The organism is Sphingobacterium wenxiniae (assembly GCF_900116225.1).
Classification (GTDB): Bacteria; Bacteroidota; Bacteroidia; order Sphingobacteriales; family Sphingobacteriaceae; genus Sphingobacterium; species Sphingobacterium wenxiniae.
Genome location: NZ_FOZZ01000002.1, coordinates 461,374 through 519,044 on the forward strand (window position 1 = coordinate 461,374; position 57,671 = coordinate 519,044).

The 57,671-nt window shown below is 40.3% G+C and carries 53 protein-coding genes (2 of these 53 only partly in view); 23 read left to right on the plus strand and 30 right to left on the minus strand.

Going from position 1 to position 57,671, the window contains the following annotated elements; all coding sequences use genetic code 11:
• A protein-coding gene (coaA, locus tag BM375_RS04465; protein WP_093363954.1) for a type I pantothenate kinase crosses the window boundary here: on the plus strand, positions 1 to 359 show its end. 589 nt of this gene lie to the left of the window's left edge; only the last 359 of its 948 coding nucleotides appear in the window; its start codon lies off the left edge, out of view; its stop codon occupies positions 357 to 359.
• Positions 360 to 417: 58 nt separating this feature from the next.
• On the opposite strand, the gene BM375_RS04470 is transcribed toward coaA, so the two are convergent.
• Positions 418 to 1,299 carry a mechanosensitive ion channel family protein gene (locus BM375_RS04470; RefSeq protein WP_244525815.1) on the minus strand — a complete coding sequence of 294 codons (882 nt, stop codon included), beginning with the start codon at positions 1,297 to 1,299 and terminating at the stop codon, positions 418 to 420.
• A gap of 142 nt (positions 1,300 to 1,441) precedes the next feature.
• Here BM375_RS04470 and BM375_RS04475 point away from each other — a divergent pair, with 142 nt between their 5' ends.
• Positions 1,442 to 2,395 (plus strand): acetyl-CoA carboxylase carboxyltransferase subunit alpha, encoded by a 954-nt coding sequence (locus tag BM375_RS04475; protein WP_093363956.1) that lies wholly within the window; start codon positions 1,442 to 1,444, stop codon positions 2,393 to 2,395.
• Between the two features lie 56 nt (positions 2,396 to 2,451).
• On the opposite strand, the gene BM375_RS04480 is transcribed toward BM375_RS04475, so the two are convergent.
• Complete coding sequence (locus BM375_RS04480; RefSeq protein ID WP_093363958.1) at positions 2,452 to 3,429, minus strand: polysaccharide deacetylase family protein; 978 nt, start codon at positions 3,427 to 3,429, stop codon at positions 2,452 to 2,454.
• Positions 3,430 to 3,538: 109 nt separating this feature from the next.
• On the minus strand, positions 3,539 to 3,997 hold the full coding sequence (locus tag BM375_RS04485; protein WP_093363960.1) for a hypothetical protein: 459 nt from the start codon (positions 3,995 to 3,997) through the stop codon (positions 3,539 to 3,541).
• Positions 3,998 to 4,183: 186 nt separating this feature from the next.
• On the opposite strand from BM375_RS04485, the gene ychF reads away from it, so the two are divergent.
• Together ychF and BM375_RS04495 are read left to right on the plus strand one after the other, a co-directional pair.
• Positions 4,184 to 5,284 (plus strand): redox-regulated ATPase YchF, encoded by a 1,101-nt coding sequence (gene ychF, locus BM375_RS04490; RefSeq protein ID WP_093363961.1) that lies wholly within the window; start codon positions 4,184 to 4,186, stop codon positions 5,282 to 5,284.
• 73 nt (positions 5,285 to 5,357) lie between these two features.
• Positions 5,358 to 6,239: a DUF72 domain-containing protein gene (locus tag BM375_RS04495; RefSeq protein ID WP_093363962.1), complete on the plus strand. Its 882-nt coding sequence runs from the start codon at positions 5,358 to 5,360 to the stop codon at positions 6,237 to 6,239.
• A gap of 2 nt (positions 6,240 to 6,241) precedes the next feature.
• Here the strand turns inward: BM375_RS04495 and BM375_RS04500 are convergent, their stop codons facing one another.
• Both BM375_RS04500 and BM375_RS04505 read right to left on the minus strand, forming a co-directional pair.
• Entirely contained in the window at positions 6,242 to 7,159 is a 918-nt protein-coding gene (locus BM375_RS04500) for a tetratricopeptide repeat protein (protein WP_170852584.1), read from the minus strand.
• Positions 7,160 to 7,242: 83 nt separating this feature from the next.
• Positions 7,243 to 8,013 carry a C40 family peptidase gene (locus BM375_RS04505; RefSeq protein WP_093363965.1) on the minus strand — a complete coding sequence of 257 codons (771 nt, stop codon included), beginning with the start codon at positions 8,011 to 8,013 and terminating at the stop codon, positions 7,243 to 7,245.
• Between the two features lie 83 nt (positions 8,014 to 8,096).
• Here BM375_RS04505 and BM375_RS04510 point away from each other — a divergent pair, with 83 nt between their 5' ends.
• Positions 8,097 to 8,564: a universal stress protein gene (locus tag BM375_RS04510; RefSeq protein WP_093363967.1), complete on the plus strand. Its 468-nt coding sequence runs from the start codon at positions 8,097 to 8,099 to the stop codon at positions 8,562 to 8,564.
• Positions 8,565 to 8,761: 197 nt separating this feature from the next.
• Here BM375_RS04510 and BM375_RS04515 read toward each other — a convergent pair whose 3' ends face one another.
• From BM375_RS04515 to BM375_RS04545, 7 genes are all read right to left on the minus strand, one after another.
• On the minus strand, positions 8,762 to 9,940 hold the full coding sequence (locus BM375_RS04515; protein ID WP_093363968.1) for an RsmB/NOP family class I SAM-dependent RNA methyltransferase: 1,179 nt from the start codon (positions 9,938 to 9,940) through the stop codon (positions 8,762 to 8,764).
• Positions 9,940 to 11,226 carry an ABC transporter substrate-binding protein gene (locus tag BM375_RS04520; RefSeq protein ID WP_244525816.1) on the minus strand — a complete coding sequence of 429 codons (1,287 nt, stop codon included), beginning with the start codon at positions 11,224 to 11,226 and terminating at the stop codon, positions 9,940 to 9,942. The genes BM375_RS04515 and BM375_RS04520 overlap by 1 nt, the downstream gene beginning before the upstream one ends.
• Positions 11,183 to 12,733 carry a glutamine-hydrolyzing GMP synthase gene (gene guaA / locus BM375_RS04525; protein ID WP_093363970.1) on the minus strand — a complete coding sequence of 517 codons (1,551 nt, stop codon included), beginning with the start codon at positions 12,731 to 12,733 and terminating at the stop codon, positions 11,183 to 11,185. Before guaA ends, BM375_RS04520 begins: the two co-directional genes overlap by 44 nt.
• Positions 12,734 to 12,877: 144 nt before the next feature.
• Complete coding sequence (locus BM375_RS04530; protein WP_093364067.1) at positions 12,878 to 13,360, minus strand: hypothetical protein; 483 nt, start codon at positions 13,358 to 13,360, stop codon at positions 12,878 to 12,880.
• Positions 13,361 to 13,434: 74 nt separating this feature from the next.
• A complete protein-coding gene (locus BM375_RS04535; RefSeq protein WP_212611627.1) occupies positions 13,435 to 14,574 on the minus strand; it encodes a serine hydrolase domain-containing protein in 1,140 nt (379 codons plus the stop codon).
• A gap of 41 nt (positions 14,575 to 14,615) precedes the next feature.
• Complete coding sequence (locus tag BM375_RS04540; RefSeq protein WP_244525817.1) at positions 14,616 to 15,332, minus strand: DUF3307 domain-containing protein; 717 nt, start codon at positions 15,330 to 15,332, stop codon at positions 14,616 to 14,618.
• Positions 15,333 to 15,343: 11 nt separating this feature from the next.
• Positions 15,344 to 15,934 (minus strand): hypothetical protein, encoded by a 591-nt coding sequence (locus tag BM375_RS04545; RefSeq protein ID WP_093363975.1) that lies wholly within the window; start codon positions 15,932 to 15,934, stop codon positions 15,344 to 15,346.
• A gap of 333 nt (positions 15,935 to 16,267) precedes the next feature.
• Between BM375_RS04545 and BM375_RS04550 the strand changes: the two genes are divergently transcribed.
• Complete coding sequence (locus BM375_RS04550) at positions 16,268 to 16,948, plus strand: SMUG2 DNA glycosylase family protein (RefSeq protein WP_093363976.1); 681 nt, start codon at positions 16,268 to 16,270, stop codon at positions 16,946 to 16,948.
• Positions 16,949 to 17,011: 63 nt separating this feature from the next.
• Here BM375_RS04550 and BM375_RS04555 read toward each other — a convergent pair whose 3' ends face one another.
• The 4 genes from BM375_RS04555 to BM375_RS04570 form a co-directional block, all read right to left on the minus strand.
• Positions 17,012 to 20,326 (minus strand): TonB-dependent receptor, encoded by a 3,315-nt coding sequence (locus tag BM375_RS04555; protein ID WP_093363978.1) that lies wholly within the window; start codon positions 20,324 to 20,326, stop codon positions 17,012 to 17,014.
• 268 nt (positions 20,327 to 20,594) lie between these two features.
• Positions 20,595 to 21,233 carry an MgtC/SapB family protein gene (locus BM375_RS04560; protein WP_093363979.1) on the minus strand — a complete coding sequence of 213 codons (639 nt, stop codon included), beginning with the start codon at positions 21,231 to 21,233 and terminating at the stop codon, positions 20,595 to 20,597.
• 115 nt (positions 21,234 to 21,348) lie between these two features.
• Positions 21,349 to 23,721 carry an endonuclease MutS2 gene (locus BM375_RS04565; protein WP_093363981.1) on the minus strand — a complete coding sequence of 791 codons (2,373 nt, stop codon included), beginning with the start codon at positions 23,719 to 23,721 and terminating at the stop codon, positions 21,349 to 21,351.
• Positions 23,722 to 24,067: 346 nt separating this feature from the next.
• Positions 24,068 to 24,715: a DUF4296 domain-containing protein gene (locus BM375_RS04570; RefSeq protein WP_093363982.1), complete on the minus strand. Its 648-nt coding sequence runs from the start codon at positions 24,713 to 24,715 to the stop codon at positions 24,068 to 24,070.
• Between the two features lie 175 nt (positions 24,716 to 24,890).
• Here BM375_RS04570 and BM375_RS04575 point away from each other — a divergent pair, with 175 nt between their 5' ends.
• The 8 genes from BM375_RS04575 to BM375_RS04610 all read left to right on the plus strand — a co-directional run bounded on the left by BM375_RS04575 (position 24,891) and on the right by BM375_RS04610 (position 31,601).
• A complete protein-coding gene (locus tag BM375_RS04575; RefSeq protein WP_093363983.1) occupies positions 24,891 to 25,604 on the plus strand; it encodes a YggS family pyridoxal phosphate-dependent enzyme in 714 nt (237 codons plus the stop codon).
• Entirely contained in the window at positions 25,579 to 26,415 is an 837-nt protein-coding gene (locus tag BM375_RS04580; RefSeq protein ID WP_093363985.1) for a DUF3298 and DUF4163 domain-containing protein, read from the plus strand. The genes BM375_RS04575 and BM375_RS04580 overlap by 26 nt, the downstream gene beginning before the upstream one ends.
• A 5-nt stretch (positions 26,416 to 26,420) precedes the next feature.
• On the plus strand, positions 26,421 to 27,686 hold the full coding sequence (locus tag BM375_RS04585; RefSeq protein WP_093363986.1) for an aspartate kinase: 1,266 nt from the start codon (positions 26,421 to 26,423) through the stop codon (positions 27,684 to 27,686).
• Positions 27,686 to 28,867 (plus strand): class I SAM-dependent methyltransferase, encoded by a 1,182-nt coding sequence (locus BM375_RS04590; RefSeq protein ID WP_093363988.1) that lies wholly within the window; start codon positions 27,686 to 27,688, stop codon positions 28,865 to 28,867. The genes BM375_RS04585 and BM375_RS04590 overlap by 1 nt, the downstream gene beginning before the upstream one ends.
• A 67-nt stretch (positions 28,868 to 28,934) precedes the next feature.
• Complete coding sequence (locus tag BM375_RS04595) at positions 28,935 to 29,927, plus strand: LLM class flavin-dependent oxidoreductase (RefSeq protein WP_093363990.1); 993 nt, start codon at positions 28,935 to 28,937, stop codon at positions 29,925 to 29,927.
• Positions 29,928 to 29,931: 4 nt separating this feature from the next.
• Positions 29,932 to 30,729 carry an integrin alpha gene (locus BM375_RS04600; protein ID WP_093363991.1) on the plus strand — a complete coding sequence of 266 codons (798 nt, stop codon included), beginning with the start codon at positions 29,932 to 29,934 and terminating at the stop codon, positions 30,727 to 30,729.
• Positions 30,730 to 30,819: 90 nt separating this feature from the next.
• Positions 30,820 to 31,113, plus strand: a complete 294-nt coding sequence (locus tag BM375_RS04605) for a type II toxin-antitoxin system TacA family antitoxin (RefSeq protein ID WP_093363993.1) — start codon at positions 30,820 to 30,822, stop codon at positions 31,111 to 31,113.
• Positions 31,110 to 31,601 carry a GNAT family N-acetyltransferase gene (locus BM375_RS04610; protein WP_093363994.1) on the plus strand — a complete coding sequence of 164 codons (492 nt, stop codon included), beginning with the start codon at positions 31,110 to 31,112 and terminating at the stop codon, positions 31,599 to 31,601. The genes BM375_RS04605 and BM375_RS04610 overlap by 4 nt, the downstream gene beginning before the upstream one ends.
• Positions 31,602 to 31,684: 83 nt before the next feature.
• On the opposite strand, the gene BM375_RS04615 is transcribed toward BM375_RS04610, so the two are convergent.
• The 3 genes from BM375_RS04615 to BM375_RS04625 form a co-directional block, all read right to left on the minus strand.
• Positions 31,685 to 32,755 carry an acyl-CoA dehydrogenase family protein gene (locus tag BM375_RS04615; protein ID WP_139227494.1) on the minus strand — a complete coding sequence of 357 codons (1,071 nt, stop codon included), beginning with the start codon at positions 32,753 to 32,755 and terminating at the stop codon, positions 31,685 to 31,687.
• On the minus strand, positions 32,748 to 33,371 hold the full coding sequence (gene pnuC / locus BM375_RS04620) for a nicotinamide riboside transporter PnuC (RefSeq protein WP_093363997.1): 624 nt from the start codon (positions 33,369 to 33,371) through the stop codon (positions 32,748 to 32,750). Before pnuC ends, BM375_RS04615 begins: the two co-directional genes overlap by 8 nt.
• Positions 33,372 to 33,563: 192 nt before the next feature.
• On the minus strand, positions 33,564 to 35,057 hold the full coding sequence (locus BM375_RS04625; RefSeq protein ID WP_093363999.1) for a malate:quinone oxidoreductase: 1,494 nt from the start codon (positions 35,055 to 35,057) through the stop codon (positions 33,564 to 33,566).
• A 228-nt stretch (positions 35,058 to 35,285) separates the two neighbouring features.
• Between BM375_RS04625 and fabG the strand changes: the two genes are divergently transcribed.
• Positions 35,286 to 36,029, plus strand: a complete 744-nt coding sequence (gene fabG, locus BM375_RS04630; RefSeq protein WP_093364001.1) for a 3-oxoacyl-[acyl-carrier-protein] reductase — start codon at positions 35,286 to 35,288, stop codon at positions 36,027 to 36,029.
• 337 nt (positions 36,030 to 36,366) lie between these two features.
• A complete protein-coding gene (locus BM375_RS04635) occupies positions 36,367 to 37,368 on the plus strand; it encodes a beta-ketoacyl-ACP synthase III (RefSeq protein WP_093364002.1) in 1,002 nt (333 codons plus the stop codon).
• Positions 37,369 to 37,398: 30 nt separating this feature from the next.
• Here the strand turns inward: BM375_RS04635 and BM375_RS04640 are convergent, their stop codons facing one another.
• From BM375_RS04640 to pdxH, 8 genes are all read right to left on the minus strand, one after another.
• Positions 37,399 to 37,851, minus strand: a complete 453-nt coding sequence (locus tag BM375_RS04640; RefSeq protein ID WP_093364004.1) for an RES family NAD+ phosphorylase — start codon at positions 37,849 to 37,851, stop codon at positions 37,399 to 37,401.
• A gap of 7 nt (positions 37,852 to 37,858) precedes the next feature.
• Positions 37,859 to 38,341: a type II RES/Xre toxin-antitoxin system antitoxin gene (gene parS / locus BM375_RS04645; RefSeq protein WP_093364005.1), complete on the minus strand. Its 483-nt coding sequence runs from the start codon at positions 38,339 to 38,341 to the stop codon at positions 37,859 to 37,861.
• Positions 38,342 to 38,483: 142 nt separating this feature from the next.
• Positions 38,484 to 39,983: a M14 family zinc carboxypeptidase gene (locus tag BM375_RS04650; RefSeq protein ID WP_244525818.1), complete on the minus strand. Its 1,500-nt coding sequence runs from the start codon at positions 39,981 to 39,983 to the stop codon at positions 38,484 to 38,486.
• Position 39,984: 1 nt separating this feature from the next.
• Positions 39,985 to 41,034, minus strand: a complete 1,050-nt coding sequence (locus tag BM375_RS04655) for a S66 peptidase family protein (RefSeq protein WP_093364007.1) — start codon at positions 41,032 to 41,034, stop codon at positions 39,985 to 39,987.
• 5 nt (positions 41,035 to 41,039) lie between these two features.
• Positions 41,040 to 42,377 (minus strand): dihydroorotase, encoded by a 1,338-nt coding sequence (locus BM375_RS04660; RefSeq protein ID WP_093364008.1) that lies wholly within the window; start codon positions 42,375 to 42,377, stop codon positions 41,040 to 41,042.
• Between the two features lie 202 nt (positions 42,378 to 42,579).
• Positions 42,580 to 43,782 (minus strand): NADH-quinone oxidoreductase subunit D, encoded by a 1,203-nt coding sequence (locus BM375_RS04665; protein ID WP_244525819.1) that lies wholly within the window; start codon positions 43,780 to 43,782, stop codon positions 42,580 to 42,582.
• Positions 43,782 to 44,270: an NADH-quinone oxidoreductase subunit C gene (locus BM375_RS04670; protein ID WP_093364010.1), complete on the minus strand. Its 489-nt coding sequence runs from the start codon at positions 44,268 to 44,270 to the stop codon at positions 43,782 to 43,784. The genes BM375_RS04665 and BM375_RS04670 overlap by 1 nt, the downstream gene beginning before the upstream one ends.
• 3 nt (positions 44,271 to 44,273) lie before the next feature.
• Positions 44,274 to 44,927, minus strand: a complete 654-nt coding sequence (pdxH, locus tag BM375_RS04675) for a pyridoxamine 5'-phosphate oxidase (RefSeq protein ID WP_093364011.1) — start codon at positions 44,925 to 44,927, stop codon at positions 44,274 to 44,276.
• Between the two features lie 62 nt (positions 44,928 to 44,989).
• On the opposite strand from pdxH, the gene BM375_RS04680 reads away from it, so the two are divergent.
• The 7 genes from BM375_RS04680 (at position 44,990) to BM375_RS04720 (ending at position 52,452) form a co-directional block, all read left to right on the plus strand.
• Positions 44,990 to 45,634 carry a YqgE/AlgH family protein gene (locus BM375_RS04680; RefSeq protein ID WP_244525820.1) on the plus strand — a complete coding sequence of 215 codons (645 nt, stop codon included), beginning with the start codon at positions 44,990 to 44,992 and terminating at the stop codon, positions 45,632 to 45,634.
• Positions 45,635 to 46,849: 1,215 nt separating this feature from the next.
• Positions 46,850 to 47,278 (plus strand): DUF3626 domain-containing protein, encoded by a 429-nt coding sequence (locus BM375_RS17635; protein ID WP_139227497.1) that lies wholly within the window; start codon positions 46,850 to 46,852, stop codon positions 47,276 to 47,278.
• A 343-nt stretch (positions 47,279 to 47,621) separates the two neighbouring features.
• Positions 47,622 to 49,649, plus strand: a complete 2,028-nt coding sequence (locus tag BM375_RS04700; RefSeq protein WP_093364016.1) for a M3 family metallopeptidase — start codon at positions 47,622 to 47,624, stop codon at positions 49,647 to 49,649.
• 81 nt (positions 49,650 to 49,730) lie between these two features.
• Positions 49,731 to 50,069: a DUF2853 family protein gene (locus BM375_RS04705; protein ID WP_093364017.1), complete on the plus strand. Its 339-nt coding sequence runs from the start codon at positions 49,731 to 49,733 to the stop codon at positions 50,067 to 50,069.
• Positions 50,070 to 50,251: 182 nt separating this feature from the next.
• Positions 50,252 to 50,896, plus strand: coding sequence for a peptidylprolyl isomerase (locus BM375_RS04710; RefSeq protein ID WP_093364019.1), 645 nt, complete (start codon positions 50,252 to 50,254; stop codon positions 50,894 to 50,896).
• Entirely contained in the window at positions 50,893 to 52,014 is a 1,122-nt protein-coding gene (locus BM375_RS04715; RefSeq protein WP_093364021.1) for a serine hydrolase domain-containing protein, read from the plus strand. Before BM375_RS04710 ends, BM375_RS04715 begins: the two co-directional genes overlap by 4 nt.
• A 93-nt stretch (positions 52,015 to 52,107) precedes the next feature.
• Entirely contained in the window at positions 52,108 to 52,452 is a 345-nt protein-coding gene (locus BM375_RS04720) for a four-helix bundle copper-binding protein (protein ID WP_093364073.1), read from the plus strand.
• 54 nt (positions 52,453 to 52,506) lie between these two features.
• Here BM375_RS04720 and BM375_RS04725 read toward each other — a convergent pair whose 3' ends face one another.
• From BM375_RS04725 to BM375_RS04735, 3 genes are all read right to left on the minus strand, one after another.
• Positions 52,507 to 52,965: a lipocalin-like domain-containing protein gene (locus BM375_RS04725; RefSeq protein ID WP_170852585.1), complete on the minus strand. Its 459-nt coding sequence runs from the start codon at positions 52,963 to 52,965 to the stop codon at positions 52,507 to 52,509.
• A 79-nt stretch (positions 52,966 to 53,044) separates the two neighbouring features.
• Positions 53,045 to 54,625 carry a SusD/RagB family nutrient-binding outer membrane lipoprotein gene (locus BM375_RS04730; RefSeq protein WP_093364076.1) on the minus strand — a complete coding sequence of 527 codons (1,581 nt, stop codon included), beginning with the start codon at positions 54,623 to 54,625 and terminating at the stop codon, positions 53,045 to 53,047.
• Positions 54,626 to 54,639: 14 nt separating this feature from the next.
• A protein-coding gene (locus BM375_RS04735) for a SusC/RagA family TonB-linked outer membrane protein (protein WP_244525821.1) crosses the window boundary here: on the minus strand, positions 54,640 to 57,671 show its 3' portion. Its footprint extends 250 nt past the window's final position; the window shows 3,032 of its 3,282 coding nt (coding positions 251-3,282); the start codon falls outside the window, past its right edge — the gene reads right to left on this strand; the stop codon is at positions 54,640 to 54,642.

A 57,671-nucleotide genomic window follows, 5' to 3' on the forward strand; every position in this document is an offset into this window, starting at 1 on the left:
TGATTGTAGAAGGGATCAATGTTTTGCAGGTCGATTCCAACAAAGGGAACCATATCTTCGTATCGGATTATTTCAACTATTCTATTTATGTAGATGCACAAGAGACAGACATCATGGATTGGTATGTCAACCGTTTCGAATCTTTGCGTGCTACCGCTTTCCAAAATACAAATTCATATTTTCACCGTTTTGCGGATATGAACCAGGAAGAAAGTAAAGTAATGGCTACACAGATATGGAATGAGATCAATCGCCCGAATCTACACGAAAACATCCTCCCTACCCGTTCACGTGCAGATTTAATCCTTGAAAAAGGTTCACATCATTTCGTCAAGAATATTCACGTGCGAAAAATCTAAGAGCGCGTGCCCCTTTTGTTTTTTGTCACGCTGAGCGGAATCGAAGCGCTAAAAAACACTAATCTTTGGTGAGTACATCATGACTGCGCTTGAATTTCAAGACTTCCTTCAGCACTTCATTTTCCACCCGTTTGTGCAATCTATTGCTACTGCTGGTCGCGTGCATCTCCAATTTATACTTGACATAATCTTTCCCTATTTCCAAGACCATTAGATTCAGATCATCTTCCCCACTTAGATAAGGATGATTAGATAACGAATTTTTGAGTTGCTCCTCCAATTTATCCACTTCCACAGCAGTCTGCAACGGCAACTCAAACTTCACAGTGAACAAACTGGAACGGTGTGCTGACATATTGACCATGGGCGAAACAAAAACCATGTTGTTGGGTACATTCACTAAATCATCCTCTTCATCCTGCAACACTAGACTGGACAGCGTAATATCCACAATACGCCCTTTATACCCTCCTATCTGTACACGGTCACCAACAGCCAACTGGTCTGAGAACATAATAATCAGTCCGCTGATCATGTTGGTGATATACTCACGAAAAGTCACAGCTATGGCCATAGCAACAATTGTCAAGCTTGTCAGAAAGACCGCAATATTAATCCCCAAGGCCGTCATAAAAGCCACAATCCCCATGATTGTATTGAGAACTGTCGTCAGCCTATTGATTCCTAAAGTAAAATTACTGCGTACGCTACGGTTCTCGTTCCTCTTATTGTATAGTGCTATAATAATGAAACGCCCTATGGAGAAAATGATGCTGCTGGTGAGGAACAGCATAACAGCATCACTCACCCTATCCAACCGAGAATGGGATTTATAAAAGTCCTCAAAATAGAAAAAAGACAGGTAAAGCAACACCCAGGCTATCACCTTCAGAATAAATTGAACAGGGATTACCCGTTTATTAGTTTCTTTTATCATCATTATTATCAGTGCACTAAAATATTACTTTTACCACGTTCATGCAATGGCTTTTCGACGAAATGTCGTATTTTGGTTACTGGATTATTAAAATAATCAAAAATACGTTAACTTAGCAAGCTGAAATGTGCAAGAAACATATTATATGGAAATAACATTTGATTTCGAAAAACCTATTGCAGATTTGCTAACCCAGATAGAAAAGGTTCAACAAGTTCAGGAAAAAACCAAAGTAGACATGAGTGCTACGATTCGTGAACTAGAAGAAAAACTGGAACAAGCAAAAGTAGAGATATATTCCAATATGACCGGTTGGCAAAAAGTACAGATGTCCCGTCATCCGGAACGTCCGCAGACTTTCGATTATATTGAGATGATATGCGAAGATTTCATCGAATTACATGGCGACCGCACTGTACGTGACGACAAAGCCATTATTGGTGGCATGGCTTCTATCAATGGGCAGCCTGTAATGGTCATTGGTCATCAAAAAGGGAAGAATACCAAAGAACGTCAATATCGCAACTTCGGTATGGCAAACCCAGAAGGCTATAGAAAAGCTTTGCGCCTAATGAAGATGGCAGAGAAATTCAATAAGCCTATCGTCACGTTCATCGACACGATGGGTGCTTATCCGGGCTTGGAAGCTGAAGAAAGAGGACAAGGCGAAGCAATTGCCCGCAACTTGTTGGAGATGTCGGTACTAAAAGTGCCAGTTATCTGTATCGTTATCGGTGAAGGTGCTTCTGGTGGAGCATTGGGAATCGGTGTTGGTGACCGCGTTTACATGCTACAAAACACATGGTACTCCGTTATTTCTCCTGAATCCTGCTCCTCTATCCTATACAGAAGCTGGGATCAAAAGGAAAAGGCGGCTGAGTCATTGAAGCTTACGGCAGATGATATGTTGAAAAATGGACTGATCGATGGTATTATCGATGAGCCGATTGGTGGAGCACATCAAGATCCTGCAGCTACAGCTGAATTTGTAAAAGCTCGTATTCTTGCTGACCTAAACGAATTGGGGTTAAAAGATGCTGACACTTTGGTTACTGAGCGTATTGATAAATTCAGTAAAATGGGTGTTGTTGTTGAGTAAATAAGAATATTAAGCATAAAAAATCCCGCTTTTAATAAAAGCGGGATTTTTTATGCTTAATATCTAAAGGGGTAATCCCTAATAAATTCAAACTTATAATCCGTATTCTTCTGGATGCTATCGATTAAAGAGGAAAGTAATTGCTGTCCTTTCTTATTCTGGAACATATCATCATGCATCAGTAACACCACATTATTTGCTTCCATGGATGTTTTATTATTCATATAGTTTGTCAACCGGCTGTAAACCTCCTGTACAGATTGCACTGGTGTCCCTGTCAAACCGTTGATCTTCCATTCCACATCCCATCCGTATACTTTATAACCATTTGAATACAGCATATCTGCTGTACTTGCGCCACTTTGCAAATCGATGCGTCGCACATCATCATAAATCCAGATGTTACGCCCCGGCAATCTCACAATCTTATGCTTTAAAGCCAAATCAGTTTCATTCTTTTCAAAATCCTCATAAGCAGATACAGGATTACTATAGAAAGTCACAAAACGATTATTCGCATGCGTATAGCTATGGTTATAACATTCGACCAAAGGGTTATTATTATACTTTTCAAAATCCCTTTTTAGTCCTTTTGACATATTCGCATGCTTACCGACCAAAAATACGCTTATTTTAATGTTTTTTGATTTGGCGATAGAGTCAATGGCGGCACTGCCTTTTAAGGGGCCGTCATCAAAAGTAAAGTAGATATGCTTAGGTCTTTTATTCAACTCCGTACGTACAGAATCACGTATCCGACGGCGTTCCTGTTTTACGTAACGTGCAATGGAATCCTTAGAAATAGGGTTCAATGTATCCACCGGAACAGCAATAGGATCTTTCAATCGCTTGGCCAAGCGACCATTTGCTATTGGCGAGGTATCTTGCAAAATAACAGGAGTTACGGTATCTAAAACAGAAGCTTCCTGCCCCTGTGCCGCCTTTGTTCCCAATCCACTCTGGCAAGCGAAAAAAGAGGAGGCTACCACGACTGCTGCCCCTATATACGATAGGGAACGAATTCCTTTTAACATCTTCGGTGATTACTCAATTTTTTTACAAAAATAGAGTATTGCACGTCCAAACACAAAAAAATGTATGAATAAAGTAAAAGCCCGCACTGGTGTGCAGGCCTTTACTTTATTAACGTCCTCTACGAGGATGTTTTTTATACTTTTTATCGTGTTTCTTATGCTTCTTATCATAATGTTTATGGCCATAATAGTCATTTCTTACACGCTGTGGATGTCTGTCATAACCATAATGCGCATACTGTTTTCTTATTTTTTTATGATTTTTCCAGGGATGAGCATGATTAATCACCACTTTATGGGTTCTGTATAAATCAATACGTGCAAAACGACTTGGAAGCGCAGCACGAGTAATCCAGCGGTTTCCATGAAAATAGGTATACCGGCGACTCGACACATCGTAATAGGCATCCGCTTCAGGAATATAATAATAACGCACATAATCATACCCTGCAGGGCCCCAATTAGGTTGTGCTCCAATATTAATGCGTACGTTAACCTGTGCTCGGCTAAGCGTCGGGACAATAGTCAAAAATCCTAAAGCTACTGTGGCGTATAATAATCTTTTCATGGTAAACTCCTTTTTGTAAAATTGAACAATCACATGTCTAAATCTCTTTGCATATTATGACGTACAGATTACAGAGAAGGTTTAACGACGTAAGTGTTAAAAGTTGTGAAATACCAAACGGTCATCATCACTGATAAAGTGGACTATTTTATCTATCTTTGTGCGATTTAAAAAATTGCAATTTACATGGCTTTACAATGTGGTATAGTAGGTTTACCCAATGTTGGTAAATCAACCTTATTTAACTGTCTGTCTAATGCGAAAGCACAAGCAGCCAATTTTCCATTCTGTACAATAGAACCTAACGTAGGTGTGATCACCGTGCCTGATGAGCGGTTGAATAAACTTGCCGAGCTGGTTAATCCACAACGTATCGTTCCCAATACTATAGAAATCGTCGATATCGCCGGCTTGGTGAAGGGAGCCTCCAAAGGTGAAGGCCTTGGAAACCAGTTCTTAGGCAATATTCGTACAACGAATGCCATTATCCACGTTCTGCGTTGTTTTGATGATGGGAATGTCATACATGTCGACGGTTCGGTAGATCCCATTAGGGATAAAGAAATCATTGATACAGAATTGCAGCTAAAGGATTTGGACACGGTTGTAAAACGTATCCAAAAGGTAGAGAAAATGGCAAAAACAGGAGGTGACAAAGAAGCAAAACGTACATACGAGATCTTATCCGTAGTAAAAGAACATTTAGAGTCTGGAAAATCTGTACGTACTGCACCGATATCGGAAGAGGACTTTGAGTTTATTAACGACCTTAGCTTATTAACTGTTAAACCTGTTCTTTACGTCTGTAATGTCGACGAGGCATCTGTTAATAGTGGTAATGCTTATGTAGATAGTGTAAAAGAAGCGGTTAAAGATGAAAATGCAGAAGTACTGGTTATCTCTGCACAAATTGAATCCGAGATTGCACAGCTGGAGTCCTACGAAGAGCGCCAAATGTTTTTGGACGATTTGGGATTGGAAGAATCCGGTGTTTATAAACTAATCCGCGCCGCATACTCTTTGTTAGACTTGGCTACTTACTTCACAGCTGGTGTACAGGAAGTTCGTGCTTGGACAATAGAAAAAGGTTTTACTGCTCCACAGGCTGCGGGTGTTATACACACCGATTTTGAAAAAGGCTTTATCCGCGCTGAAGTAATTAAATACGAAGATTTCATCCACTATGGTTCAGAAAGTGCCGTAAAGGAAGCTGGTAAGCTAAGTGTAGAAGGAAAGACATACATCGTGCAAGATGGAGACATTATGCACTTTAGATTCAATGTATAATAGCTAAAAAGCGTGTCATTGCTTCGCGCAATCATACGCTTTTAGTCCCTTATTTTACTCAAAATCGTTAAATATGAAATTTGGACAAGTAAGTAATCCTGAAGAAATAGACTTCTCCCTACCTCCTACACCACAGGAGACTTTCGATTTATTGAAGGCGAATAAACAAGAGGGTTCATTGGAAATATCAGTAGGCTGTGCCAAATGGAATAAGGCTGATTTAAAGGGTTTCTATCCCCGTGGCATAAAGGACGAATTGCACTATTATTCCCGGCAGTTTAATTCGATAGAATTGAATGCTACATTCTACAATTCACCTTCCAAAGAACAGGTCATTACATGGAAAGAAAAAACACCTGCAGATTTCAAGTTTTTCCCGAAAATTCCGCAGTCTATTAGTCATTATTCCAGACTGATTAACACGGATGAGAAAGTGACAGCATTTGTTGATTCAGCGGTACTTTTTGAAGAGAAGTTGGGTATGGCATTTTTACAGATGCACGATAACTACAAGCCCAAAGATTTTGACCGGTTGGAAGATTTTTTAAAACGCTTTCCTAAAGGTTTTCCTTTAGCGGTGGAAGTTCGTAACGAAGAATGGTTTTCCAACAAAGAAATCAGCCAGAAACTATATCATTTATTGGAAAATACCGAGGTCACTAATGTTTTGGTGGATACTGCTGGGCGAAGGGATATAGTGCACATGCGCTTGACAACGCCTATCGCTTTCATTCGTTATGTAGGAGCAAACCACCCATCAGACTATGACCGTCTTATACAATGGGTGGATGTCATCAAAACATGGCGGGATGCAGGATTACAGAAGTTGTACTTCTTTATTCACCAAAATATAGAGCTGGAATCGCCGTTATTGGCTGGTCATTTCATTACACACCTGAACAAAGCACTGGATGTAAACCTCAAGATTCCAAATAAAGAGAATAGCTTGTTCTAAGATCAATCCTCATTCTCCATTTCCTCGTACAATTTCCTATCCGCCATTGCGCCATCCATATCTCCCAATCTTTCTTTAATCGATGCACGATAGGCATACAGATCAGAATAGTAAGGGTTCAACTCGATGGCTTTGGTATAATCTGCTAAGGCTTCCTCCCAACTCTCCATCTTCTCCCGTAAATCAGCGCGCAATGCAAAAACATAAAAATCCTCTGGAAGCAGTGCTATCAATTTATCAAAATCAGCAATAGCATTCGGGTAATCCTGAATATTGATCAAAAAATTACCCCTCTCTTCATAAATCAGGCTATTTTCAGGTTGGAGTTGTGCCGCTTTATCAAAATCAGCTTTCGCTCTATCATTTTCGTGGATAGCTTCAAATAGCTTAGCTCTCGATAACAACGCTTGAAAGTGAGCAGGTGAAAGATACAAAGCTTCCTCAAAGTCAGCCAAAGCTTTGTCATAACACAATAGTCGCATATAAAGAGCTCCACGATATACCAATACATCGGCATCACCTGAAAACTTATTCACAGCATACGTATAAAGTGCCAAGGCATATTTGTAATCAAACTGCTGCGTTGCCTCTAAAGCATCTTCCAGCAGCTTTTTAAGCTGATTATATGCTGAAACCTTTTTCTGTGTAAGCGATCTGTTTTCCAACCACTCCAAGAAAATATGATAATTAAAATCCAGTCCTTTAGCAACTTGATAGTCATAGAAAGCTCCTTCTTCATCCCCCATTTCTTGGTTCAACAATGACCTACAGGCATGGAAGAACGGTTGATCGGGAAATTGAACTATTCCCTCGCTATAAAGCTTAAGAGCCTCCTCCCTATTACTTGATAAATATGCTTGTTGCGCTTGTTGCGCTATATGAAGTGCCTCATCATTCAAGTCTACATCTGTTGATACCATATCCTGTAAAGGAAATCTTTGGGAACTGGCTAATTGAAAATAACGATTGTGTTGTAACGGCATAAATTATATAATAAAACCTCTCAAATAAAATAACGTTTAACAATACGGAGTTTATGGGTATAGCGGTTCAGCTCAGAATTAAAAATTCCTTCTGAATCCATTTTATCTACACGAACCCGTGCTGAAGCATGTAGAATATGTTCACTGTCCACCATAATGCCCACATGCGTAATACGCCCTTCCGAATTATCAAAAAATGCTAAATCACCCGGCTGAATCTCTGTCAAAAAATCTACAACCTGCCCAATTTCGGCCTGTTGGTAAGCGTCTCGCGGCAATACCAGTCCAAAATGCCTATATATCGCCTGGCTTAAGCCGGAGCAATCTATACCATAGCGTGAACGACCGCCCCAGAGGTATGGACTATCTTTATAATAATCGATAAGCTTAGGAAATTCTGTATCGAAATCCTTTAACGTTGGCATACGCATTTTACCTTCTATCTCAAACCATTCCTCAGCTGAAAAGGTATTGTCATTTACGTCGATACGTGTTCCTGGCAACAGTTGTACCCTGCGTATAGGACTTTGGGCAATAGCGCCGCCAAGATCCACTATAAAAGCTTGTCGTGCCATCGGTGCTGCATTTTCTATTTCATTCGCCAAAGCATATTGACCTTTCTGTATCCAACCCTCATATCCGGTTTCAAACATTTTAATATGACTCCATTCCTCCTGCTCTTCAATTATTTCAAATTGTTCTGCAAAAAGCACCTGACTGACCATCTCGCTTTTATGTGAAGCAGTAGCCCGCAGTGGCACTATTGATAAGTTGCAAATTCCAAAAACCATATCTATTTCGTATTGATTTGAAAACAAAATACAATTTACATCTGTTTTAACCTTACGAAGATAACTTTTTTAAATAAACCAAAATGACATATCATAGATTTAACCGGATTCTTTTAGCTGTGGACGATACACCTTGTTCGCAAAAAGCTATAGAATATGCGCAAGATTTGGTGCGCGTATTTCATTCTTCCGTTGCTTTAGTGACTGTCGTCCCCCCGACTTCACCTGCAAACTATGGAGCAGATCCCTTGCTAGGACAACAACCTGTTATCGTTCCAGAGGTGTCAGAAATACAACAGGAGTCTGCACAACGTTACTTAGAGAGTATCAGCAATGATTTTGAAGGAGCAAATGAAGTCTTTCTTTTCAACAGGATCGGTGCTATTCGTGATGAGATTTTGAGTACAGCTGCCGAATGGACAGCAGATTTAATTGTTATGGGGTCAAACGGACGTACCGGCTTTGATCATTTTATATCGGGAAGCGTTTCCGAATCTGTAATACGAAAGGCGCACTGTCCTGTGTTGGTTGTTCCTGGAAAATGTGATTAACAAGTTGGGAGAAAGCCCCATACTGTCCTTAGTCTGTCGGAGTGGGATTATATTGCGTCGAGAGCTAAGGACTTTTATATCAGGTAGTCTCTCAGACTACCCTAATTCTTCATCCTTAGAGCCATCTTCTAAGCCCTCGTCAGAGCCGAGACACAGCGAGACACGGCGCTTCGCTAACTCTAATGACACAGATAGGGTCAACCTTTCCGAAGTTGAGCAGCAAACATATTATCGGCTTTATTATCATATCCCTTTATCGTTTCCATCGCTTCTACTTTCAAACCATGTACTTCTTTCAGGAATGAAATGACCTCCTCATTTTCAGCTTTAAAGACGGAACAGGTCAGATAAACCAAGACACCGCCCTCCTTCAAGTAAGGGATAACTCTAGAAGCAATATTCCGTTGACGTTCAGCGTATAATGCGATATCTGAAATATTTAATTGCTGTATCATCTCTGGCGTTCTTCCCCAAGTACCCGAACCCGAGCAAGGCGCATCCAAGAGTATACCATCAAATGCTTCACCTTCCATTAGTCCATGGATATCATTGGTCAAATCCAAGATTTTTTTTCTATATGACGTACGGATTTTCGCTTTCATAAAACGTTCATCCAAATTTCGTAAGATACTCAAACGAATATCAGAAACCAACAGATCTACATTCGGGTATATATCCAAAATCATCAATGATTTGCCTCCGGAGGCAGCACAAGCATCCCACCACTTATCTTCTTTTTGGACAGGAATAAAATCAAGTGTTTTCTGCGAAGATAAGTCCTGCACTTCATAGTCCCCTTCTATTTTTCGAAGGTCTTGTAAACGTGTACCATTCGCTAAACGATACGCATTATCCCCACATTGCTCAAAGGCAATACGGTGATGATTCAATTCATTCTCCACACGTAGCGTACTTCCCTTTTTCACCCGAATAAATAAATCCGGCTGCATAAGCTGTGCTTGTGCCAAGGAAATGAAATCAATAGCGTCTGACAGATAACCCGCAAAAGGAAAGACATCGTTCAAATCGAAGCTAACTTCATTCTTTAAGAAATCTACTTTATCCGCAATAGAATAAGACAGCCATTCTACCCAAGTAGGTTGGTACAGGGAAACCAAATCACTTTCCGTTTCACATAGAAATTCAGCAACAATTAGCCTATCCCGAATACCAGTATCTGATAATGCATTTCCTATACGGAAGTAGTTATAACATAAACGAGAGGTCATCCTTCTATCGGATGACCCCATTTGTTTGTTTTCCTTAAAAAACCTGCCTAGAAATCGCGCAAAGGGTTCATCATTCTGATAGGCCCCTATAGCTCTTTCAAAATTTCGAAGCTGTTGTTCGACCCTGCGTTCGTTGATTTCTGCCATTAATTCAATTGAAAGGATGAACCTTTATATGTTTTATAACTTACAGCCTGATTAACATAGCCCGCTCTATCATCATACTCAAATTTATACGAACTGAACAGGCCATCAAAACTTTCTTTGGTAATGTAATCTGCGTATTTATCACCATGCTTGCTCAACAATGAACCAAAATAAATTGCAGCATCATAACCTTTGTAAGAGTGATCTGAAGGGTTAACACCATACAGTGTATAGTATTGTTCCTTAAACTTCTCCGCATCGGCCGACCAAGTCATCAAATGGCTTTCTGCCGTAATAGTTGGGGAATAACTTGAAAAGCTAGAAAAAGAACTAAAATCAATACGATCCCATAGTGGATGACCATATAATTTAAATTTATAAAGCTCTTCCGACGACTTTTTCTCCAGATTATTTAATAATGTTCGCAATTGGAATCTATCGGTTGTACCTGCTATCAATAGGTTTTTACCTGTTGGTGTAAGAGCCTCATTCAATTCCTCAATATTAGATACCGACTTAACCTGTATAGCCGATTTCAAAGATCTCAATGCTGCAGCAAAACCCTGTAAAAACTGACGTCCATCATTGTCCGAAGTATTATAGATAATAACTTCGTCAAGAGAAGAATAATCCTTCGCAACTTTAGCAGCAATAGCTTTCATGTGCACATCGATAGATGGTGTTACAGAAACTAAATTCGGCAAACCGAAATCACTTGCCTTGGAAGCCGCTAACGGATTGATCTGCAAAACTCTTTTGTTTCCCAGATTTGTTCCAAAAGTTTTGATTTCTTTTGGGTAAACAGGACCGATAACAATCGCTGCGTTACTGATTTTTTCCGATCTGGCTATAGCAGCGCTGTGCATCTCATCGTCTTTGGAGTCCAGGACATTTAGACTAAAAGACTTGCCTTCTTCAGACAATTGATCAAGTCCAAGTTGAAGACCTTGATAAAAATCCAGTGCCAAAGCCGAGCGAGTTACATCTTCTTTGGATAACCCCGAGGGATTGACCCTATCCAACTGAAAAGGCAGTATTAAAGCGATATTATTACGGAGTGCTTCAGCCTTTTTAGCGTCCAACGTAGCATCCGTCGTTTTACTTTCTTTTGTACTTTCTTCTTCTTTTGGTGTTGTTGTACCAGCAACTCCACCCCGATGTTCAGGTGAACGAAGAACACCTGTTGTTTTCGGAGAACAAGCTCCAAAAAACAACAGCAGTCCCATCATTCCCAGAATTAATTTATTCCCACTCAATCGTTGCAGGTGGTTTTGAACTGATATCATAGACAACTCTGTTGATTCCTTTAACATGATTGATGATTTCGTTTGAAATTTTTGCAAGTAAATCGTATGGAAAATGAATCCAGTCCGCAGTCATACCATCTAATGAACCTACTGCACGCAAAGCAACAACATGCTCGTACGTACGTTCATCGCCCATAACGCCTACAGACTGAACAGGCAAAAATATAGTGCCTGCTTGCCATACTTTTTCGTACCAACCTGATTCTTTCAGGTTACGGATATATATATCATCAGCTTCTTGCAAAATTCGTACCTTTTCAGCTGTAATATCGCCCAAAATTCGAATTGCTAGACCTGGCCCAGGGAAAGGATGTCTTCCCAAAATGTTAGGGTCTATATCCAATGTCTTTCCAACACGTCTAACCTCATCCTTAAACAAAGTCTTCAATGGTTCAACAACTTTCAATTTCATAAAGTCAGGTAATCCGCCTACATTATGGTGAGATTTAATGGTTGCCGACGGCCCCTTAACCGAAATGGATTCGATAATATCCGGGTATATCGTGCCTTGTCCTAACCATTTCGCTTCAACGCCTTCAGGAAGTTCATGCTGGATGTCTTTGGATGCCTGATCAAAAACATCGATAAAAGCCGCACCAATGATTTTACGCTTTTGCTCGGGCTCAGATATACCTTCCAATCTACCATAGAACAAATCCTTTGCATTGATACCCTTAATATTCAAGCCCATATCCTTGTACGAATCTAATACCTGTTCGTACTCATTTTTCCGCAACAGGCCGTGGTCAACAAAAATACAGTGCAAATTTTTCCCAATAGCCTGATGCAGTAATACCGCTGCCACTGTTGAGTCGACGCCTCCAGATAAAGCCATGATAACATGATCATTACCCAATTGTTCTTTAAGTTCAGCTACAGTTGTTTCAACAAAAGCATCTGCCGTCCAATCTTGTGAACAACCACAGATATCAACCACGAAATTTTTAATCAATACCTGTCCATCCGTACTGTGCGTTACTTCCGGGTGAAACTGTATACCGTAAGTATTGGTTCCTTCGATATGATAAGCTGCTACCCGTACTTTGTCTGTACTCGATATCACCTTGAAATTAGCCGGAACATCTTTAATGGTATCACCATGAGACATCCATACTTGTGATTGCACCGGCACTCCTTTTAACAACGGGTTTTCCTGATCTACAAATTGTAGGTTAGCGCGGCCGTATTCACGGATTTCAGAAGGTAGAACCTCTCCACCGGATTGCTGTGCCAAATATTGGGCACCATAGCATACGCCCAAAAGCGGGAAACGATTCTGTATAGATTTATAATCAATTTGCGGCGCATCTTCTTGCCTTACAGAGTAAGGACTGCCAGAGAAAATAACACCTTTTACCGAATCGTCAAATTCGGGCAAGTTATTATAGGGATAAATTTCACAGTAAACGCTAAGCTCACGGACACGACGAGCAATCAGCTGTGTATATTGCGAGCCAAAATCAAGAATGATAATTTTTTCAGACATGACGCAAAGTTAAGGATTCGTAGCGTATTTCCTTAAGGATTTTTATTTGATTTTTTTGCCTTTATATGTTTAATTGTTCAACCGTTGAAATCGTTTAATCCCTAAACAACTAACCCTCTAAATGCTAAACAAAAAACTACAGTTTCATCGACCTAATAAAGCCAATTCCTCATCGTTATACATCTTTGCACCTTTCAAATAGTTAAATATCAACTCTTTGGTATTTTTATCATTAAGCTTATACAAGTTATCTACCAAGAAATCCTTATCCTCTTCTATATTATCCTTATAGCCTAAATAAGAAGGTATATAATATTGAATACAGAGTCGTATATAGCGTAATTCCACATTATTCGGAGCACTCTTGATTTCCTTTTCAAGCATATTACGCCCATTTTTAAAATAGCTCATTTTCTTGAAAGGATTACCTGTATGTTTCGCCATGAACATGTGGTAAGCCGCTTCATAGCCCCGCTCTATTGGAGAATCTGCATGCTTTTCCAATGCTTCCAAATGCTTTTTACATGTTTCCTCGTCCTTATGCCCTACCTTGAAATCTTTACGGATTTCAGCGATAGGAAGCGTTTGGCCCACAACAGAGGCTATAAAAGCAAATTGCAATACCATTATCCAAAAACATTTTACCTGCATAACGTTTATCCCTTTGGTTACAATTGATAGATTACAAAAAACAAGCCAATTTATTTAATCAACTGTTCATAAAGATAATTGATTACCTTGACCGATAAAGCTATATTCCCATCTTCCCGCTTCGGGATACAGCCATTCGTTATCACCACAAAACCAAATTTTTCCTCTGGATGGAAAAACATATTGCTAAAAAGCCCATAAGCATCTCCGGTATGCCCCACAAGATGAATATTCGGAATTAAGGTATCTGTTTCCTGCAATGCCAGACCATAACCCTCCGGTTCACTCAATTTCTGTTGCATGAGCTGAGCACTCTTCTTTTCCAAGAGTCTTCCTCCCGCATAGGCCCCATAGTTCATATGCATACACATATAGGTTGCTAAATCCTCTGCCGATATTTTTAATCCTCCTGTTGGTGAGAAAACAGGAGTACTCTCTCCTAACCTATATTTTTTGATATCCTCCGATCTGGGGTTGTATGCCGATGGTTGCGCCTCAAAATGATTGCTTTCACTATTATACGCATATAGTGTAGCAAAGTTAGCCTTGTCCAAAGAATCAATACAATATCCCGCATTTAACTTTAATGGACGAAGCACCTTGTCCTTGATATAAATATCGAATCGCTGATGCGTTAAACGCTCCAACACAGCCCCTACCATATTAAAATTCAAGTTACAATATTCATAATTCGTACCTGGAGCATAATCATTATAACTTTTTTCCCATTCAGGATTCTTTGCAGGGTTAATGACATCCAATTCAAAATAACCGTTCTTATCATTGATACTGGAAGTGTGCGACAATACCATGCGCAAGGTTATTTTTTGATTTGGGTATTTTGGATTTCGAATAGGAAATCCCATCAAATCCCCAAAATCGTCATCCAACGAAATCAATCCTTTCTCTACTAGTTGCATGATTGCAGTCGCTGAGAAAGACTTAGAGATAGATGCTATACGAAATAGATGATCTGTCCGAAGAGGCGTCTGGCTTTCCAAGTTTTTATATCCCAGTGCTTTTTGGTAAATCGGTTGGTTATCTTTAATAACAACCACGGCTAACCCTACGGCCTTATAGTCATCGACCAATGCTTGCAGCCCTTTATCAACAGACTCTTGTGCCCAGATATTTTTACTTAGCGACAAAAGGAATATAATGCACAGCATCTTTACGGCTATTTTCATCATGTTTAGATTTATAGTAAGAAGTATTCCCATAAAAATAGGGATTATGTCGTATATCTCAAAGCCAATTTCAATCCAAAGCCTATCGCTACTCCGATAACAAAACTTGCTAATGTGCCTAACAAAATGTACTCCGTAAATTTCGTGTCCCGTGCGTTTGTTAGATCCCCAAATCGGAAGATAGATTTTGCTGCCAATAGGAACCCGATCCCGGATAAAAATCCAAGCTGAATAAATAACACGATGAGCAAGCGTTCCATAATACCAATAAGCAATCCAGCATCAGTTAAGGAAGAGGCGGGTTTGCCCTCTAATTCATTTTCCTGTTTCCACCGACTAAAAAACACCCGTAATAAAATAGGGCTAACACAAACGGTCAGTAAAAGCGTAAGTAGATACAACAGGTTCTTTTCTGACAGAAGACCATCGAGCCACTCTACCGATAAGCCATATTGATGAATGGCCACAGCAGCTATAGTTGCTAAATGTAGCACTTGATCCACCACAAAGATATGAAACGGCTTATAAGGGAATTTACGTTCCCACCAGATTTTCAAGCTGTCAATAAGAAGATGTGAACAGCTTACAAATAGAATAACAGGCCAATTATCATACAGATCCGATAAAAAGCAAAGCACCAATAACAAAGCATGTATGCCCACATGAAGGAACAAATAGGCTATATTCTCTTTCCTTTCCCGAACTAGCGCTTTGGATTGAAAGACAAAATCGCCCAGGATATGTGCTAATAACAATTTCAAACAAAAGATTATCATAAACGTAACAGTTCTTGCGTACAGTAATCGATAGCTTTTTTAATAGAGCCATAATTTGCCTTTTGCAAGGCTGTGCTTATTTGGCTTTGATGTTTCCTATTGAGCAACCGAGCAAGCTCTATTTGATTGCTATCCTCGTGCAGAAGTGTGGTCATTACAATTTCAGCCATATTGGACGTCCAGCGACCACATAAATCTGCCGATAATGCCATCATTATATTACACATATTATCATACTCCAGATTAGCAGATTTTACACTTATCGTATCCCGCTTTAATGATTCAAAAGCTTCTCCCGAGTAAATGAGAGCTGAACCAAATGCATTTTTTATGTGCAGTGCATCTACTTCCTTCTCACCTATCCCCACACCTATGCGTACATCCAAATTTACATGAAGCATAGCAGATTTTAGATAAAAAACCGTTTTAAACGTATCCTCCAATTTTACTTCTGCCTGAAAACTGTCTCCTCGAAAAATATCAAATTTTTGAGCAGATTGTCTCAACGCAGTTTCTAATGCCGGCAACCAAATCTTCGGATCTGCTTGTCGGGATTCTATAATATCACCCGTCAGAATGCTAATCATAACTCTTTAATTTATCATCAAATATAATGATAATTTCAAATATCACCAATTTCGATGATAAACAGAAATATCACAATATATGATGATATTTTTTCACAGATAATCACATTTGCAAGACGGTTTAAAAGTGCCGGGAGATACTGTAGTTCTACTGTAATCCTACTGAAGAGGTACTAAAGCAGTAGGACGGAGCTACTAAAGAGCTACTACGGAGGTACTAAATAGGGATATTTTAGTAGAACCTTAGTATAACCACTGTACAACCGTAGTGAATCTTATAAACTATAATGCTTTCCAGAAATAAACATTATAATCCATTACTTTTGTACTATCATGAAAACAATTGCCGAACAAGTTATTTCTTTCAACAAGAACCTACAGTATACTGGAGAACTACCTGTAGGCTTTCAAGTCGTCAACCCCTATTTGGACAACCCTGAAACTTTAGTGGTTATGGAGCAATTCTATAAGAAGTTTTACAATGACAGTCAACAACGCCGCTTCATAATAGGCATTAACCCCAGTCGGCATGGTGCAGGTGTAACAGGGGTTCCATTTACCGACACAAAGCGCTTGGAAAGTGCTTGTGGTATCCCTATGCACTCGGCACATACACATGAAATATCCTCGGTGTATATGTACAATATGATCGAAGCTTACGGTGGCCCAGCAGCATTCTACAGCCAGTTTTATATCAATTCACCCTTTCCTTTGGCAATTGTCCAAGAGAAAAAAGGAAGTTGGGTGAACGCCAATTATTATGACGATAAGGTTTTGTTCAGCATGGTAAAGGATTTTATGATTGATTCCCTACGCAAACATATCAGCTTAGGACTTGACACATCGGAGGTTTTTATCCTCGGAAAGAAAAATGCGGACTTCCTTCAAAAAATCAACCATGAAGAGAAATTCTTCGACAAGATGACTGTTCTAGAGCATCCACGATACATTCAGCAATATAAGTCCAAGGACAAGATCAGCTATATTGATAAGTATTTGAAGCTTTTGGGCTAAGGTTTAAAAGAAAAGGGTTGCTGTAAAAGCAACCCTTTTCAAAAAAGTTTTAGTTATTTCTAATTAGAAAGAATATCTAACACCTAACACAGCACTCCATGTAGTACTAAATTGACTTGAATTTCTGTATACATTCTTCACTAATTCACCACCATCAGTAGCCATAGTGAATGTAGGTTTATTTGTTTTGTTGTTTGCAACATTCAAGAAGTTAGTGCCTGAAGATAGAAGGGTTTTCTGAACACCCCAATCTTTGTTCAACAAGTTACCTAAGTTAACTACATCCAACGTAAATTGAATTTTGTCTCCTTTTTTAGCAAGATTTTTGAATACATCTTGCGTCCAGCGAATATCCACGCGGTTCAACCAAGGTAACAAAAACTCGTTACGTCCAAGATATTTACCTCTATATGATTCTAATCCATTACTTGCAATAAACTTATCGTAAGCTTCACGTTGGTCTGCGACTGTAAACAATACATCTCCATTTCCATTTACAATATCTACAAAGTTTACTTCATTCGTTGTTGCAGGTAGATACATCAAATCTGCACGAATACCATCATTGTTAACATCTCCATTATAAACATGGGAGTATCGACCTTGATGAGATCCATTATAATAAATACCAATAGTTGAATTCTGGAATGTATAGTTCAAAGATGCTACTATACGGTGAGGCATAGCGAAGTTTGAATAGAATAGATCTCTATCATTCGGGTTATTTATCGTCTGCAAGTTAGCCCATGCGGATACACCTGCTGACCCTGGATTGTTAGACTGTTCTTTAGCGGCAGAGTAAGTATAGAACAATGAACCTGATAAACCATGCCATTGTGAAACAGTAGCTCCAAAAGTAGCACTAAATGCATATCCTTTAGCTTTTGTGTTAGCCAAAAGCACAGCATTACTTCCACCTAATTTATCATTATAGGTATAAGAAGCACTATTTGGATAATACTCTCTGTTATCACCTGCATTGTCTAATCTCTCCGTAGAAGCTTTTCTATTCATACCATGCTGGAAAACAGCATTTATATCTCTCGTATATAAGATATCCGTAGTAAGAGTAACCGGTGAATTTGGTATTCTATAATCTGCACCAACGCTTGTTCTCCATACCGATGGCATCTTGAAGTTATTATCAACCAAAGCAATTTGTCCAGGAGCTCCTTCTTTAGGGCTTTTAATAAAGACATTTTCACCGCCAGCTGGTGGATTTTCTACGTAATGGTAGATATTATCAGGTTTGAATCTGATATTGTTAATCCAAGGGGCTACAGTAGCATAATCTGCTTCAATGGTATTTTGAATAACCCCCATTGTAGTAGGCATATTGGTCAACCATACAAATGGAACGCGGCCAGTAAATATACCTGTTCCCCCACGTACAATTAATGATCTGTCACCAAATGCATCATAGTTAAATCCTAAACGAGGAGACAACATGATACGTGATTTCGGCCATGATGATGTGTTGTATGTTTTTGGACTACCATTCACATCCAAGAATTCCAATGCATCAACTGAAGGGTTTCCTGTCAGCTTATTCATATAGATTGGCAATTCCGCACGCAATCCTACAGTAACATTGAATCTTTCGTTTAACGTAATACGATCTTGTGCATAAAGGGAAGCTAAACCATAGTTAGCTCTTGCATATGTATCTTGTCCTTCGTAAGGATAAGACAAAGAGTAGTTAATTGGAGCAACTTCATTCGGCGTACCTGTTGTTAAAAAATCTTCAACTGAGGCATATCTATAATAGCCTGTACCACTACGAACATAAGAGTTTCCAAATTTTTGTATTTCAAAAGCAGCACCTCCAGTAATAGTGTGTTTATCAACTGTCCATGTTAAGTTATTAACAAAAGAAAAGTTGTCATTAATCACCTCATTGTTATAAGAGAACAACTCTGTACCGAAACTCATATAGTTGTTGTTTCCTGTTCCGCGTCCACCGCCATCCCAAATATCAACAAATGGAAATAGTTGTTTAGAAGGAGTTGTACGTTTGTCGTTGATTTTTGAATAAGTAAATAAGAATTTATTAGACAATCCAGAAGAGAAATTCGAATTCAACTCTGCAGTGATAGATTTAACAGAGTTCTCAAATCCATAGTTACCATTCTGAAAAGTAATAGAGTTTTCACTTACACGACCAAAGTTAGAACGAGGGTTTGGTCCGGAAGAAGCATTTGCAACTTGGTTTGATATCCCAATCAACTGGTTATAACGCAAAGCCAATTTATGCTTATCATTGATATTCCAATCAATTCTCGCTAATATTTTATCACCTTTTTGAGATGCTTGATTCGCATATCCTTCGTATGCTCCTGGGTCATATCCCCAAACATCCATAAGGTGTTTTTTTACAGCATCTAAGTCATCTACACCTACACGAGTAATATTGCTACTTGGATCAGATTTACCATCATTCTTTTCATTGGCTCTCCATAGGTTTGCTCCTGTTGCATTTGCTCCATCAGCCTGTTCACGCTCAGCACTTACAAAAAAGAATAATTTATTTTTAATAACAGGCCCACCTACAGCGAATCCATAAGTCTGTTTTGAGCCTTCTTGCTGATCCAAAGTTACATCACCTATTTTATTACCATTGAAACGCTGATTATTAAAATATCCATATACAGTACCTGTAAATTCATTTGTACCAGATTTAGTTACAGAATTTATACCCGCACCTGTAAAACCAGACTGAGTGATATCATAAGGAGCTATGTTTACAGAAATTTCTTCAATAGCATCCAATGAGATTGGTTGGAAAGTTCCACCTGGAAGTGCATTATCATTTAAACCGAATCCGTTATTGAAGTTTGCTCCATCAATCTGCAAATTGTTATAACGACCGTCACGACCTGCGAATGAATTACCATTGGCTTGCGGGGTCAAACGCGTAAATTCCGTGATACTACGGCTAATTTGTGGTAATTCCTGAATTTGTTTTCTTCCTACGTTGGTAGCAGCACCTGTTTTATTCGCACTGTTGCTTCTATAACCTGTCACCGCAATTTCATCCAAAGACAACGCTTTGTCTTCAAAAGTAGTATTCAAAATGAATGGCTGACCTAACTGTAGGTAGATGTCCTCGTAAACCACTGGATCCTGACCTACGTAAGTCACTTCCACGCGGTAAGGACCACCTACACGCATGTTCGCCAGATTAAAGCGTCCTGCAACGTTAGCCGATCCGGAGTAGACCGTCCCTGAAGGTACGTGGGTTGCTTTAATCGTTGCTCCAACTGTAGCATGGCCGGTAGATTGGGTTACTACCCCCTGCATACTACTTGTTGTTACCTGTGCCTGGATAGTTCCGTAACTTGCCAGAACCAGAGCAAAGAAAAGTAGAGATTTTTTCATACTCAATTTTTAGTTGTATTAAAATTTAGTACGGCAAAGTTATATAATACCACTTGATAAATTCTGAACTTAACATAAACTTAATACACGAAAAGCTGTAGATATACAGAACCTTAACTGACAAATTGGTAAGCCTAATTTTTATTTTATATTAAAATTGCGAATAGGGGTTTTCTTTTTGAAAAATCAGCAAAATATAAATTACTTTATTATCAATTTAACAAAAATTAACAATTGTGAATTGTGGAAAAAAACTTTGATAGAATGATTATAAATTGCTGAACGCGTAGACTTTTTCATGCGAAATAATTTGCTCGTTAGCCCGGCGTATATTCTTTCGCGTTCCGACAATATCATATGTTACCGAAAGGTGATCTCCCTCTTTTTGTAGTCCTTTGCGCTCTAAGCGTACATGGAGGGTTGTCATAAACTGTTCAAATTCGGCTAAGTTGGATATTTTTATATCATGAAAGGTGATACGGATAGTGCGTACCAGATATATGTTGGAAAGTATCAGCTCGATTTTTTGGAAAAGAGATAAAATAATAACCATCAGCGCCGTTAAGATAAGCGCAAACCCATAGTGCCCGAAACCTATCATCATCCCCACCCCAGCTATTGACCAAATAACGGCAGCCGTAGTTAGTCCTTGAACAGAGAACTTGCCTTGATAGATAACACCGGCGCCTAAAAAACCTATCCCGGTAATGATATTTGCCGCGATACGATCGTCCGAGATGTTTCCCATTTTGGATAACAAGGTAAATACAGTAGATCCCAAACAAATGAGGACAACGGTACGGAAACCGGCAGACTTATTTTTAAACTCCCGTTCAAAACCAACAATAGCTCCACACAAAATGGAGATTAAAATGGAAAAAAGATCGTCTATATGGAACTCAAACATATATCTTGTACAATTAATATTGAAGAAAGTTTAGCAAATCGGTGTTTAATTTACGACCAGATAGACTTCCGAAGTTTCGAAAACTTCGGAAGTCTTCTATGATGACTAAGTGCGATTAACTTATATAAGCATACGTAATACCATCTCCTCCTCTATCAGCGTGCTCATCTTCAAACCGGGAAACATGGCTGTACTTCCGCAAATATTCACGGATGAATTTCCGTAGGATACCATCACCTTTACCGTGCAGGATTTTTAAGCTCGGAAAACCAATCATAACCGCACGATCCAGTACTGTTTCTATCTGCCTAAGTGCATCTTCTGTACGCATTCCGCGCACGTCTACCTCCGGTTGAAAATCGGCAGCTGATTCCATGGATATGTTACGGTGTTTTTTAACCACCTTGGCCTTTTCTTTCCCTTTCAGTTTCACCACCTTATTTTTCTTAACTACTGTACGCAACTCGCCCAAAGCCAAAATAAGGTTATTTCCTTTACCCACTTCCATCACCTGGGCTTCCGTTTCGGAGTCCACAATCTTCACCCAATCACCGATTTCTATAGTTTCGTCTACCTCGACATGAGATGTCAGGGCTTTCACATTCTTCTCCGTGTGGTTATCTATGGCCTGCTGTAAATTTTTGCGGATACCTTTTGTTTTGTCTTTATCCGCTTGAACAGATTTGATGTCCGAAATGGTGTTTTCCACTAATTTATTGGCATCTTTCAAGATCTGTCGTGCCTGCTCCTTGGCTTCCCTGATAATCTGCTTTTTGTTCTCTTCCAGATAGCCTTGTAGCTCCTCATATTCCTTACGCAAATGCTCCAGTTCGCGTTCTCGTTTCGAAATCGAGACCTTGGTATCATGCACGGTTTTCTTATCCCGTTCCAGATCCACCAGCAAAGTATCCACTTTCTTTTGCTGCTTGCCGATCTTGTTTTTTGCCGACTCCAGAATCTCCCGTCTCAACCCTATTTTCTCGGCTATTTCAAAAGCATACGAACTTCCCGGTTTCCCGATCTGCAGAATGTACAACGGTTTCATACCCACATTATCGAACAGCATGGATGCATTTTCCAATCCGGCAGTGTTGCTCGCATACACCTTTAGGTTGGAATAGTGTGTCGTAATCACGCCACGCACATTTTTCTTATTCAAAGCCTCTAAAACGGCTTCGGCTATCGGCCCGCCAAATAGAGGATCTGTCCCCGTACCAAATTCATCAATAAGCACCAAAGTTCGCGCCGTAGCAAATTCAGTGAAATGCTTCATCTTGGAAAGATGGGCACTATAGGTACTCAAATCACTCTCGATAGATTGATCATCACCAATATCTGCAAATATTTGCTTGAAAACACCGACTTTAGAAGTGTCTTCAGCCGGGATCAGCAGTCCTGATTGCACCATCAGCTGCAGTAACCCAACGGTTTTCATACACACCGATTTTCCACCTGCATTCGGCCCAGAAACCAAAATAACCCGATCCTCTTGGTCAATTTTAATGTTCAACGGCACCACGCTTGGGTGATTCTCCTTTTTAGAGTTGATAAACAACAAAGGATGGCGCGCATTAATCAGATTGATTTCCGCTTCCTTGGACAGCTCCGGCATTTCAGCCTCTATATCTATAGCAAAGAGTGCTTTGGCACGTACAAAATCCAGTTTGCTCAACAATCCGTGGTAAGAAAGCAACAGGGGAACATGCGGGCGCAATTCCGAAGTAAGCTCCGTTAATATACGAATGACTTCCCGCCTACGCTCAAACTCCAAATCGCGCACCTTATTGTTTAAATGAAATACCTCTTCCGGCTCTATATAAGCTGTTTGTCCAGTTGCAGACTCGTCATGGATGAGACCTTTGACTTTACGTTTATTTTCCGCAAGAATAGGGATACACAATCGCCCATCTCGAATCGTCAGGTTGCCATCGGCCGTCCAGCCGTTATTTTGTGCCTGCTTAAATACCTGATCGATGCGTTTACGTGCTTCCTGCTCACTTTTTAATATCTGCTGTGTCAAATCCAAAAGTAAACGAGATGCATTATCTTTCATCTTTCCCCGATCATCTATCACCGATTCAATCTGGCGAACGATCTTTGTTTCAATAGGAAGATGTTCAAAGAGCAATTCCAAATGTGCATACAAACCTGCACGCTCATTAAAATAACGAATAATCGCGAAAACTGTACGCAGGGAAAGTAGAATGCGATGGAATTCATCCTCAGCCAAAAAAGCTCCTTCCACCTTGGCCTTATCAGCTAAAGGTTTGATCGGATACAGATGGTCTACTGGTAACGGAGCATCATTCAGCAACAGATCTTTAAATTCCTGTGTCTGACGAAGAAACTTATCTATATTCTCTAATTTGACCTGAGGTTGTATCTTGCCCACCATTTCCTTCCCTGGCTCACTCAAGCACTTCTCTTTGATGAGATTTTTAATCTCTGAAAAACCTAATTTATCTATTGCGTTATCTGGAAAAACCATGATTGTTTTTTACTAAGTTATGAAGTGAAGAAAGTGACAGAAGTTATAGGGGAAACATTACCACCATAACCTGTATCACCTTCATCACTTTTTTATATCTTATTGCACTCGTCCTCGTTTACAAACGAGGATGCACTATTTAGTCGTTATTCTTCATACTCGTTGCCACTTCGTTCAAACGAGTACGAGGGAGAAATTGTCATCCTGAGCCTGTCGCTGTGCCTCGCCTTGCTCGTCCTATACCTCGTCCTCGTTTACAAACGAGGATGCACTATTTAGTTATTCTTCATACTCGTTGCCACTTCGTTCAAACGAGTACGAGGGAGAAATATGACAAAAACAGTCCTTACTGCACTATCCGCTCTGGACGCAATTGCCGTATCGGTCTTGGTGAAACCGAATCCAATGCTATAGGCTCGCTGTTGTTTTCCTCCATTAGCGGTTGTACTTCCGGCGAAACAGACGGTATCGCAACAGATGGCTTTGGATTATCTACCCTTATTCCTAATCGTTCCATAACGGATGCAAATGCCTCTAAATGATTATAAGCTACCGTATCTTTCGGATATTCAAAAATAAGCTTATGTGCTTCTTCTTTCTGTTTTTCAAAATAGTTTACTCTACGGATACTATCAGAAAGCACCACATTCCGTAAGGAATCTTCTTTTCTGTACACATTTTCGTAGTCACGAAGGTTTTTTGTTATCTCCGCATAAATTCCCTTTGCTTTAACTGCATTCCCCAAGTAATATGACACATTTTGCTGGAAAGAAATCGAATCCAAATTGTATTTTGCAAATACTTGACCATAAAGACCATCAATCACCCGACGCGAACTGTCTATAGGCAAAGTATTCAAATAACCGTCGATTGTGTGTACCTCAGTCATCAGTTCTACCATCTGTTGTTCGGGTAAAATACCCTTTGGCGTAGATTTATGGCATGATGTAATGAAAAAAAACGACACCAATATAATGAGTAATAAGCGTTGCATTTTGTAAGTTTGTACAAATTTACAAAAAGGCTTCGAATAACCACTTTTTAAGTCTTCTTTAACTTTAAAGAGATGTGGGTAAAGCCTATTTGACCTTTATTCAGTAATAGGATTTTGCTTTTTTAATTTTTACTTTTTAACCGAGCTTTAACGAGCTCATCGAAGATAATTTAAAATGAGTATTGCATCAAATATAGAATCACTTCAAATCGACCTGAACCCAATAGGCGTGACCTTGGTCGCTGTATCCAAGACTAAGCCTGTTGAAGACATTCAGGAGGCTTATGATGCCGGGCAAAGGGTATTTGGAGAAAATATGGTACAGGAGCTTGTGGAAAAGCAGGAAGCGTTACCAAAAGATATACAATGGCATTTGATCGGTCATTTGCAGACAAATAAGGTCAAGTATATTGCTCCATTCATCGCTATGATTCAGTCTGTGGACAGTCTTAAGGTGCTTAAAGAAATTGATAAGCATGCAAAAAAACATGACCGTATAATTGACTGCTTACTGCAAGTGCATATCGCAGACGAGGATACTAAATTTGGTTTTGACCATATCGAACTAATTGAGATATTACGCGATGAGGCATTTGGCCAACTGCAAAATATCCGTATTCGTGGTTTAATGGGAATCGCAACCAACACCGATAACGAAAAAGTCGTTAAAGAAGAATTCTATGAGATGAAAATGCTTTTCGATGGCGTGAAAGCAAGTTTTTTCCGTAAGGTAGATAGTTTCGATATTTTGTCGATGGGGATGTCATCAGATTATAAACTAGCGATTGAACAAGGTGGCAACATGGTTCGTTTGGGTAGTACTGTATTCGGAAAAAGAGTCATCAAACATTATAAGCTAAAAGATGGAAAAGATGCAAAAAGTGAATAAGGTCGTTTTTGGCCTGTGTTTGATTGGCTTATCGTCTTGTATAGCCTGTAGTTCTGATAACAAATCCTCCGCTGCAAAAAGTAGTGAAAACGAGCAAATATTGGACACGTTGACTTACAAGATGCAGTCTTTTAAGGAAATCAGTCCCTATTTCGCAGTCCCTTCGGAGGAGCAAGTAGATACAACGAAATTCACGGCCTATTATCCCGTATTCGATGAAGAGATAAATACTTTAGTTAAAGAATCTATCTATCTTGATGGTGAGGAAAATATGGTTCAGGTTTCGGAGAGCTTCCTTACCGCATTCAATGAATATGCCGAAGACCAGATCGTAGCGGAGAGCGGTCCTTTGCACGCATGGTTCAGGGATATTTCATGTCAGGTATTGCTGAATACAGGGAAGTTCCTGACCTTACAAAACAGCATTAGCGAATATACCGGCGGAGCCCATGGTATACAAGTGGTGGTTCTCTCCAACTATGATGTGCAGGAGAAAAAAGAATTAGCACTTACAGATATTGTCAGCGATACAGTGAAATTAAAAAGCATTGCGGAGAAGTTTTTCCGCGAACAAGAGAATCTTAGCGAGACCGAAAGCTTCGGGAAAGCTTATTTTTTCGATAACGACAATTTTGCGTTAGCCGATAATTTCGGGTTGACCAAAGAAGGGCTATTGCTTTATTACAACGTTTACGAAATCAAACCTTATGCTGATGGACCAACCAGCCTGCTCATCCCCTATGCTGCTCTAAGCGAGGTGCTGACCGAACGCGTAGGTCTTTTGGCTAAAAATACATCAAATATCAACTAAACCAAATGCAAGTATTCAAATTTGGCGGGGCATCGGTCAAGGATGCTGAAAGTATCAGAAACGTCGCCACTATTATTTCCAAATATAAAAAAGATGAGCTATTGGTCGTGGTTTCAGCCATTGGAAAAACAACCGATAAATTAGTCGAGATTACCAATTTATATACACAGCAAAGTGGAGACGCTTTTGCTGTCCTTGAAGGTGTCAAGCAATCCCATTTAGGGCTGCTAAACGAGCTCTTTGACGATGAATCACATCCTATCTTCGATGAAATCGTCAACTGCTTTGTAGAGGTGGAGTGGACTCTGGAAGAAGAGCCACAAGATGCCTACGATTACCTCTTTGACCAAATTGTATCTCTGGGTGAACTCATCTCCTCCAAGATTTTGGCAGGCTATACTGCTCATATGGGCATTCCGACAAAATGGGTAGATGCTCGCGACTATATCTTCACGGACAACACCTACATGGAAGCCAAAGTGGATTGGGAAAAGACCGAAGACAAAATCCGTCGTGATCTTCCCTTTATCCTTGATGACAACGTCATCATCACACAAGGCTTTATCGGCTCCACTTCCGAAAATTTTACGACCACTTTGGGGCGTGAAGGTTCGGACTATTCGGCTGCTATATTTGCTTCTTGCCTCAATGCAGAGGACATTACCATCTGGAAAGATGTACCGGGTGTGCTCAATGCCGATCCGAAATGGTTCGACCGAACAGAACTGATTCCTGAACTTTCATATACCGATGCGATCGAGTTGACCTATTACGGTGCCACCGTTATCCATCCGAAAACAATCAAGCCCTTACAAAACAAAAAAATCGTATTGAATGTACGCTCTTTTGTTGATCCGGAAAGCAGTGGAACGAAAATCAAGACGACCAATCAAGGTTTGCCAATCCCATCCTTTATCTTTAAAGTCAATCAGGTGGGTATTTATATACAACCACGCGATTTTTCTTTCATTGTCGAAGATAACTTAAGCCATATTTTTAATCTCTTCCACACGCACCGCATCAAGGTGAACATGATGCACAACAGTGCAATCAGTTTTGCTGTGAGCATTGACAATACCGGCAAAAATGTGGACGCCTTATTGGAAGAGTTGGAGCAACGCTACAAAGTGCATGTAGAAAAGGATTTGGAGCTTATCACGATTCGCTATTTCAATCAGGAGACCATCGATAGAGTATTGATTAACAAACAGATTATCCGCGAACTGAAAGACAGCTATACCTGCCAGCTTCTGGTCAAGAACTGTGAATAATGAATGTAAATATCCTCAGTAAAGATGTACAGTCCTTTATACAGGCAAACAGGCATGTGTCGCCCGCGAGCATGGCATTAAAAAAATCACCTTTTGCTGAGGTTACTTCATCTGAACTGGCCAATCAAATAGCTGGTTTTCAGAAGACTGAAAAGAAAATACCGGATTGGACTTCCTCAGAAATTGCTTTATACTATCCGGATAAGCTCAATTTAGAGCAATGTTCATCCAGTGAGACCGGTAAATTTAAAGCATCGCTTATCCTACCGCAGACTTCTTTGGCAGATTTAACTGGTGGATTTGGTGTAGATAGCTACTATTTTGCCCAAAAGGCAGCAAACGTCACCCATTGTGAAATAAACCCGACATTGTCCGCTATAGTCGAACATAACTTTGAAGTCCTTCAAGCCGCTAACATCCAATGCCGTGCAACAGATGGCATTGCTTTTTTAACAGATTGTGAGGAGACATTCGACTATATCTATATCGATCCGTCACGCCGTATTAAAGACCAGAAGGTTTTTCGGCTGGAGGACTGCGAGCCGAATATCTTGGCATATCAAGACCTCTTTTTCAAAAAAGCAAAAACCGTCATCACCAAGCTTGCTCCTCTTCTGGATATTAGTGCAGCACTCAATAGCATGTCTGCTGTACGCGATGTCTATATTATCAGCGTGGACAACGATTGCAAGGAGCTCTTATTTATCCAGGAGCAAGGTTACATCGGAAAAACCAATATCCATGCGGTCCGTCTTTATCAAGGTCATCAACAGGAATTTATCTTTGATTATACAAGTGAAGGCTTGGTTGAACCTTCATTTTCTAAGCCTCAACATTATTTATATGAACCCGATGTGGCCATAACCAAAGCAGGTGCTTTTAAGTCTATTGCTACCGCATATAATCTTCATAAGCTACATCAAAACAGCCATCTATATACATCAAACGAACTTGTGAAAGATTTTCCAGGTAAAATTATCCTTATAGAAGAGACCTTGCCTTTCTCTGTCTTCAAGAAGCAAAGCCAAGGTTCAAAAGCCAATGTGATTGCTAAAAACTTTCCTTTAAAGGTAGACGATATTCGTAAAAAACTGAAAATCAAAGATGGCGGTGATCGTTATCTATATTTCACGACGGACAGTACGAATGAATTGATTGTTGTCAGCGGAAGACGCATTTAGCATCTTTATCTTCTCCTATTTACATAGGGATTACAGTATTTTGTATTGAAGAAGGTACTTTTGGGCTATGGAAAATCTGAAATTATCTGCATTGGATTTAGCTACGGTATGCAAAGGTGACAGCCCTAAGCAAGCCATTGAAAGAACAGTAGAAGGTGCACAATATATCGAGCAATTAGGATACGAACGTATATGGTTGGCGGAACACCATAACATGGAGCATATTGCCAGTTCGGCTACAGCTGTCCTTATAGGTCACGTTGCGGAAAAAACATCAAAAATCCGCGTGGGTTCTGGTGGTATCATGCTTCCCAACCATTCTCCTTTAGTTGTGGCCGAGCAATTCGGCACCTTAGAATCCCTTTACCCTAACCGTATTGATCTGGGACTTGGTCGTGCACCGGGAACAGACCAGGTTACAGCGTTGGCTTTACGCCGTAATAATCTCAATACACCCTTCTATTTTAAAGATGATGTAAAAGCTTTGCTGCATTATTTTGAGAACGACGATCCATCGGAAAAAGTCCGGGCATTTCCGGGCGAAGGCTTAGCTATTCCACTCTATATATTGGGGTCAAGTACAGATTCAGCGCATTTGGCAGCGGAACTGGGCCTTCCCTATGCCTTTGCTGCTCACTTTGCCCCGGCCATGTTAGCCCAAGCCGCTGCTATCTATAAAGAAGAATTCAAACCTTCATCCTATTTGGCAAAACCTTATTTCATATCCTGTGTTAATATTGTAGCTGCCGAAACAACAGCAGAAGCTGATTATTTGGCGACCAGTCTGTTCAACATGTTTGCAGGCATTATCACGAACTTCAGAAAACCACTTTCTCCACCGACAGAAAAAGTGATTTATGATGGTATCCCCGAAATCGAAAGAGCAGTACATAGCATGACATCTTGTACATTTACAGGCGATACTAACAAAATACGCGAAGAGGTGGAAATTTTCGTTAGAACTTACGAGGTGGATGAAATAATGACAACAAATTATATCTTTGACAGACAGACACGATTAGATTCATTTAGATATACGAAAGAAGCGTTAAGCTACTAAACCCATGACACGTTACCTTATTCTGGCTATCTTGGCAGCCACATCATCCTGCCTAAGCTCAAACTCAAAAACGGCAACCGGTGCTTCAACAGATTTATCCTCCGTCATCCTGGAGGATAAATCCAGATCCTCAGCCTACACCGATAGCATAGAGTATATCTTGGCACAAACATCCCTCATTGGTTCTTTCCGTGTTTGGGAAGACAAGGATAGTACCATTTCTTTTAGTCAGGATTGGTTGGATTTATATAGGGAAGGTGAAGAGTTTCACCTCGATACTTTGCACTATACTTTGTCTAAAGATTACGATGAATGTGCCGGTGTAGACCTTGTTATCATAACTTCGCACCGCTCCAGTATGCTTTATCTTCAAGTTCCGCAGGTTAAGAAAGGTAAACCGGTACAAATTTCAGTGCCGAAACAAGTGTTATGGCCCGAAGAAAAGGCTGAATTCACATTCAATAAGCAACATTATATGCTGCAAGCCTTAGGTAAGATTCATCGTACAGAAAAATATATAGACGATAACGACACGGAACAGGTCTTTCATGAGGTAAGTGACTATAGATTGCTGCTGACCACCCCCGATAAACATACGTATACTATTCTTTCCGAACAGTCTTTTAACGATACATTTATCCGACTTCTTTTCGTAGGTGATTTAGACCAAGACGGCAAACCTGATTTTGTCGTGTCAGCCCCCAGAGATTATGAAGAAGAAAGAACCTTACTTATTCTGTCTTCTCAGATGTCCAAAGACAAGGTTGTCATTTATGAGGCCACACGACAGTTTGATTGTTAGGTTCAAAAAACATTACGTACAGACATTTACCGTACAAAATATTTTTGTACAGTTTTTTTACGTACATTTGTAAAAAAAAAACAGGTAATTATGGGTACGGCAATCAAAGAACATGCACGATTTGACGCAAGGCTTTCTAAAGAACAAAAACAATTTTTTGAAAAAGCTGCATATTTAGGCGGTTATAGAAGCTTAACCGATTTCGTTATTTTGACAGTACAAGAAAAAGCAAAAGAGATTGTGCAGGAAAAAGAACAGATAATTGCTTCCGAAAGAGACAGTCAGGTATTTTTTGATGCAATTACAAACCCTAAGAAACCCTCAAAAACATTAAAAAATGCTTTAGAAGACTATAATGTTTTTATCTCAAACCTCAAGAAATGATAGAACTCTTAGACAAAAAGCATCATCGGGAAGATTTTGACTGTGGAAAAGAGCTTTTAAACAATTATCTAAAAACACAGGCAGGACAAGACATTAAACGAAAGTTATCTGCCTGTTTTGTACTATGTGAAAACGGAACAGACATTCAAGGATATTATACACTCTCAAATAATAGTATTCCTCTAAGTAGTTTTCCTAATCATATACAAAAGAAACTTCCTAAATCCTATCTTTCTATCCCAACCACTCTACTCGGAAGATTAGCAATTTACAAAAATCATCAGGGCAAAGGAATAGGAAAAATATTATTGATTGATGCCTTGAAAAGAAGTTTCGAAATCTCACAGGAAATAGGTTCGTTCGCTGTGGTGGTTGACCCAATAGATGAAGAAGCTGGAAAGTTTTATAAAAAGTATGACTTCATAAAACTTCCAGACAGCGAAAAAATGATTATTGCTACCAAAACATTACAAGAGCTATTTGGATAAAAGAAATACAACACCAACCGTCAATTCCAGACAAACGCAAAGAACCTCGCCTTCCAGGCCGAATCCTATTTTTATCTTTCTATCTATTCTGCCAAATTCAATAAACCATGCTGCGAAGCCGTAAATAAGTTACGAAATACAATATTCAGTTCATTATCACGCTGGGCACCGGATATACCGGTATAAGGAAATAACTCCACAGTCTTCGTGCGTATAAAAGCGACTATAGCACGACTCAACACCGCAATCTCCTCCTGCAATGTCTCTCCTACTGCATCCATAACCCAGGTTCTATCCAAAAGATCATATAGATGATTGATCTGTTCAAGAAACGGCACCTCTATATTACCCAACATCTGTGATAAAGCCTTTCCGCATCTTGAGGCCCAAACCTCATCTTTTGAACGAAGTAACAGTTGCTTCTCAAAAAGATGTAAAAACCTTTTGAACATACCGATATAATTGACGGCTAAGGTGCATTCGGCAAAAGTCATAAATGGATAATGAAACAGGGTTCCGTTATGTTTTCTTCTATCCGGAAGCAAGTCAAACGATCGGTTTTCCTCAACCCTTAAATCAGAAATAGAAAAACTATGACTCGCTGTCGTTTCCAAACCAAAAGTATCCCAGTCATAATGGATAAGTACACTGTCCCTATCTACGAAAAAAGATTTATACACAGGCTCGCCCTCCGCATCTGTTACGAGCCTGTTATCTTCATAAATCCAGGCATTCAGCGTAAAGTGGCTAAGATGCGGAGCACCGGTTGCATACTTCCATTGTCCGCTGATGGTATAAGCTCCATCCGGGGTTTTCACCGCCTTTCCATTCACCTGCCCACTCCCTCCGAGGCATACTTTCCGTTCGTTGAACACCGATTTAGCTACATGGGGTTCAATAAATCCAGCAAACATATTTGCCCCGGAACATAACGTTACCGTCCAGCCAAAACCACCATCTTCATACGCTAAGTTTTCCAATAATTCACAGCCTTGACGCAAAGGAAGTTCCAATCCACCATATTCCTTCGGTACCCATATATTGAACCATTTTCGGTCGTAAATCAGTTGTAATTGCTCCTCAGTTAAGGTTTTCAGCTGAATACCGCGCAATAAATTTTCTTTTAGTATCGATATATCCTGTTCGTTAAGCATGTGCATGTCGGGTTGAGGTTTTCATTATTTTTTTCCATTCGAAATAGCCAAAGAAAGCGATAACGAACAGAACGAAGGTGAGCAAAGAGAATAAATAAAGTTCTTTATAAAACAAAAGCGGCACGGCCACAAAGTTACTGATGTTCAGCAATATCCAGTTTTCTAATTTCCGTTTCGCCAAAAGCCACATTCCTGCCCAAGCAGTGCTGCTGACAAAAGCGTCAAGCATAGGGACATCCGAGTCCGTCACATAATGTAAGAACAGAAATAGCAGAACATATCCTCCGACTACGATGGATAATACGACCGTCCAATCCTTCTTACTGGCTCTTGTGATAGAAACAGGTTGTGCATTGGTTCTGTTTTTCCAGTACCACCACCCGTAAACGCTCATGGTGAGGTAATAAAGGTTCAATAATATTTCAGCATACAATTTTGCAGAGTACAGAACGGATATCGTTAGCAAAATCGAGACTATACCGAAAAAATAATTGGAAATTTTGTTCTTTTTGGAAAGCAGCACCTGACAAATACCGCACACAACGGCTATCCGTTCCAACCAGCTGGTTTGCACGAATGCCTCCTGCACTTTCTCTAAGATTTCAAATGTATTCATAAGTGTGTAATTATAAGTAAATACCCACTTATGGAATATGCTATAGACAAGATAGAAAATGTATCCCTACGCCAGCATTACCTGGATCAGGTTCCTCCCGAATGAAACCGGGATTGGGTATATTCTCAGCCTGTAGGAGTTGTTTAAACCTTTGTCATTTAAACAACCTCAGCACCCCATAAGTAATTTTTATTATCCTAATTTTAATGCTTCACTTGAACGACGACGAACCTCTTCACATAAGGCCGGATCATCATTCAGTTTTTTACTCCATGAAGGAATCATTTCACGCAGTTTACGGCGATATTCATCTGATTTCGCACGTTCTGGGAAACAACGTTTCAAAAGACTGATCATAATAGCAACCGAAGTAGATGCTCCTGGTGAAGCCCCCAACAAAGCTGCAATAGATCCGTCCGCACTGGAAACTACCTCTGTACCGAATTCCAAGATACCACCATGCTTAGGGTCTTTTTTAATGACCTGCACACGTTGTCCTGCAATTTCTATTCCCCAATCTTCCAGTTTCGCCGTAGGCATAAACTGCTTCAATGAATCCAACTTGTCGGAAGGACTCTTCATCACCTCCGTAATCAAATATTTGGTCAAATCCAGATTACCCAACCCAGCAGACAGCATCGGACGGATATTCGACAATTTAATGGACGAAGGTAAATCAAAGTAAGAACCGCGTTTTAGGAACTTGGTCGAAAAACCGGCATACGGCCCAAACAACAGCGCTTGCTTACCATCGATATAACGCGTATCCAAATGCGGAACCGACATCGGTGGCGCTCCAACAGAAGCTTTACCATATACTTTGGCATGATGCTGCTTGATGATTTCCTCATTTTTGCAACGCAACCACTGTCCACCTACCGGGAAGCCTCCGAAACCGCGAGCTTCTGGAATACCCGATTTTTCCAATAATAAGATAGAACCTCCACCAGCACCAATAAAAACAAACTTGGCTTTGATTTCACGTTTTTCACCTGTTTTGAGGTCTTTAATCTCTACTTCCCATCTTCCATCATCCTCACGTTCGATATCGCGCACCTCTTGATTCAAAGAAAGCTTGACGTTGTCTTTCGTTTGCAAATGTCTGATCAAATCACGGGTCAACGTACCGAAGTTCACATCTGTACCGATTTCCATACGTGTGGCAGCCATAGCTTCTTCTTCAGGTCTACCATCCATCATTAATGGAATCCATTCTTTCATAATGGCTTTATCCTCTGTGTACACCATGCCTTTGAATAAGGTTTCTTTTTCCATTGCTTCAAAGCGCTTACGCAGGAACTTTACGTCATTTTCACCGAACACGGCACTCATGTGTGGTACCTGACGGATGAATTCAGAAGGATTCTTTAAGATATCCTTTTCCACCAAGTATGTCCAAAACTGCTTGGAAATCTCAAATTGTTCGGCAATATTAATTGCTTTATCAATCTTCACACTTCCATCCGGTTGTTCCGGTGTGTAGTTGAGCTCGCAAAGAGCGGAGTGACCTGTTCCGGCATTGTTCCATGCATCTGAACTTTCAGCAGCAACGACATCCAACCTTTCAACGATTTCGATATCTATATCCGGGCTAAGCTCGTTAATCAGTGTACCCAATGTGGCACTCATGATTCCCGCCCCAATCAGAACAACATCAACTTCGGATTTTTTAGTTTTTTTACCCATGATTTTTGAATTCCGTACAAAATTAATAATCGAAACGGTTTTTGTCGAATGAAAATGTCAAAATTCTTTCATTAAATATAGGAAAATAATAAGTGTCAAAAGATAATCGACTTTCTCTCTTTAAGGTATTTTATCCCCTTCTGATAAATCCGAAATTAAATTGTGATATATGCCGAATATTTAACATTTTTGTTTGAATATAGAATTACAGTACTAATATTGCATAACATGAAATTATTAGAAGGCAAAGTAGCTCTGGTAACAGGAGCATCAAAAGGTATAGGAAGAAAGATCGCTGAAGTATTTGCACAGCACGGGGCAAATGTAGCATTTACATATTTATCGTCCGTTGAAAAAGGCGAGGCTTTAGAAAAAGAGCTTCAGCAATACGGCACAAAAGTAAAAGGATTCCGTTCTGACGCTTCAAAATTTGAAGAAGCAGAGCAATTAATTGACAGCATTGTCGCTGAATTTGGCACATTGGATGTTGTTGTCAACAACGCAGGTATTACTAAAGACGGTCTTTTGATGCGTATGACTGAGGAAAACTGGGATGATGTTATCAATATCAACTTGAAATCTATCTTCAACGTAACCAAAGCTGCCTCAAAAATCATGATGAAAAACCGCAAAGGCTCTTTCATCAATATGAGTTCCGTAGTAGGTGTGCAAGGAAATGCCGGACAAGCCAACTATGCTGCTTCCAAAGCAGGTATCATCGGTTTCTCAAAATCAGTAGCAAAAGAATTAGGTTCACGGAATATCCGTACAAACGTTATTGCTCCTGGTTTTATCCGTACGGAGATGACAGATGTATTGGATCCGAAAGTCGTAGCTGGGTGGGAAGCAAATATCCCGCTGAAACGTGCCGGTGAGCCAGAAGATGTGGCCAATGCTTGCTTGTTTCTGGCTTCAGATCTTTCAACCTACATCAATGGACAGGTTATCCCTGTTGATGGCGGTATGTTGTAAGAAATTGCCCTTTCACCCTTTACACCTTGGCAGGGTTTAAAACCCTGCCAAGGTGGTAAAGGGTTCTTATCAACAAGAACAAATAACTGTAAAAAACAATTTTACAAAACAATATTCTGCTCACCAATAGCAGATTTTTATTTCAGTCTGTTTTTCTGCTCATTTCCCTTATTTATCGTAATTATTTTGTCACAATACCATATTGAAAGCAATAGCCTGCCTAAATATCCTATTTTTACGCCCTTTGGTTCCGGATACTTAATTAAATCTTACAAGTGATAAAACATTAGAGGGGTTGGAATCAAAAATGAGAAAAAGATAAGGTTAAAAAGATAGAATGAGTATAAACACTGTGGCGAACAGACAATATGCAGCCATAACCGGTATTGGCGGTTATGTACCCCAGAGCAAACGCACCAATTATGATTTGGAAAAGGTATGCGATACCTCCGATGAATGGATTGTGAAGCGTACAGGAATCAAAGAGCGTCGTATCTTAGAACACGATCTTGCCACTTCGGATATGGCAGTAAAAGCCATACAGGATTTAGCCCTACAGTATAACAAGAATCTAAGTGATGTCGACGCCTTATTGGTTGCGACCTCTACTCCCGATATGCCTATGCCGGCAACAGCTAATATCATTGCTGAAAAATTAGGTCTACGCAACGTATGGGCATTCGATATGAATGCTGCCTGTTCGGGGTTCCTTTATGCATTAGATATGGCAGCATCTTTGGTCGAGACCGGACGCTATAAAAATGTCTTGGTTGTCGGCGCCGACAATATCAGCCGATATGTCAATATTTATGACCGCTCGACAAATATTCTTTTTGGTGATGGTGCAGGTGTGGTTTGGTTAGAGCCTTCCCAAGAGGGAGGAATCATGGACGCTTACTTAACAAGCAATGGAGGTGGTCGTGAGTTCCTGACTATTGAAGCGGGTGGTTCACTATATCCTATCGAAGCAAATGCTATTGAAACAGAAAGCCGTTATCTTCGTCAAGATGGCAAAACAGTATTCAAACATGCTGTCCAATCCATGAGTGATGCTTGTACGAAAGTGCTTCATCGCAACAATCTACAGATAGCAGATGTAAACTGGTTAGTACCGCATCAGGCTAATCAGCGCATTATTGATGCCGTAGGGCGATCGCTCAATATACCAGAAGGCCGAGCTTTGAGTAATATCGAATATCTGGGCAACACAATTGCTGCCACTATTCCTTTGTGTATATGGCAGAATATCAAGCAGATCAACACTGGCGATTTGATTATGTTGACGGCCTTTGGTGCAGGCTTCTCTTGGGGCGCCAGCTTACTCCGTTGGATGATATAAATTCACCCTTAGAATTTCTGCTGCAGCACTCTATCCTCCCTTAATCCGCACATCATACGCAAAAGACTGTATATCGACCAGTCTAAACGATTGGTGGTGTGCCGATGGATGGAGGATATAATTGTATTCCTGTTCGACGACGACCGAAGGTACTTTGATGATCGAGATATTTTGCAACAGCAGCTTGCTACCGAGTTCTTTGCTCGATAAAGGTGTGGGAATATCTTTCCAATCAGGATGCAAATCCTGTGTGCCGATTTCGTAAATATCTTTTTCTTCAATCTCAAACACAGCCATACTTAAATTCTTGGGGATAAGCACGACTTCCACATTGACCGAATACTCCAATATCGCCAAAGCACGACTCTCGGACGTATAGATACAAGGTATATTGATGTGGTTCCATCGACCACCAAACAACTTAGACCCTGTGCCACTCAAGTCATCGGCATACTGTGTTTTTCCGATTCTATAGACTAACATCCGATACTTAGGAATAAACGCCGTAAGCGATGCGACCAATGATATTTCTCACCTCTTCACGACCGTAATAGCTGTTCATGATATGAATCGGAGCTATCCCGCCCAAAGCGTGATTAGGTGCAGACATCCATTCATTGAAGAGCTCCCGGCTTTCAAACACCTCGTAACCGAATGCATATAAATCCGCAAGGGAAACAATGCGTTCACTGACCTGTTCATTGAATTTTTGATTTCCTTTTTTGTTGATAAGCGTTGCTCTCGTAACGGATAAGGCATCCGCCAAAGTCGGATAATCCAACGAGGCTTCTTTTTTAAAACTCTCCAAGTATCTTTTGGAAATACCTTGCTTGCTGATGTCCATCTTTTGAACAGAGGTCAGTAGATTCAGCGGGATTGTACGGCTACCGGTGTAGTAAGCAGTAGGCGCTTCTTCGACAAGGCCAACCGGGGTTACTTCTGTATCGTATGCTTTGACTTTGTTAGATTTCATGGCTACAAAAGATTAAATTTATACTATCATCAGTACAAATTTAATCTTTTTATTTTGGTTTTTCAAATGAAATCTATTTTTCCTCCCAAAAAATACTCTCCATTGCTATATTGGCTTTTTCGGGGCTGCATACAAACACTCATCAATTTACCCTATTTTTATAAATTCCTGTAGGCGGTTCCTCATTGAGGTCTATTAAATAACCGTTGACAACAGCATAGCGTAGCGTTTCCCCATTGCCCACAAAGAAATTACTGGTACCGCTGATGGTAATCTGTGGTGTAGCTATAAAGCTCTGCTGCGTAAAAGCAACGATAGGTAGATCATGTAACCGTTCCGGTCCTTTGTTGCTTTGAACCCTCACCGCAATGTAACCTTGGCGGAGCAGATCCCAAATCTGTTTTCTATCCAATTGTTCTACCGATTCAAAGGTTTTTTCATAGGTTTTGCCCTGGATAAACCGTAAGCCTTCTGCATCGACATCATCGTAACCGTAAGAATCTTCCAAATCGCCAATATCCTCTATCCTACCTCGCACAAAATAATCGTTGCCCACAGTGATTTCTCCTCTACGCAAAGCAATATCCGTCTTTAACGGTATGTCGGCCGTTCCAATTTCTATATTTCGGATAACCACATCGTGCATCTGCGACGCATTGAATGGAATCTCATCGTATCCTTTAGCATCATATTTTCTATAAGAATCTTGAGCAATTTCTATCAAAGCATTTAATATGATGGCAAAATTCAGTTTTCGGATTTCCTGCTTCTCAGGATCGCCTTTCAACCCTCCAGATTCAATTAACACTGTACTGGCACCCCAACTTTGAAAATTATCACCAAAACCTCTCGGGCTGTAGGTATCATCGTATTTGGCAACCGCATCCGGAATATATTGCTGCAAAAGATTATTAATGCCCACAATAATCTGCATCGCTCCCTTACGCACCTCGTTAACCTCACGCCCTTCATTGTAGGCTGGTGCTAAAAGCGAAATCGTAACAGGATTTTTCGTTCCGGGTACATTATAATAGATATTCTGATCGTGCAGATTAAAACCATAAGACGGTTTGATGGATTGTCCTAATTTTCGCAAAAGCCCGCCTTCTACGGTCTGTCCTTTGCGAGCGTCCCGGTTCAGGTCGATATACTGTGCATTACGACGTGCATAACGCTCTGCTCCATCGGGATTCAACATCGGGATGAAGTGTAGCGTCAATTTATCCTGTAGCAAAGTACGCACCTCATCAAATCCATCATCTTTACTTTCCAAAAAATTGAACAGGTCAAATAACGCCATTGTTGCCGTAGGTTCATCGCCATGCATCTGTGACCAGAGCATCACTACTTTATCACCTTTACCATATTGCAATTTATAAATCGATCTATTTTCAGCAGACTTTCCGACTTCTTCAACCGACAAAGTACCTCTTTCCCGATGTGACTGCACAAGAGAATCTACATCCTGGTGTTTAAAGCGTCGATGAAACAAAGCTGTTTCCTTATAAGTAGTATGTAATGTATTATATTGACTGCTATCTAAAGTCATTGCATCCGAATAATCTTGTTGTTGCTGTGACAAACCCTGACAGGATTGTAAAACCGTGAATAAAATCAAAAAGTAGAATGTATGCTTCATCATACTACAATAACGCCTGTTCCAGAAGTTCTATTGTTCCCTCATCAGCATTCATCCTAACCTGTACGCCTACGGGAAGGATAAACTGATCCCTAATATGGCCTATACGAGCACCCGAAAATGCTGGAATCCCCAAAGGTTTGATATAGTCCGTAAATAGCTGATGCAAATTAAGGGAGCTATACTCCCCCGGTATGGGGTTACAGTCGGTACAATGACCAAAAACAAAACCTTTAATTGAGGATAGAATACCTGTGTTTTTTAATTGACAGAACATACGGTCCAAGCGGGACATATTTTCTCCAATTTCTTCTATAAATAAAATAGCGTCTTTAAAATCAGGTAAATATTCGGAACCACAAAGACCGGTTATTAATGTAAAGTTACCGCCCAACAGGGTGCCTTCGGCAGTTCCTTTATGAATGGTGGTTATACGATTATTATAAGGAATAATGGTATCTGCTGTATCCTCGGGATTAATAAATTTCTGCAATTTGTTATCATAGAATTGTTCTTCAAAAGCTCTCGCCATGCGATTACTCCATTGGCTATTCCCAACAGCTCCGTGAAAACTAACTAAACCAATCTTTGTATAAAAGGCCATGATCAAGGCTGTAATATCACTGTAGCCAAGCAAAACTTTGGGATTACTACGAATAAGGTCATAGTCTAATCTATCCAACAATCTTGAAGCGCCGTTTCCTCCTCGCACACACAGCATACCCTTTACTTCTGGATCAGCGAACATCGCATGTAAGTCTTCAATACGCTCTTCATCTGTTCCCGCTAAATGTCCGTATTGCGTACGAATATACTTCCCTTCTTTCACCTTAAATCCTAAAGCTTCCAACAACTCCTTACTGTGGGCTATATGGTCTTCATTATGCAAAGGCCCAGCCGGTGTAATCAACCCAATAGTATCTCCTTTCTTTAGAACCTTGGGTTTAAGTAAAGGCTTTGACAGTTGCTTGGTATCGAACGACGCAAATGCTCCACTTGTAGAAAGTGCAGCCATGCTTAAGCCAAACATTTTTAAGAAGCTACGTTTGTCCATATTACTTAACGGTTAAACAAAAGACGATGTCCAGTCCCCACTTCTACAATCTTTCCCTCCGTATAAGCCAGCTGTCCGGACACGATAGTGTGGGCAATACTGGAAGAAAAAGTATGCTCTTCAAAAGGTGACCATCCGCATTTGGATAGAATATTCTCCTTCGTTACAGTATAAGGTTTATCAAGATCTACCAAAACCAAATCCGCCCAGTACCCTTCCCGTATAAATCCACGACTTTCAATCTGGAATAGGGTCGCTGTATTGTGTGCAGTTTTCAGCACCAGCTGTTCCAAAGTAAGCTTACCGCCTTTTACCATATCCAGCAACGCCTGTAAAGCATGTTGTACTAATGGGCCTCCCGAAGGTGCTTGTGCATAAGGTTTTTGCTTCTCTTCGAGGGTGTGCGGTGCATGGTCTGTGGCAATCACATCGATATATCCGTCTAACACAGCTTTCAGAATACCATCACGATCGGCTTCTGTCTTCACAGCTGGATTCCACTTGATGAAATTGCCTTTTTCATCATAATCCTTGTCACAGAACCAAAGATGGTGTACACAAGCTTCGGCAGTGATACGTTTTTGTTCCAAAGGCACATCATTTGCAAAGAGGGCAGTCTCCTTTGCCGTAGATATGTGCAGAATATGCAAGCGGGTATTGTGTTTTTTAGCCAGCTCAACTGCTTTAGATGAAGATAGGTAACAAGCTTTTTCTGAACGAATTAAAGGGTGCATAGAAGCTGTTAGGTTTTCTTCGCCATATTTTTCCTTGAAGGCAGCGAGATTACGTTGCACAGTTGCTTCATCCTCACAATGTACGGCAATTAACGTTGGCGCTTGCGCAAAAATATTTTCTAAAGTCTCCTGATTATCCACTAACATATTCCCGGTAGAGGATCCCATGAATATCTTGATACCGCAGACATCACGAGGATTAGTCTTTAGCACCTCATCCAGATTATCATTAGCAGCTCCCATAAAAAAGGAATAGTTTGCTAAAGATTTCTCCGATGCAATAGTGTATTTATCCTCCAATAATTGTTGGGTCAACGTATTCGGCACAGTATTGGGCATCTCCATAAAGGAAGTGGTCCCTCCTGCTACCGCAGCCCGGCTTTCATGCCAGATATCAGCTTTATACGTCAAACCAGGCTCACGGAAATGCACCTGATCATCAATCAGTCCCGGCAAAAGATGTAGACCTTCTGCTTGAATAACCTGATCGGCAGGATGATTGATTTCTTCTGCAATCATCTCAATCCGTCCTTGATTGATATAGACATCAGCTTTCGTAGTTTTTCCTTCGTTGACGACTTGAGCTGATTTGATAAGAATAGACGACATATACTATTGATTAATGTTGATATAGGTCAAAGATAATAGAAAAACTTTAAACCTATAAGGTTTCCAAAACCTTATAGGTTTCACCGCAAAAACAAAGAAAAAGCCCACAATCGGCAGATTGCGGGCTTTTAATTAACCAATTATAAACTTAAATTATGAGAGTATAAATTTACCACTTTCCTATTGGATTACAAAAAATGTTTTATCGGTCCACTTCACCGAGTACAATATCGATAGATCCTAAGATCGCTATCAGGTCTGCTATAAGCTGTCCACGGCCAAGTTCCGGCAACACAGATAAGTTATTAAAACTTGGGCCTCTGGCTTTTACACGTCTGGGAATATCCGTACGTTCTTGCGTGACGAAATGAAACCCAAGTTCTCCTTTCGGGTTTTCTGCCCGAATGTAATATTCTTGCGACTTTAAATTCACCTTCTTCGGCACCAAGGCACGTGGGTCAAAATCCGGTGTTCTTTGAAAGTCTTTCGTAAGCCTATCCAAACATTGTTCAATGATTTTCACCGATTCCTTCACCTCGTCTACACGAACCTTATATCGATCCCAGCAATCTCCCAAAACACCCATTTCGCCTTTTCCTACAGGAATTTCAAAATCAATCTCCGGATAGACAGAATAGGCATCTACTCTACGTAAATCCCATTTTATGCCCGATGCGCGCAACATGGGGCCGCTGCACCCGTAGTTGATAGCCACATCTGCAGGTAATGCACCTATATTCGCCGTACGGGAAATAAAAATCTGATTATTAGAAAGCAAATCATCCAGCTCCACCAATTTAGGCTTAAAATATTCCACAAACTCTTTGCAACGATCCTCAAACCCTACCGGAAGATCATAAAACAGTCCACCAATCCAGATATAATTGTATAACATCCGTGATCCTGAAGCCCATTCCAACATGTTCATGATATGCTCACGATCACGAAAACACCACATAAAAGGTGTAAAAGCTCCAATATCGATGCCATAGGTACCAATGGCAATTAGGTGCGAAGCAATACGGTTCAGCTCACAAACCAATACACGGATGTACTCTATTCGCTTAGGAATGGCTTTATCTATACCCAGCATTCGCTCCACGCCCATTACGAAAGCATGACTATTGTTCATGGAGGCCAAGTAGTCCAACCGATCGGTAAATGGAATGGTCTTCGTGTAATTCATGGATTCCGCATGCTTGTCGAAACAACGGTGCAGGTACCCTAAATGCGGAATAATATCCTTCACCACTTCTCCATCGGTAATCAATTCCAAACGCAAAACCCCATGCGTGGAAGGATGCTGTGGCCCTACATTGATGACCATTTCCTGGGAAGTTACGGAAGCAATTTTCTGATTGTATTTTTCTAAACCTTCGTTATAATTCGGCATCTGTGCAAGCATTATTTAATAGCAATTCCATGATAAGCTTCTGGGTCTTCATAATCCTTACGTAATGGATAACCTTCCCAATCGTCGGGCAGAAGAATACGCCGCAAATCGGGATGACCAGAAAAATAGATACCCACTAAATCAAAAGCTTCCCGCTCATGCCAGTCGGCCGTACGCCATATATCCGCTACCGAGGGTACTTCCGGCAATTGATCCAATGCACGTTCATTCTCGATATTCACTTTTAAGATCAGTTGGGTCTGATAAGGAATCGAAGCTAAATGATATACCACGGAAAAACGGGATTCGGGATAATAATCAACACCGGAAATATTCGACAGAAAATCAAAATAGAAACCTTCCGTATCCCGCAACAGGAAACAGATGTCCTTCAGATAATCTGGGTTCACGACCAAAATCGGTTGCAGACCTTCTTCTACAGCAATAGCGGCTTCTTCACCAAACTGATCTATAATTCTTTTTTTCGCTTGTTCTATCATTGGTTAAGGTGCTAAGCGACGTCTTACCCATTGGCTTCCGTCTTTTAAATATACAATACGGTCATGCAGACGACTACTTCTACCCTGCCAAAATTCTACGCGAACGGGTTTAATAAGATAACCGCCCCAATACACCGGACGAGGTACAGCATCCGTGTCGGCAAATTGTTGTTCAACGTTGTCCACAAGTCTTTCCAACATTTTTCGGTCTTCCAAAACCTGGCTTTGCGGCGATGCAATCGCACCTATTTGGCTGCCTTTAGGCCGTGAAGCAAAATATTCATCGGAATCTTCCGCAGGAAGGCGTTCAACGATACCTTCGATACGCACCTGCCGCTGCAGCTCTGGCCAAAAGAAAAGTGTAGAAACTTTGTTATTCTGTTCCATCGACTGTCCTTTGCGGCTGTTATAATTGGTAAAGAAGCTAAAACCATCGGGCTTGATATCCTTGAGCAATACAATCCGTGAAGAAGGAAATCCCTCTTCACTCCATGTAGATAAAGTCATCGCATTGGGTTCTACCACTTCTGCATGTAAAGCGTCGGCAAACCATCTCTGAAACTGCGCAACTGGATCCGACAGCACGTCGCCTTCGTCCAGACTGAACTTACTATAATCAGCCCGAATAGATGCTATATCTTTGTGAATAATAGACATGACCAATAACTGTTTATTCTTATCGCAAACTTAATCAAAACGTAACGATTAGCTGGATTAAAATGCAAAAAATTGTAATTGTATGTAATTTGTTTTATATTGAAAAAGTATTTATCACGAGTACGCAACAGAGGAATCGTATGTTTAATGCACTCAAACCACAAAAAGGAAGTTTATTGCTCTCCGAACCGTTTATGCTCGACCCAAATTTTGAACGGTCGGTTATCTTATTGTGCGAGCACGATGAAAAAGATGGTACGATGGGCTTCGTCCTAAACCATAAATCCAATCTTACCCTGGCTGATATTCTGCAAGGCGTGGAAAATGATGCATTCCCCCTATATATTGGCGGCCCTGTACAAGTCGATGCGCTGTATTTCATACATCATTGCCCTGATAAAATAGAAAATAGTTACCAGTTGATTGATGATATCTATCTTGGTGGTGACTTTGAACAGGTTATCTTTTTAGTTAATGAGAACCTGATAGAACCGCAGGACATCAAATTTTTCATTGGCTATGCGGGCTGGGAACCAGAACAATTAGAAGGTGAAATACAGGAAAACAGCTGGGCTGTACACAACCGATTTCCCACGGATATATTGCTTCTTGGCGACGGTGAAGACCTTTGGAAACAAGCCCTTATCAGTATGGGGCCAAAATACGCCCACGTTGCCAACTTCCCCAAAAGCCCGGATTTGAATTGAAATAGGAAATTATATAGACTTCCGAAGTTTTAAAACGGCGAAGCTCTCCACACAGTTAAACTTCGGAAGTCTGATACTCCGCTCGTACTCGTTTGCAAACGAGCATGAAAAACATGCACATCCCTCGCAGTGCCTTGACTCAGGCGAGGTTACCGCTATGCTCAAACGAGGACGGGATATTTTTCAATCGAAGGTATAACATATTTCAACAGAACTTCAAAAGGGAGTTTACCCCTCCAATTACCATAATTACTACCCGTAAATACCATTGTTAAGTTATATTCTGGAATCGACATCATATACTGCCCTCCATTCCCTACTGATATTATTTTAAAGTTTTCTATTTAAACCTATAAGGTTTTTCCAGATACGGAGGTGTTCGTGAGCCCCCGTTTTTCTCATGGATATATAACCAAACCTTATAGGTTTTTATTTTAAAGTTTGTAGCTATGTAAGCAGCTGTATAGTCTATTTAAATTTACTTTATCATAACTCGTTGTGCATTATGAAACAGAAGGCATCCTAATTGTCATTCTGAGCTTGTCGACTGCGAATCAGGCGTCAGGGCAAAATACGGACTTGTGGGACTGATGCAACATTGAAGCGACATGTTTATACTTGACAATTTCAGGCTGTGCTTGTCGAGCCTTTTTCACAAAACAACGGGATAGGAGATTTGCCTGGACACATGGGCTATTCCGTCAGAACAGCTAGCCAGTACAATGCAGACGCTAGCGTTTACAGCAAAAGCCCTACCTTTTGCGTTCGAGAAGTTAGCGTGTAGAGCTAAAACGCTAACGTTTTTAATAGAAGCGCTACCTTTTCTGTTGAAAACACTAGGAAATAGGCTTCAAATGCTAACGTTCGCAAAAGAAATACTACCTTCTCTGTCCGAAAAGCCAGAGCGTCTGTTTCAAAAGCTACCACGTCGAAGATAAACGCTACCTTTTTTGTCAGACACGCTAGCGTGTCTGACAAAAAAGGTAGCGTTTGCAACAGAAACTCTAGAGTTTGTTTATTGAAATTTTAAGCTGTTATTCAAGACAAAAACAGTGTTGAATGCAGATTAAACTCAGTTTTTCACCTTAATAATGCTCTCTAAAACCACCTAAAAAATTGTAAAATCGTGCCAAAAAATTTTTCCGACATGCTGAATTTTGGCACATATTTACAATTTTTGACCCGTTGTGCATTTTAAATAATGTTTATTTTTAAATTGTTCAGTTTCAGACCAACGTATCTTCCGGAAGCTTAACTGCAAAAATTGGTGGAGATAGAGATGACTGGGAGAACAAACTTTTTGATAATTTTTATGCAACGTTACTTTGTGAGAAATTTGATATATCACTTATTTGGAATCTTGGGTGTGAATTGAATGACAACATTTTTCCTGACGATTTTAGAGGCATTGAAACTAAAACTTTCGCAAAAAAAATAGCTGACAATGGAATTATCAATGCCTACATCATCGGAAAGGCTTTATCAAACACTGAAATAAAATCACAATATAACAGCTTAGAACTGTCCTTCGCTCGTCCTCGTTTGCAAACGAGTATGAAAAACATGCACATCCCTCGCAGTGCCTCGACTCAGGCGAGGTTACCGCTATGCTCAAACAGGACAAGTTTGGCTCCTCACCCTTAATCTCCCGTCAAAGCCGGGACAGGCTCTCTCCCAAGGAGAGGGAAACCAATTAATTTCCTTGACAGTTAGACAGGTAGCAAACTATACGCTCCCTCTCCTTTGGAGAGGGTTGGGGAGAGGATAATAATGCAAGCATTCTTATCTTGACGCCAAGCGAAAACTTTCTGGGGTCTGGGCGATATAAAAAACTGTCTAATAAAACCCTCCATTTCCCCTCAACACGACTCTCACTAAAAACATTTTTGATGCGTTACCCTGTTTTTAAGTGTCTCGAAATTTGTTGTCCGAACAAAGACAATATCCATACAAATTTTTCTCACACAAATTTGTTAATTTTACCTACATGAACATTTTGAACAAACCTTTCAATACCGTGCATGACACGGCTCCTTTTTCACAGATACAGACCTCCGATTATATTCCCGCATTTGATACAGCTATTGCGGAAACCAAACAGGAAATTGACGCCATTACACATAATTCCGAATCGCCGACTTTCGAGAATACCATTGCTGCAATGGCTTATTCGGGAATGCCGCTGGACCGCATTTCCAATATCTTTTTCAACCTGCATTCGGCAGAAACCAATGACGAGATGGAGCGTATTGCTCAAGAAGTGGCTCCGAAACTGTCCCAGCTGGCAAATGACATCACACTGAACTTTGACCTTTTCAAACGTATTCACGAAGTTTATAATCAAAAGGATAGTCTAAATCTCACCATCGAACAACAAACGCTTTTGGAAAAGTCCTATAAAGATTTTGTCCGCAATGGTGCTTTATTGGACGATGACAAGAAAGAACAGCTCCGCAAAATCGATGCAGAGCTATCGGTGCTTAAATTGAAGTTTGGTGAAAACCTACTTGCCGAAACCAATGCTTACGAACTGCACATCACCGATGAAAGGAACTTAGCCGGATTACCGGAGGGCACTATCGAAGCCGCACGCGGACTGGCACAGGAACAAGGGAAGGATGGCTGGATTTTCACCCTGCATTACCCAAGCTATATCCCCTTCGTGACGTATGCTGTTAATAGAGCATTGCGGAAGGAAGTTGCTTTAGCAGCTGGAAGAAAGGCTTTCCAGGCAAATGAACATAATAACGAAGCAAATATCCTTAAGATTGTAAACCTCCGCCACCAACGGGCACAATTACTTGGATATGATACGCATGCCGACTTCGTGTTGGAGGAACGTATGGCGCAAAGTCCTGCAAAAGTAAAGGCTTTTTTAAACGATCTTCTGGAAAAAGCCAAACCTGCTGCGCTTAAAGAATTTGATGAGCTTACACAATTTGCCAAAGAGTTGGATGGCATTGAGCAGTTAGAAAAATGGGATGGAGCGTATTATACGGAGAAACTAAAGCAGAAAAAATTTCAGTTGGACGACGAGCTACTCAAGCCATATTTCAAGTTGGAAAATGTTTTGTCCGGTGCTTTCCTTGTTGCGGAAAAACTCTTTGGGCTTCATTTCTTAGAAGTAGACAATATTGACAAATATCACCCCGAAGTGCAGACATTTGAGGTGCGTGACGAACAAAATCAGCTTGTTGCTATTTTCTATGCTGACTTTTTTCCGAGAAAAGGAAAACGCAATGGAGCCTGGATGACTTCTTTCAAACCGCAGTACGTTAAAGGCGGCAAGATGGAGCGCCCACATGTATCGATCGTCTGCAACTTCACGCGCCCCACAGCCACCAAACCTTCGCTGTTGACCTTCAACGAAGTCACCACGCTCTTCCACGAGTTCGGACATGCCTTGCACGGTATGCTAGCCAATACGGTCTATCCTACCCTTTCGGGAACTTCGGTATATTGGGATTTTGTAGAACTTCCAAGCCAGATCATGGAAAATTGGTGCTATGAAGAAGAAGCGCTGGCAAGTTTTGCAAAACATTACCAAACCGGCGAAACCATCCCGATGGAATTGGTCGAGAAGATTAAGGAATCAGCATCCTTTATGGAAGGTATGGCCACCTTGCGCCAGCTTAGCTTCGGCCTGTTAGATATACAATGGCATGGACAATCTCCTACGGAAGTCAATGACGTCAAAGTCTTCGAACAGAGGGCCTTTGATTCCACGCAACTCTATCCGGATGTTAAGGAAAATGCCATGAGTCCATCCTTCTCCCATATCTTTGATGGTGGATATGCTTCTGGTTACTACAGTTACAAATGGGCCGAAGTATTGGATGCTGATGCCTTCGATTATTTCAAACAAAATGGCATATTCAACCGGGAAATAGCCGATAAATTCAAAGCCCATATCTTATCACAAGGAGGAACGAAACATCCCATGGAACTGTACATAGATTTCAGAGGGCAAGAACCAACTGTTGATGCACTATTGAAGCGAGCAGGATTACTATAAAAATTAAGATTTTTCTTTTCTTTTTCGATAAAGACATTTAACTTTAATACAAAATAAATTCAATTTATAAAGAATAAATTTATGAGCAAATTTGAAGAAAAAGTAGCTGCATACGTTGCAGAAGCAAAAAAGTTAAATCTATCCATTGACGAGAAGTTATTGACAGCTGTGGCGAAAGGCTTAGGTCCTTCCATCTATAACGCCGATGCAGAGACCATTGCTGCATCCGATCAAGCGGAATTAGACAGAGTGAAGCAAAACTTCTTGGTGAAGAAACTAGGTTTATCTGATGGGCCTGAATTGGACAAAGCTATCGATGAAGTTATTGAGCAAGTTGGTCGCTCCAACAGGAATAAATATAGAGCCATCGTGTATGCACTTTTGGTCAAAAAATTCAAAAAAGAAAGCGTTTACGCATAAAAACAAATATAAGACAGTCGAAAAGATTATCTAAACGATATTGACGTCATTTCGACCAAAGGGAGAAATCTATGGATGAATGGTATTAATTTACCTATTTAACAATAGATTTCTCCTCATTCCTCATCGAAATGATGCATAAATGATGCATAGCTATTTCTTATTCCAACCTAATCTAACTTATGAAAAAAACACTTTACCTCTTTTGCTTTCTATTCTTCTTCTGTTTTGTTTCCACATCTGCACAAAGCCACAAGCTTCTGTTTGAAACACCGTACGGAAATTTCAAGGTACTGTTATACGACTTTACGCCAAATCACCGGGATTTGATACTGAATGCCATCAAAACTGATGTTTATCAAAATGCCTTGTTCAATCGGGTTATTGAGAATTTTGTCGTACAAGGTGGCGAACATGATATAGACATCGAAAAGCGCGAAGCAGCAGATCCTATGGGGCATAAACCACGTCTGTCAGCGGAATTTGACCAACGCGCTTATCACAAAATGGGAGCTTTGGGTGCTGGAAGAGATAATAACCTAGAGAAAGCTTCTTTCCTCAACCAAATCTACTTTGTCGTTGGTAAACCCATCACTGAATCAGAATTAGATGCCCTAGAACAGAAAAAAAAGTTAGTTTACACCGCCGAACAACGTACATACTATTTGCAAAATGGTGGACAGCCGCGGCTGGACAATGATTTTACTGTTTTCGGGGAGGTGTATGAGGGTCTTGATGTTTTAATCAACATGAGCAAAACCAAAACAGATAAGGGCGATTTTCCGATCAAGAAAATCCCTTTTCAAATTACGGAGATTAAGGAATGAAGAATAAACTCTTATTATTGTTAATCGCTTCATTATTCAACATGCAAAGTCATGGGCAAGAAATAGACAAGGCATATTTGGACGAACGTCTGCATGAACACTATCCCAGTCCAGAAGCTCCGGGCATATCGGTACATATCAGTAAGGGGGGAATCCCTATATACAGCTTCCAAAAAGGTCTGGCTTACATAGAAACGCAAGAAAAGATAACGAGAACTACGCGTTTCCGTATGGCTTCCGTCAGTAAACAAGTGACCGCTCGAGCGGTATATCGTCTTGGAGAACACAACAAATTGAATCTGGATCAACCACTTTCCATGTATTTCAGCCACTTGCCTGACAGCTGGCAACAAGTTACTCCCCGCCATTTGTTAACCCATACTTCCGGTATCTGGGATTACGAAGATCTTATTCCTGATGGACAGCAGGCACAATTGACCGATAAGGATGTATTACGGCTCTCCAAGCTGAAAGATCAGCTATACTTCTCCCCTGGTACCCAATTCCGCTACAGCAATACGGGGTATTGTCTACTTGCGCTATTGGTGGAAAAAGTCGCCCAGAAACCCTTTGCCGATTTCGTACAAAAACAGCTCTTTCAACCTATTGGGATTTTAGATGGTTTGGTTTATAATCCGCAATCGGTCATTAAAAATCGTGCATACGGTTATCACCCTACCGGAGATCATTTCCGGTTTGCAGACCAAAGCCTGACCAGTGCTACGCAAGGCGATGGTGGTGTTTACTTTTCTGTGGAGGATTACCATCGGTGGGCATCCGCACGCCTTTTCAACGATTTTGATAATGCGGATTTCCTTAACTCATTCCAAGAAAATGCTATTCCGGTGCATGATGGTATTGCTTACGACCTTGGACTTTTCCTTTTCCGTGACAATAATAGACAACTCCACTTGTTCCATTCCGGCGAATCGACGGGATTCAATAATATTATCTACATAGTTCCCCATCAAGAACTTATCATCAGCATATTTACCAACAGAGACGATCTCGCTATAGCCACAGTTTTTGAAGAAACTGTTCAACATCTGAAACTCCCAAAGGTCGTCCCCGATCATCTGTTTATATGGCTGAATAAGGTATATGCCAATAATTTTTAGAACAACATATAGCCCCAAACAATTTTCTTAAAAACTTCAATGGATAAAATTTGTTCTTCTAATAGGAACGTATTGAAAATAAAAGAAATCGTTATGGAAAACAGTAAAATGCAAGAATGTATCGAAAAATGCTTAGCATGTGCTACCGCTTGTACGCATTGCGCATCAGCTTGTTTACAGGAATCTGAAATCGACATGCTCCGGGAATGCATACAAACAGATCTGGAATGCGCCGCGATTTGTAAAGTAGCCGCTGAGGTCATGTCTTTAAACGGTAAGTCTGTCAGTGAAATTTGTCAAATATGCGCCGCACAGTGCAACCTTTGTGCAGAAGAATGTGAGAAACATGCTGCACACGGCATGGAGCATTGTTTACACTGTGCTAAAGTGTGTCGGGAATGTGCAGAAGCTTGCCTTTCCATGGTATCGGCAGCATAAGATAGATATATTAGGCTGTCTAAAAAGGATAATGCTTTTTGGACAGCCTCATGATTATTTCAATTTTACATATTTTTCAGTAATATGTTGTTTTACACCCAATTCAGGTATTTCTTCCATACCATGTTGGATTAAGGAATCTCCTTTCACTTCTAAGGTAAATGTAAACTGCTTACCTTCCCAAGGTCGATAGCTGCAATATTCTAAATTTTCGATATAGGTCTCACCCTGTAAAGTGTACGTACCAGCTCCACTGACAAATACATTATTCAGGCTGTCTGTACCCTTCGATTTATCATGGTTAAAGAAGGAAAAATACTGTGGGTTGAAAATCTTTATCATCTCCATCTTCGTAGTATCTACGACCAAGTGTATCGTATCTTCTCCCTTAATGGTTATGCTTTCTATCAAGCGGTAATTACCTGTTAAATGCTGAGACTCCTTGACTTGTTGATTTTGACAAGACAGGAACAAAAAAGCAATAGCTCCAAAAATATATATTGTTCTTATCATAAAAAGATGTGTAAAATGTAAAAGCTGTCCTACCTCGACAATCTCAGCATGACAGCTTTTACGCTTTTAATATTAAAACTTATTGTTTATCCCACCAGACACGACCACTTAAATTATCACCTCCTGGTACAGCGGCTGAAGCTGCTTTATAATAAGCGGCATTCGAACCAGCCTCTTCAGCAGTAGGATATGGGAATCGACGAGGGATGGTTCCTTCTGTCGCATTCCCTGGGTAGTTTACAGGAGTTAATATAGGGTAACCTGTTCTACGCCAATTAAACCAAGATTCATAGAAATTCAAAGCTGTATTCTGGTGAATCCAATATTGCTCACTAATTTGCTTAATTCCTCCGGTTAAAGGGTTTGCAGCAACAAAATTATTGGCATCGGTTTCACTAATAGTTAATGCCCCATCATATTGCCCTAGGAACGTAATTCCTGCTTTTAATGCATTGGCATAATGTGTTGACGCATCTCCCCCTATTCCCCATCTTACTGCTGCTTCAGCCAATAACAACTCACTTTCAGCATATGTTAGGATAAAAGTAATCCCATCTCGCTTAATCATACCTGGATGTGGAGAAGAGTAATCTGAAAAGGAAGTATACGAAGGATCTGAGCTGATCGCATATAGTGGGTTGTTGTTTAAATCTTTACCGTTAGGCATCCCCTTCTGTACGGCTGGATCCGTGACAAATGCTGTGTTTTGGTCTTTGTTGCCATCATTCATCCATAGTTGAGTAACTGCAACCTTAATACGTGGATCGTTCGTACTTTTCAATGCATCTATAAACGTATCTGACCACTTTACGTAATAATGTTCCTGTCCACCGTCTCCCAACAAAACTTGGCTATTCCGATTTTGTGTAATACGAGCTCCGGTTTCATCGTGTTTCAAGAAAGCATTATCGGCATTACTACTTAATGTTTTTCCAGCTACTTTTTCTACATAAGATCTTGCTGTTGCATCGTCCACCTTGGTTAGACGCATCGCCAATCGTAGTGTCAAAGAATGACCAAAACGTTGCCATTTCGCAATATCACTACCATATACAACATCCCCTGTAATACGGTCAGCATTTATGTCTAGTGCGGCAGTTGCTTCTTCAACCTCTTTCAATAAATCCATGTAAATATCCTGCTGTTTATCGTATTTCGCAGAAAGATTTTTTTGATAATAACCCTGACCCGCTTCTGAATAAGGTATATCGCCGTATAAGTCTGTAATCCTAGCAAAAATCAACGCCCTCCAAATACGTGCTGCTTGATGTAGGTTCTTATACTGTTCTTTATCACGGGTCAATTCAACAATATCAACAATAGGTTTTACCTGCTCAGCATACGCACGCTCCCAGTAGGCAGAAGTATACCAGGGGGTCAATAAGTACTTATCTCCTGCCCAATAGCTCACTACAGTAGACATCCCCTGCATCATCGTTGCCGAGTAAATCAAATTTGCACGCCACGTCTCGTATGCAAAATCCGTGCTACCCGTATAAGTCAGTTGAGCCGTTGAAAAAGTAAAGTTAGGATCAAAGTTGGTTGGCCCATAATTCACAGGATCTGTATTAATCTCCACAAAATCTTTAGTACAGCTACTCATCGCTGCAATTCCCATCAACAAAGAAAGACTATATATTTTAAATTTATTCCGTTTCATAAAATTCATCTTGATTAAAATTTAACATTTAAGTTCAAACCGAAAGTCCTCGCAGGAGGCATTCCTCCCAACTCCAAGCCAGGGAATGTTGCATTATAACTTGACTCTGGATCGATATTGTCGGTTTTCCGCATTAGGATGAATAAGTTACGGGCAACGAAACTTACATTCAATCCATTAATCCTATTGTTGAACATTTTAGCAGGAAAACTATATCCAAAAGTCAACTGTCTGAACTTGATGAAACTAGCATCATTGACAAAACGGTGGGAAGTATTATTGGCCGTATTTTCATAAAATTTTGGTGCTGTATTGCCTAATTCTTCACGTCTCTCCAAAGTCGCTTGGTGCAGACCTTTGATATAGCCATAATAATCGGTAGCAGAGAACAACTTACCTCCAAACTTGCCGTCAATTAAGAATCCTAAATTGAAATTTTTGTAACTAAAATCGTTATTCCATCCAGCAAACCACTTATTGTAAGCAGAACCATAACTTTTCAATTCACCACGATCAGGAGAACCGTCTGCCAAGGTTACAATATTACCATTATCATCGTATTTGAAATCATAAGCCATAATCTGTCCCAAGGCTTCACCTGGAATATTTTTTAAGAAACCTACACCAGAACGTGAAGTAGCTATCAGTTGCTCAGGAACCCCATCTGCCAAAGACAATACTTTATTCTCATTATAAGTCATATTCAAGGAAGAAGTCCAGTTAAAGTTTTCCTTTTTAATAAGCACCCCTGTAAGCAAGGCTTCGATACCTTTATTTTGTATAGAGCCCGAGTTAAGGATTGCCCCATCATACCCAACTGTGTTCGAAGTAGTAACGGATGTAATCTCATCATCTGAACGTTTCTTATACCATGTCAAATCCAAATTCAAACGATCATTAAAGAAACGTAAATCAGTACCGATCTCTAATTCAGAAGCTTTCGAAGCTTTTAACTGTGAATTAGGAATCGAAGTATTCGTAATTTCACCTAACGGTTTTCCGTTTAATGATTGACTTAACAGACGATAGGTCAAAGCTGTCTGATAAGGATTGGTAGCTTGACCTACCACAGCATAACCTGCACGTAGTTTACCAAAACTCAAAGCCGAACTGTTCAAAAATTCCGTAAAGACAAATGAACCACTGATAGAAGGATAAACTACATTCAATTTATTGTTCAATCCTGGTGTAGCCAAAGTTGAGAACCAATCAGAACGTGCACTACCTGTTAAATATAGGATGTCACGATAAGCAAATTCTAAAGTACCATAAACTGATTGGGTTTCCTGTTCAGTCTCCATATAGCCCACCGATTTATTAGCCAATCCAGTGATAGTGTGTACTCCAGGCACCAAAAAATCCGTACCTTGATTAACGGTCAAATCCGTTTTGGTATTCCGATAGCTTGCTCCAAGATTTGGCGTGAAGGTGATATCATCACTTGCCACAAATGATTTACCAATCAGTACATCTGCATTGATATCGGAGAACTTCATCTGCTGAGATACCATGTTATTGGGTGCATTATAAGCAAGACCTTCTGGGAAGATACTTATATAACTATTTGTGTAATAATCCTGCCCTGCACGTCCTTGTACAAATAGGCCATTATCAAATGTATAACGAGCCGACAATGAACTGATTAAACGATTCCTATTGGTATTGTTTTGAATTTCATATGCAGCAAACCATGGGTTAGTATCCCATGCATTACCAGTATTATACGGAATTTCCTTTCCATCTTCTGTTTTCCAAGGCTTCAAATCACGCACATCCACACTTGTGGGCAAGAATACGGTATTGTAGTTTGCACTTCCTGCTCCGTCCGACAACATAGGACGGTTTTTAGCTTTTTCAATGATGTAATTTGTACGTGCATCGATAGACAATCTTTTAATTGGTTCAAAAGTTCCCACTAAACTGAACGATTGTCTATCTAAGCCTGAATTAGGCATAATGGACTTGTTAGACAAATCACTTACCGAAAAACGAAGGGCTCCTCCTTCAAAGGATTTGTTTAAGGCTAAAGAATTTGTCCAAGTATGGCCACTTTCATAGAAGTTTTTGATATTATCTTTCTGTGCGACATATGGTCTTGAAACACCATCAAACTGTGGTACACTACTACCATCCAATTTTGCTCCCCAACTAGATCCTCCTACTTGTGCAGCGGCTCTCCCATCCTCAGGTTTCTGACCGTTTACCCCTTGGCCATATACATATTGCCAATCCGTACGATCCATGACCTGTTCAACAACATAGTTACTACTGAAGTCAATACCAGTTCCTTTACCAGATTTGGTAGTAATCAAAATTACCCCTGCCTTAGCTCTAGAACCATATAATGCTGATGCAGCGGCACCCTTTAGCACTGAAATACTTTCAATATCATCCGGATTTAAGTTACCTATTGCATCCCCAAAATCTGGAGCATTATCCCACTGGCTTCCCGAATTCCCGTTTGGATTAGTATTCCCAAATCCTACAGGAGCATTCTCCATAGGTACTCCATTGATTACATATAAAGGTTGATTGGTTTGACTCAGGCTGGATGCACCGCGGATAACTACGCTAGTTGCAGAACCGACACCACCCGAAGTAGAGGTAACATCCAAGCCCGCAACTTTCCCCACCAAGGCATTAGCCACATTGTTTTCACGTGCTTGAGTTAAGGTCTCTCCGTTAATCTGCGTCACCGAATAACCCAATGTACGACGTTCCCGAGTTACTCCCAATGCAGTAACCACAACTTCGTTTAACATTTGATCATCCGCGGTCAAAGCAATCGTTAATGATCCTGAATTTTGTATTGTTACTTCTTTGGAAAGATATCCTGTATAGGACACAACCAATACAGTTCCCACAGGCACATCAATATCAAACTGTCCGTTGATGTCCGTTGCCTTGGCGACATTTGACCCTTTCACACGTACAGTAGCTCCAGATAATGGGTTTTGATTGACATCCGTTACAGTTCCTTTCACCTGAAGATTCTGTTGTTCACTGATAATCACAAGCCCTTTATCTGACACAGAGTATTGAAGAC

Coding starts and splice junctions, on each gene's coding strand:
- BM375_RS04470 (WP_244525815.1), bottom strand. CDS start 1,299: ATGATGATAAAAGAAACTAATAAACGGGTAATCCCTGTTCAATTTATT.
- BM375_RS04475 (WP_093363956.1), top strand. CDS start 1,442: ATGGAAATAACATTTGATTTCGAAAAACCTATTGCAGATTTGCTAACC.
- BM375_RS04480 (WP_093363958.1), bottom strand. CDS start 3,429: ATGTTAAAAGGAATTCGTTCCCTATCGTATATAGGGGCAGCAGTCGTG.
- BM375_RS04485 (WP_093363960.1), bottom strand. CDS start 3,997: ATGAAAAGATTATTATACGCCACAGTAGCTTTAGGATTTTTGACTATT.
- ychF (WP_093363961.1), top strand. CDS start 4,184: ATGGCTTTACAATGTGGTATAGTAGGTTTACCCAATGTTGGTAAATCA.
- BM375_RS04495 (WP_093363962.1), top strand. CDS start 5,358: ATGAAATTTGGACAAGTAAGTAATCCTGAAGAAATAGACTTCTCCCTA.
- BM375_RS04500 (WP_170852584.1), bottom strand. CDS start 7,159: ATGGTATCAACAGATGTAGACTTGAATGATGAGGCACTTCATATAGCG.
- BM375_RS04505 (WP_093363965.1), bottom strand. CDS start 8,013: ATGGTTTTTGGAATTTGCAACTTATCAATAGTGCCACTGCGGGCTACT.
- BM375_RS04510 (WP_093363967.1), top strand. CDS start 8,097: ATGACATATCATAGATTTAACCGGATTCTTTTAGCTGTGGACGATACA.
- BM375_RS04515 (WP_093363968.1), bottom strand. CDS start 9,940: ATGGCAGAAATCAACGAACGCAGGGTCGAACAACAGCTTCGAAATTTT.
- BM375_RS04520 (WP_244525816.1), bottom strand. CDS start 11,226: ATGATATCAGTTCAAAACCACCTGCAACGATTGAGTGGGAATAAATTA.
- guaA (WP_093363970.1), bottom strand. CDS start 12,733: ATGTCTGAAAAAATTATCATTCTTGATTTTGGCTCGCAATATACACAG.
- BM375_RS04530 (WP_093364067.1), bottom strand. CDS start 13,360: ATGGTATTGCAATTTGCTTTTATAGCCTCTGTTGTGGGCCAAACGCTT.
- BM375_RS04535 (WP_212611627.1), bottom strand. CDS start 14,574: ATGATGAAAATAGCCGTAAAGATGCTGTGCATTATATTCCTTTTGTCG.
- BM375_RS04545 (WP_093363975.1), bottom strand. CDS start 15,934: ATGATTAGCATTCTGACGGGTGATATTATAGAATCCCGACAAGCAGAT.
- BM375_RS04550 (WP_093363976.1), top strand. CDS start 16,268: ATGAAAACAATTGCCGAACAAGTTATTTCTTTCAACAAGAACCTACAG.
- BM375_RS04555 (WP_093363978.1), bottom strand. CDS start 20,326: ATGAAAAAATCTCTACTTTTCTTTGCTCTGGTTCTGGCAAGTTACGGA.
- BM375_RS04560 (WP_093363979.1), bottom strand. CDS start 21,233: ATGTTTGAGTTCCATATAGACGATCTTTTTTCCATTTTAATCTCCATT.
- BM375_RS04565 (WP_093363981.1), bottom strand. CDS start 23,721: ATGGTTTTTCCAGATAACGCAATAGATAAATTAGGTTTTTCAGAGATT.
- BM375_RS04570 (WP_093363982.1), bottom strand. CDS start 24,715: ATGCAACGCTTATTACTCATTATATTGGTGTCGTTTTTTTTCATTACA.
- BM375_RS04575 (WP_093363983.1), top strand. CDS start 24,891: ATGAGTATTGCATCAAATATAGAATCACTTCAAATCGACCTGAACCCA.
- BM375_RS04580 (WP_093363985.1), top strand. CDS start 25,579: ATGGAAAAGATGCAAAAAGTGAATAAGGTCGTTTTTGGCCTGTGTTTG.
- BM375_RS04585 (WP_093363986.1), top strand. CDS start 26,421: ATGCAAGTATTCAAATTTGGCGGGGCATCGGTCAAGGATGCTGAAAGT.
- BM375_RS04590 (WP_093363988.1), top strand. CDS start 27,686: ATGAATGTAAATATCCTCAGTAAAGATGTACAGTCCTTTATACAGGCA.
- BM375_RS04595 (WP_093363990.1), top strand. CDS start 28,935: ATGGAAAATCTGAAATTATCTGCATTGGATTTAGCTACGGTATGCAAA.
- BM375_RS04600 (WP_093363991.1), top strand. CDS start 29,932: ATGACACGTTACCTTATTCTGGCTATCTTGGCAGCCACATCATCCTGC.
- BM375_RS04605 (WP_093363993.1), top strand. CDS start 30,820: ATGGGTACGGCAATCAAAGAACATGCACGATTTGACGCAAGGCTTTCT.
- BM375_RS04610 (WP_093363994.1), top strand. CDS start 31,110: ATGATAGAACTCTTAGACAAAAAGCATCATCGGGAAGATTTTGACTGT.
- BM375_RS04615 (WP_139227494.1), bottom strand. CDS start 32,755: ATGCTTAACGAACAGGATATATCGATACTAAAAGAAAATTTATTGCGC.
- pnuC (WP_093363997.1), bottom strand. CDS start 33,371: ATGAATACATTTGAAATCTTAGAGAAAGTGCAGGAGGCATTCGTGCAA.
- BM375_RS04625 (WP_093363999.1), bottom strand. CDS start 35,057: ATGGGTAAAAAAACTAAAAAATCCGAAGTTGATGTTGTTCTGATTGGG.
- fabG (WP_093364001.1), top strand. CDS start 35,286: ATGAAATTATTAGAAGGCAAAGTAGCTCTGGTAACAGGAGCATCAAAA.
- BM375_RS04635 (WP_093364002.1), top strand. CDS start 36,367: ATGAGTATAAACACTGTGGCGAACAGACAATATGCAGCCATAACCGGT.
- BM375_RS04640 (WP_093364004.1), bottom strand. CDS start 37,851: ATGTTAGTCTATAGAATCGGAAAAACACAGTATGCCGATGACTTGAGT.
- parS (WP_093364005.1), bottom strand. CDS start 38,341: ATGAAATCTAACAAAGTCAAAGCATACGATACAGAAGTAACCCCGGTT.
- BM375_RS04650 (WP_244525818.1), bottom strand. CDS start 39,983: ATGATGAAGCATACATTCTACTTTTTGATTTTATTCACGGTTTTACAA.
- BM375_RS04655 (WP_093364007.1), bottom strand. CDS start 41,034: ATGGACAAACGTAGCTTCTTAAAAATGTTTGGCTTAAGCATGGCTGCA.
- BM375_RS04660 (WP_093364008.1), bottom strand. CDS start 42,377: ATGTCGTCTATTCTTATCAAATCAGCTCAAGTCGTCAACGAAGGAAAA.
- BM375_RS04665 (WP_244525819.1), bottom strand. CDS start 43,782: ATGCTTGCACAGATGCCGAATTATAACGAAGGTTTAGAAAAATACAAT.
- BM375_RS04670 (WP_093364010.1), bottom strand. CDS start 44,270: ATGATAGAACAAGCGAAAAAAAGAATTATAGATCAGTTTGGTGAAGAA.
- pdxH (WP_093364011.1), bottom strand. CDS start 44,927: ATGTCTATTATTCACAAAGATATAGCATCTATTCGGGCTGATTATAGT.
- BM375_RS04680 (WP_244525820.1), top strand. CDS start 44,990: ATGCAAAAAATTGTAATTGTATGTAATTTGTTTTATATTGAAAAAGTA.
- BM375_RS04700 (WP_093364016.1), top strand. CDS start 47,622: ATGAACATTTTGAACAAACCTTTCAATACCGTGCATGACACGGCTCCT.
- BM375_RS04705 (WP_093364017.1), top strand. CDS start 49,731: ATGAGCAAATTTGAAGAAAAAGTAGCTGCATACGTTGCAGAAGCAAAA.
- BM375_RS04710 (WP_093364019.1), top strand. CDS start 50,252: ATGAAAAAAACACTTTACCTCTTTTGCTTTCTATTCTTCTTCTGTTTT.
- BM375_RS04715 (WP_093364021.1), top strand. CDS start 50,893: ATGAAGAATAAACTCTTATTATTGTTAATCGCTTCATTATTCAACATG.
- BM375_RS04720 (WP_093364073.1), top strand. CDS start 52,108: ATGGAAAACAGTAAAATGCAAGAATGTATCGAAAAATGCTTAGCATGT.
- BM375_RS04725 (WP_170852585.1), bottom strand. CDS start 52,965: ATGATAAGAACAATATATATTTTTGGAGCTATTGCTTTTTTGTTCCTG.
- BM375_RS04730 (WP_093364076.1), bottom strand. CDS start 54,625: ATGAAACGGAATAAATTTAAAATATATAGTCTTTCTTTGTTGATGGGA.